Annotated in this window: 36 protein-coding genes; 28 read left to right on the top strand and 8 right to left on the bottom strand. The window is 29.2% G+C overall.

Going from position 1 to position 44,954, the window contains the following annotated elements; genetic code table 11:
- From BM227_RS06400 to BM227_RS06375, 6 genes are all read right to left on the bottom strand, one after another.
- Positions 1 to 524, bottom strand: a 524-nt coding sequence (locus tag BM227_RS06400; protein WP_143089707.1) for a hypothetical protein, incomplete at its 3' end; no start/stop codon positions are given.
- Positions 525 to 556: 32 nt separating this feature from the next.
- Positions 557 to 2,563, bottom strand: a complete 2,007-nt coding sequence (locus BM227_RS06395; protein ID WP_092912258.1) for an FIST N-terminal domain-containing protein — start codon at positions 2,561 to 2,563, stop codon at positions 557 to 559.
- On the bottom strand, positions 2,564 to 4,228 hold the full coding sequence (locus BM227_RS06390) for an EAL domain-containing response regulator (RefSeq protein WP_092912256.1): 1,665 nt from the start codon (positions 4,226 to 4,228) through the stop codon (positions 2,564 to 2,566).
- A 12-nt stretch (positions 4,229 to 4,240) separates the two neighbouring features.
- Positions 4,241 to 6,244, bottom strand: coding sequence for a chemotaxis protein CheA (locus BM227_RS06385; protein ID WP_218147923.1), 2,004 nt, complete (start codon positions 6,242 to 6,244; stop codon positions 4,241 to 4,243).
- A complete protein-coding gene (locus tag BM227_RS06380) occupies positions 6,241 to 6,540 on the bottom strand; it encodes a hypothetical protein (protein WP_092912255.1) in 300 nt (99 codons plus the stop codon). Before BM227_RS06380 ends, BM227_RS06385 begins: the two co-directional genes overlap by 4 nt.
- Before the next feature lie 260 nt (positions 6,541 to 6,800).
- Complete coding sequence (locus BM227_RS06375; RefSeq protein ID WP_092912253.1) at positions 6,801 to 7,256, bottom strand: hypothetical protein; 456 nt, start codon at positions 7,254 to 7,256, stop codon at positions 6,801 to 6,803.
- A 436-nt stretch (positions 7,257 to 7,692) separates the two neighbouring features.
- On the opposite strand from BM227_RS06375, the gene BM227_RS06370 reads away from it, so the two are divergent.
- The 28 genes from BM227_RS06370 (at position 7,693) to BM227_RS06235 (ending at position 43,757) form a co-directional block, all read left to right on the top strand.
- Positions 7,693 to 8,907 (top strand): response regulator, encoded by a 1,215-nt coding sequence (locus BM227_RS06370; RefSeq protein ID WP_092912252.1) that lies wholly within the window; start codon positions 7,693 to 7,695, stop codon positions 8,905 to 8,907.
- A gap of 20 nt (positions 8,908 to 8,927) precedes the next feature.
- On the top strand, positions 8,928 to 10,889 hold the full coding sequence (locus tag BM227_RS06365) for a methyl-accepting chemotaxis protein (RefSeq protein WP_092912250.1): 1,962 nt from the start codon (positions 8,928 to 8,930) through the stop codon (positions 10,887 to 10,889).
- Between the two features lie 115 nt (positions 10,890 to 11,004).
- Positions 11,005 to 13,017: a methyl-accepting chemotaxis protein gene (locus tag BM227_RS06360; protein WP_177202008.1), complete on the top strand. Its 2,013-nt coding sequence runs from the start codon at positions 11,005 to 11,007 to the stop codon at positions 13,015 to 13,017.
- 10 nt (positions 13,018 to 13,027) lie between these two features.
- Positions 13,028 to 13,507 carry a chemotaxis protein CheW gene (locus BM227_RS06355; protein ID WP_143089706.1) on the top strand — a complete coding sequence of 160 codons (480 nt, stop codon included), beginning with the start codon at positions 13,028 to 13,030 and terminating at the stop codon, positions 13,505 to 13,507.
- A complete protein-coding gene (locus tag BM227_RS06350) occupies positions 13,504 to 14,463 on the top strand; it encodes a chemotaxis protein CheV (RefSeq protein ID WP_092912245.1) in 960 nt (319 codons plus the stop codon). Before BM227_RS06355 ends, BM227_RS06350 begins: the two co-directional genes overlap by 4 nt.
- 9 nt (positions 14,464 to 14,472) lie before the next feature.
- Positions 14,473 to 15,267, top strand: a complete 795-nt coding sequence (locus tag BM227_RS06345) for a CheR family methyltransferase (RefSeq protein ID WP_092912244.1) — start codon at positions 14,473 to 14,475, stop codon at positions 15,265 to 15,267.
- Between the two features lie 11 nt (positions 15,268 to 15,278).
- Positions 15,279 to 16,049, top strand: coding sequence for a response regulator (locus tag BM227_RS06340; protein ID WP_092912242.1), 771 nt, complete (start codon positions 15,279 to 15,281; stop codon positions 16,047 to 16,049).
- Between the two features lie 29 nt (positions 16,050 to 16,078).
- On the top strand, positions 16,079 to 17,140 hold the full coding sequence (locus BM227_RS06335) for a protein-glutamate methylesterase/protein-glutamine glutaminase (protein ID WP_092912240.1): 1,062 nt from the start codon (positions 16,079 to 16,081) through the stop codon (positions 17,138 to 17,140).
- Positions 17,130 to 18,866, top strand: a complete 1,737-nt coding sequence (locus tag BM227_RS06330) for a two-component system response regulator (RefSeq protein WP_092912239.1) — start codon at positions 17,130 to 17,132, stop codon at positions 18,864 to 18,866. The genes BM227_RS06335 and BM227_RS06330 overlap by 11 nt, the downstream gene beginning before the upstream one ends.
- A gap of 24 nt (positions 18,867 to 18,890) precedes the next feature.
- Positions 18,891 to 20,525, top strand: coding sequence for an oxygen-binding di-iron domain-containing protein (locus BM227_RS06325; protein ID WP_092912237.1), 1,635 nt, complete (start codon positions 18,891 to 18,893; stop codon positions 20,523 to 20,525).
- Positions 20,526 to 20,569: 44 nt separating this feature from the next.
- Positions 20,570 to 22,264 (top strand): cation:proton antiporter domain-containing protein, encoded by a 1,695-nt coding sequence (locus BM227_RS06320; protein WP_342707889.1) that lies wholly within the window; start codon positions 20,570 to 20,572, stop codon positions 22,262 to 22,264.
- A gap of 144 nt (positions 22,265 to 22,408) precedes the next feature.
- The gene (locus BM227_RS06315; protein WP_092912263.1) at positions 22,409 to 23,908 is read left to right on the top strand and encodes a DUF1538 domain-containing protein; all 1,500 of its coding nucleotides are present in this window, start codon (positions 22,409 to 22,411) and stop codon (positions 23,906 to 23,908) included.
- 4 nt (positions 23,909 to 23,912) lie between these two features.
- The gene (locus BM227_RS13015; protein ID WP_092912236.1) at positions 23,913 to 24,263 is read left to right on the top strand and encodes a transcriptional regulator; all 351 of its coding nucleotides are present in this window, start codon (positions 23,913 to 23,915) and stop codon (positions 24,261 to 24,263) included.
- A 12-nt stretch (positions 24,264 to 24,275) separates the two neighbouring features.
- The gene (locus BM227_RS06305) at positions 24,276 to 24,668 is read left to right on the top strand and encodes a CBS domain-containing protein (RefSeq protein ID WP_092912234.1); all 393 of its coding nucleotides are present in this window, start codon (positions 24,276 to 24,278) and stop codon (positions 24,666 to 24,668) included.
- Positions 24,655 to 25,170, top strand: coding sequence for an asparaginase domain-containing protein (locus BM227_RS06300; protein WP_245757030.1), 516 nt, complete (start codon positions 24,655 to 24,657; stop codon positions 25,168 to 25,170). Before BM227_RS06305 ends, BM227_RS06300 begins: the two co-directional genes overlap by 14 nt.
- A 138-nt stretch (positions 25,171 to 25,308) precedes the next feature.
- Positions 25,309 to 26,592 (top strand): Na+/H+ antiporter NhaA, encoded by a 1,284-nt coding sequence (gene nhaA, locus BM227_RS06295; protein WP_092912233.1) that lies wholly within the window; start codon positions 25,309 to 25,311, stop codon positions 26,590 to 26,592.
- Positions 26,593 to 26,610: 18 nt separating this feature from the next.
- Entirely contained in the window at positions 26,611 to 28,893 is a 2,283-nt protein-coding gene (locus BM227_RS06290; RefSeq protein WP_092912231.1) for a PD-(D/E)XK nuclease family protein, read from the top strand.
- A complete protein-coding gene (locus tag BM227_RS06285; protein WP_092912230.1) occupies positions 28,893 to 31,532 on the top strand; it encodes a RecB-like helicase in 2,640 nt (879 codons plus the stop codon). The genes BM227_RS06290 and BM227_RS06285 overlap by 1 nt, the downstream gene beginning before the upstream one ends.
- Positions 31,533 to 31,712: 180 nt before the next feature.
- Positions 31,713 to 33,977 (top strand): methyl-accepting chemotaxis protein, encoded by a 2,265-nt coding sequence (locus BM227_RS06280; protein ID WP_177202007.1) that lies wholly within the window; start codon positions 31,713 to 31,715, stop codon positions 33,975 to 33,977.
- A complete protein-coding gene (locus tag BM227_RS06275; RefSeq protein ID WP_092912227.1) occupies positions 33,974 to 34,546 on the top strand; it encodes a chemotaxis protein CheB in 573 nt (190 codons plus the stop codon). The genes BM227_RS06280 and BM227_RS06275 overlap by 4 nt, the downstream gene beginning before the upstream one ends.
- Entirely contained in the window at positions 34,539 to 35,390 is an 852-nt protein-coding gene (locus BM227_RS06270) for a CheR family methyltransferase (protein ID WP_092912225.1), read from the top strand. The genes BM227_RS06275 and BM227_RS06270 overlap by 8 nt, the downstream gene beginning before the upstream one ends.
- Positions 35,377 to 35,634 (top strand): hypothetical protein, encoded by a 258-nt coding sequence (locus tag BM227_RS06265; protein ID WP_092912224.1) that lies wholly within the window; start codon positions 35,377 to 35,379, stop codon positions 35,632 to 35,634. Before BM227_RS06270 ends, BM227_RS06265 begins: the two co-directional genes overlap by 14 nt.
- Before the next feature lie 63 nt (positions 35,635 to 35,697).
- A complete protein-coding gene (locus tag BM227_RS06260) occupies positions 35,698 to 37,767 on the top strand; it encodes a TonB-dependent receptor plug domain-containing protein (RefSeq protein ID WP_092912223.1) in 2,070 nt (689 codons plus the stop codon).
- Positions 37,767 to 38,291 carry a hypothetical protein gene (locus BM227_RS06255; RefSeq protein WP_143089704.1) on the top strand — a complete coding sequence of 175 codons (525 nt, stop codon included), beginning with the start codon at positions 37,767 to 37,769 and terminating at the stop codon, positions 38,289 to 38,291. The genes BM227_RS06260 and BM227_RS06255 overlap by 1 nt, the downstream gene beginning before the upstream one ends.
- A complete protein-coding gene (locus tag BM227_RS06250; protein ID WP_218147922.1) occupies positions 38,281 to 40,644 on the top strand; it encodes a bifunctional diguanylate cyclase/phosphodiesterase in 2,364 nt (787 codons plus the stop codon). The genes BM227_RS06255 and BM227_RS06250 overlap by 11 nt, the downstream gene beginning before the upstream one ends.
- 10 nt (positions 40,645 to 40,654) lie before the next feature.
- Complete coding sequence (locus tag BM227_RS06245; RefSeq protein ID WP_177202005.1) at positions 40,655 to 40,954, top strand: chorismate mutase; 300 nt, start codon at positions 40,655 to 40,657, stop codon at positions 40,952 to 40,954.
- Between the two features lie 100 nt (positions 40,955 to 41,054).
- Complete coding sequence (locus BM227_RS06240; RefSeq protein ID WP_092912218.1) at positions 41,055 to 41,621, top strand: PhnA domain-containing protein; 567 nt, start codon at positions 41,055 to 41,057, stop codon at positions 41,619 to 41,621.
- Between the two features lie 108 nt (positions 41,622 to 41,729).
- Positions 41,730 to 43,757: an EAL domain-containing protein gene (locus BM227_RS06235; protein WP_092912216.1), complete on the top strand. Its 2,028-nt coding sequence runs from the start codon at positions 41,730 to 41,732 to the stop codon at positions 43,755 to 43,757.
- A gap of 18 nt (positions 43,758 to 43,775) precedes the next feature.
- Here BM227_RS06235 and BM227_RS13325 read toward each other — a convergent pair whose 3' ends face one another.
- Together BM227_RS13325 and BM227_RS13165 are read right to left on the bottom strand one after the other, a co-directional pair.
- Positions 43,776 to 44,243: a transposase gene (locus BM227_RS13325; RefSeq protein ID WP_092912215.1), complete on the bottom strand. Its 468-nt coding sequence runs from the start codon at positions 44,241 to 44,243 to the stop codon at positions 43,776 to 43,778.
- The gene (locus tag BM227_RS13165; RefSeq protein ID WP_092912213.1) at positions 44,230 to 44,901 is read right to left on the bottom strand and encodes a transposase; all 672 of its coding nucleotides are present in this window, start codon (positions 44,899 to 44,901) and stop codon (positions 44,230 to 44,232) included. The genes BM227_RS13325 and BM227_RS13165 overlap by 14 nt, the downstream gene beginning before the upstream one ends.
- Between the last annotated feature and the right edge of the window lie 53 nt (positions 44,902 to 44,954).

Below are 44,954 nucleotides of genomic sequence, written 5' to 3'. Positions count from 1 at the left end.
TCATTTGTAAATTGCCAACTTCTTAACTCGTTATCTATAACCATACCTGAAGATATACCGCCAATTATGTTATTGACAGGGTTATAATTTATATTATTGGACAGTTTTTCTAAGAAGCTTCCAAATCTATCTTCTGTATATCCAGCTAACATAATATGAAAATCGTTTGAATTTTCATTTAAGTATTTAGCTGTTTTTTGTATGGAGTTATCTTTTTCATAATTTCTTATATCTTCTATCCAAAACTTCTTTATTTTTGTATTTTTTTCAAATTTAAAAGCTGTAACAGTAACAGCTTTTTCTGTTATTTTCCTATTGCTAAAGGCATTTAAAGCATGAAATGCAGCATAATCTGTTCTACCAAACACTTTTTGAATACATTCATTAAAATTGCCACTATATTCAGGATGAATACTAAAAATTAAAAAATCTATTTTTGTAAAATCTTTGTTTATGTATTCATTTATTTCTCGTAAAGCTAATAATAAAGATGGATTTGAACTAAAATAAACTTTTGTTTTCACTTTTATTACACCTTATTTTCTAATTTAAACTTTTATTTATTGTCATTTATATTTATATTTATGATAAAACAACTACCATTTTTAATTGAGTTATAATAGATGTGACCGTTAAATTGTTCAGTAATTATGCGCTTAGCCATATATAGTCCAAGACCTGTACCTTTACCAGGTTCTTTTGTTGTAAAATATGGATTAAACAGTTTTTCTATGTGTTCCTCTTTTACTCCGCCTGCATTATCTTCTACACATATTTCTACAATATCACTATTTCTTGAAGTAATAATATTTATTTGAGAATTTTCTATTTGTTGTTCTTCAAAAGCATCTCTGGCATTAGATAGTAGTGTTAACAATACTTGTTCTATGAGATTTCGGTAACCTGTTATTTCAATTTTCTCACTGCATAAATCACTAATGTTTAAAGTAATATTTCTACTTGCAAATTGAGGTTTGACAATTGCAATTGTTTCTTCTATTACATTTTGAACAATAAAAGGCTTTTTGTGTTTCTCTTGTTTTATGAACTCCATAAATGTATTGATGGTTTCAGACATTTTTTGGCACTGTTGTTGTATGAAAGTACAACTTTTTTGAACTTCCTCATCTTTTAATTCATCTAATTCTGAAAGAAGAGATAGATTGATAGATTCTGCACTTATTGCATTAAGAGGTTGTCTCCATTGGTGTGCGATCATTCCAATCATTTCGCCCATTTGTGCTAATTTTGACTGTTGCATAAGTAAAGAGTCTTTTTGTCTATTTTGTAAAGTTTTTTTTGTTACCTCTTCTTTAAGGTTTTTATTCAATGTTTCCCAGTCTTTTGCCACCATATTATTTAAATGAACCATTGCACGTATTAAATCGCTACGTGTATCAATATTTTTTTTATGTACTTTTACTCTTTGTGTATTTTTTTTAATAGGCTTTTTTTCTTCGGACATTCCTAAAACAGTCATAGTTTCTTGCATCATTATTGGTGTATGGTTTTCATCAATATAAAACTCTCCATAAGAGAAAAAGCCTGCTACAGGAGCGATATATGTTAATGGTGTTATTTCAATTGCAATACTCGAACCAAATAATTTTTTTCTAGCCATACAGGAATATATAAAAATAGATTCTATGTCATAACTTGTTTTAAGTTTATCTTTTTTTAAATCATCAAGAATCAATTCTATATCACCTATTGCAAATATAGCCTTTTCTCCTGTATATATATTCCCACCAAATGCAATAGATCCATCATCAAATACATCCAAACAAGCTCTTGCTACATTTTTAGTTCCTCTTTTTATTATTAGTGGAAATTGTATTCCTACCTGAGGAAGCTTTTTAGCTACATCTTCTCCAAGATATTTTTTATAAAAATCATAAGCTTTTACTCCTTCTATTTCATAAATCCGATTATTTTCTGCTTTTGTTATTTGAAAATGGCGTCCAAATTGCTTCCAAGAAAAATTGTAACATTGAGTAGCAAATAGGTCTTTATTATTGATTGTAACAGCTACAACACCATTTGAAAGAATTTTATTATTATGCATGACAAAAGTTTCTTTAAAATTTGAGTTATCTCCAGCTAATGCACCAGCAATTACAATATTTTTATATTTTTTAGTTATAGTATTAACACCCTTTAAAAGTTCATCTGCATTAACATTTAATCCAGTAGAAAAAAGTATAACTACTTTTGTTGTCTCGTTTACAATTTTTTTAACTAATTCAATACCATTTTCAACAAAATTTCCATTATATTCAATTGATGCAGATGATATTGAACTATCTTTAAATAACGTTATAGAGATGATAACACTGTTTTCTTTTATTTTTTTATTTATAATTTCACCATCAGTTGTTGCACCTATGATAGTAGAATTGTTAAGTCTCTCTTTTATAAAATAACTTAAATCTTTTATAAAATTTTTATCTATTTTTCCAGAAAAGATTTGTATTAATATACTTTTACTTCTGTAATTTTTAATCTTTTTTAATCTTTTTTCAAGATCACTAAAGGTAGAAAATACTAAATTATAAGTTCTCATTTATATTTCTCCTATTTTAATTGTCTCTTGAGGTTCAGCAAGGTAATAACCTTGATAGTAATCGAAGCCTATTTTTTTAGCTACTTCATAGCACTTTTGATTTTCAATACCTACTGCAATAGTTTTTATATTCATATTTTTTGCAAAGATAGTATATGCTTGAACTGTATTTAAATATCTTTCATTAAATGGAATAGAAGAAATAATACTTTTATCGAGTTTTAAAAAGCTAGGAATGAGATTGATATCCAATATTCTTTTAATTTGAAATGATTCTAAGCCTACATTATCAAAACATATCCTAATGCCAATATCTTTAAGTTTTAATATTATATTAATTATTTTGTTTTCATTTAATAATGATGGATTTACTTCTATAACAATATTGTTTTTTACTTTTATAGGTGAATTAATTATTGTATTTATGAACTCACTATCTAATATTTCATTTTTACACAAATTTATAAAAAATAGAGCATTTACTTTTTCAATCTGTTTTATTGAACTTTTTAAAACATTTAAGGTAATTTTGCTAAAAATTTGAGCTTTTTTACAGGATTCAAAGAAACATTTTCTTTTGTTTTCATTTTTAAAAAAATTATTATTTATTCTACATAATACTTCAAACATTAAGTGTTCTTCATTTTGTGAAAAAATAGGCTGATAATATGGTATTGACAATGACTTATCCGCAACATTTGTTGCAATGCATAATGATTCCCATCTTTGTTTTATTATGTCATTGTTTAGATTAGTAATATTGTGAATATTACCAGATTGTGATATTTTTAAAAGAGTATCATCTATTGATTTTAAAAGAGTAGTGCTGTCTCCTTTTAATACAGCAGTAGAAAAGACTATTTTTATTTTAGCACCATTAATGTTAATATAAAAATCTTCTATTTTTTTACAAAACTTTTTCATTAAATCTTCTGAATTATTCGTATTATCAATAAAAATTGCAAATTCATTACTTCGTAAATGAAAATATTTCATTTTTTCAATAATTATTGATTTAAGATAGTCAGAACATTTTTTTATAATAGGTTCATATATTTCTGTTCCAAAAAAATCAAGAAGTTCAGAAAGATGATTTATTACTAAAAGACAAACAGTAGAACTTTTATTATGTATTATTAATGATTTGAGCTTTGAATAATTATATTCACCGGTAAGATGGTCTTTAGCTATCAATTCACAAATCTTGTTTTGTTGTTCTTGTACTAATGACTCTAAATTTTTCTTATAGCTTATATTTTCTTTTTCATTTTTAATATGTTTACCTATTTTGTATAGTAATTCAGACATTTTATCTTTATCAAGTGGTTTTAATAAGAAACCATCAACTTGTAAGTCTATTGCATCTAATAAATTTTCATTTGTGTTATGTGCAGTTAAAATTATAATTGTTTGATTTTTATTAGTGTTTCTTATATTTTCTATCAATTCTATGCCATTCATTTTTGGCATTGTAATATCTGTAATAACTAAGTCATACTCTTTTTCTTCATAAAGTTTAAGTGCATCTACTCCATTTTCTGCTGTTGTTACACTTTTAAAAATATGACTAAAAAGTTTTTCAATTCTTATTCTTGTATTTGCATCATCTTCTACATATAGAAGTGTTAAATCTTTAAGTTCTTTTTTAAGTTCCTGCATATTCATGACTACTCCTTTTTATGCGGCACAGTTATTAAGTGGTCTTTTTTCCATATCTTTCAAAAGAGATGGAATATCTAATATTAGAGCTACTTCACCATTTCCTAGTATTGTTGATCCGCTTAAACTATTTAAGTTTTTAAATACTTGCCCCAGAGGTTTTATAACTGTTTGAAGTTCTCCTAGAAGTTCCTGTACTAATATCCCCATATATTTTCCAGCATAATTGACTACTACAACATTATCTTTTGAAGTTGGATTCTTTTTATCAATTTTAAAATATTGATTAAGATCCAATACAGGTAAAACTTTTCCTCTTAAATTTATGTAGTTGTTTCCTCGCATCTCTTCTTTAATTGCTTTTGTAAGTTCTATGCACTCTATTACCATGTCTAAAGGTATTACAAAATAGGTATTACTTACCTTGGTTAAAAATCCATCTATGATTGCCAATGTCAAAGGGAGTCGTATTAAAATTCTTGTACCATGTCCTTTTTCACTAAATATTTCAATCTCTCCTCTAAGATCTGTAATATTTCTTTTTACAACATCCATCCCAACACCTCGACCTGAGATGTCGCTTACTTTTTTAGCAGTTGAAAAACCAGGTTGTAAAATTAGTTCAAATATCTCTTTTTGAGTCATTAACTCTGGGTTCTCTACTAACCCCTTTTCTATACCTTTTTGTAAAATAACTTCTGCATCTAGTCCTTTTCCATCATCTTTTATTTCTATGACAATGGAACCTGCATCATGATATGCGTTTAGCTCAATTGTCCCTTTGGGATTTTTACCGTTCTTTACTCTTTCATCTGGTGTTTCTATGCCATGGTCTACAGAATTTCGGATTAGATGAACAAGTGGATCGGAAATTTTTTCTATAACTGTTTTGTCAAGTTCAGTTTCATACCCACTCATACTAAGTTCTATCTGTTTGCCTAATTTGTTTGCTAAATCATGTACTATTCGTTTATACTTTTTAAATGTATCGCCTATTGGTATCATTCTTATTTGCATTGCATTTTCGCGTAACTCTTCAAGCATTCTTGAGACATTAGAAATTGATTCAATGAGATCGGAATTGCCATTATTTTTTGCTTTTTGCATTACAACTGCATTAGATATTACCATCTCACCGATTAGGTTTATTAAACTATCAACTTTTTCAGCATCTACTCTTATAGAATTGGAACTTTTATTAACAGCTATTTTTTTGCTAGAAATCTTTTTTTGTATTTCATCTGTTTTTTTATCTTTTTTTTCTGTAACTTTGTTTGGGTTTATAATTTCTATTTGACAATCATCTTTTGCAAGTTCAAATACATCTTTTATTTTTGATTCTGATTCTGTACTTGCAAATTCAATTTCAAAACTTAAATAACATTTTGTTGGGTTAATGGAATCTATTGTTGGAACTTTTGTAGTTATTGTTTTAAAAGAAGCTATTTCTCCTAAATTATTTAAATAATTTATAAATGAATATAGATCGAATCCATGATTGAAAGTCTCTTCTTTAAAATCTATTTTAATTTTATAAATAGTTTTATCTTTAGATTTATCTACTGTATTATTATTGGTAATATTTTCATTTTGTGCTGTATTTTTTTCTTTTTCATTTTTATTATCGAGGTATTTGGTAAGTATCTCTATGAGATTGTTACTTTTTTGTGTAATATCATCAGACGGTTCATTATCTGGATTATCGACTACAAAATCAACTAAAGTTTGTATGTGATCTTTACAAGATAACAGTGTATCAATAATTTCATCATTAATTTGAATTTTATTATTGCGAATTTTGTCTAATAAATTTTCAGCAACATGTGTGAATTTGACGATATAATCAATACCAAACATTCCCGAACTGCCTTTAATTGTATGAGCAGCTCTAAAAACAGCATTTATATTTTCATCATTCATGCCTTCTTCTTGAATCTGCATAAGCGCATCTTCCATATTTTGAAGAAGTTCATCATTCTCTGCTTTATATTCATCTAACATACTTATAAATTCAGCGTTCATACAATTGCCCCTTTAAAATACTCATCCATTTCATAAAATTTGATCAATTCTCTTTCTTTTTTTCCAACTGACATTTGAAATTCTTTATTATTTTTATCTGCATACTTTTTTATAGCTATCAAAATTTGAAGACCAGCTGTATCAAACTCTTTTAAATCCATGCCATGAATAAAAAATTCATTTATTTCTTTTATATTTGTAGCACTCAGTTTAATATGTAAAGTACTGACATCTTTAATTGTTAATGAATGTTCTAAATCAATAAAACATTGACCTTCATCTGTAAAAACTTTCATTTGTTTAGTTCCTCCATTTTTACAGTAGTTCTATAATTCATAGAATGATTTGAAAATTATTTTGATTTAATAGTAATTTATCTTTCATATCTTCTACATATAATATAATTTTCTACATTAAATAGATATAAAGAATTAATTACTTTTAATTGTTGATATTGTTTTTAGTTGCATTAAGTGTGAACAATTAATTTATTTGCAGTGTATAGACGGGAAGGTAGAAATTTTTAGAAGTAAAATTTGCAAAAAACAAGAAAACATTAGCTTTTAAACTTTAATGTTAATGCTTTATATTCTTTGAGTATATTTTCAAGTTTTTTTATAAAAATATCAGGGGCATATTGGAGTAGTTCTTCTATTTTGTCAAATTTATTTATCTCTTTTTTATTTATTTGATTATTGCAAAGTTTAGATTTAATTAAATTTTTCTCTTCTGGTGTTATGCTTTTTAAAATATGTAACAAAAATTTTTTTCTACTTATTTTACAGTCAGCAAAAAGTAATTGTTCTGGTATATCCAATACTTGTGCAATGTATGGTATTAGTTCTGCTTTTATACTGATTCTTCCGTTTAAGTATGCATAAATCGTTTTTTCAGATGGTATTTCACCTGTGCTTTTCAATTTTGGTTCTAATGCTTGTAATCTAGCTGCAAACTCTTTTTTAGAAATTTTTTTCTCTCTTAAATAATGATTTATTTTTTCAAAAACTTCCATATTATATCTTTCTCTTTTTAGTATATTTTATATTTTGACAAGCTACTTTTTTAAGAATATTTCACATTTAATTTATATTTTATGTAGAAAACTATATTATTACGAGAATCCGTTAAATGTTGTGTATTGATGAATGATTTTTCTATTTGAGTTAAATTTGTAACTATTAATGAAAAATTTTATAGTTATTCTCAGTCTGAGTAGAGCTTGTATTTATTAATGTTGTAAAAAATTCTTTAGAGGGTCATTGCATTAATAAACGTATGTTTAGTATTTAACTCAATAAATATTGATTAATTATTGAGTTAAAATGGCTAAATTTTAAATAAAGTATTTGATAGTAAGTTTTAAAGTACTTTCAGAGAATATAATACTTGATAGATAATAAGTGATAATCTTTGAAGCAAAATTTAATAAAGTTATTTGAGGAGAGAAAATGAATATAATGATTGTAGATGATGAAATAAAACTTAGGGATACTTTAAAAAGTATCATTGAAAACAAAATAGGGGCAGATATTAAAATTATAGAAGCAGAAGATGGGAAAAAAGCTTTAGATTTAATACAACATGAACGTGTTGATATTTTATTAACTGATATAATGATGCCAAATATGAATGGATTTGAACTAATTAGTAGAGTAAAAAATTCTAATAAAACAAAAAATATATTTATAGCAGCTATTACGGGATTAGGAGGAGAAGAACAGATAGAAAAGATTTATGCTAGTGGTGCAGATTTTTACATAGCAAAACCTTTTCATATAGACGATATTGTTGCTAGATTAAAGTTTATAATTCAGTTTATTAAAAAAGACAAATATCAAACAATCCTACCTCAAAAAGATGTTGAAAACCTTTTTAATGACTACTATTTACAGAATTGTATTACAATTTTTAATATGCAGAAGGAAGCAGACCTATTTTTATTATGGAAACATTTTTCTCAAGAAGATCTTGTATCTGCATCAGACTCTTTAAAAGATATTATTGTTGAATTTGTAAAAATATATAGATTTCTATCTCGCGAAAATAAATCTCCAAAGTTTAAAATTCTATTAGAGTATTCAAAGAATTTTGCTTATTTGACTGTGAAAGATAAATTTTGTACAGAAGCAGCAGAAAAAATCATTAAATCATCAGAATATAAAGATATTAAATTTAAAGATGATTGTTTTACGATTCGTTTAAATTTAATTAGAGAAGAAGATAATAAAGAGACAATCAAAACGATTTATGAACAAGTTAAAGCAATTGATTTTATGACAATTGTATCTGAAGATATTGATTACTATATTGATGATGTAAATGAAGCAAAAGAAGCTTACCTGTATCTTTTGAATGATAAAAATGAAGTGAGTGCAGATCTGATTTATGAAAGTTCTGAGTTTTTTGAAAATTGCTTTCATTTACTAAATCATCTTGCAGAATTTGGTCACCTTGCAGAAGCAGTAAAAGATGTATATAGTTATTTAAAAGATTTTGATGCAATGGAAAGAGAGAAACAAAAAAACATAATAAGAAATATAAATGATTTTATTATTTTGTTTGAAAAATGGTTAAAATCTATATTTAAAAATAAAGATGTAAATGATATTCATTTTATGGATATAGAACTTTTAGAGCAGTGTAAGAAAATTATTCAAAATTAGATAAAAAAAAAGGATTTCTAATGTTAAATTATAACAAAATGTCTATCTCAAAACGTATTCTTATTCAACTAGTATTCTTAATAACAATTAGTTTTATAGTTGTATTAATTAGTTTATTTTCATCAATAGAAAATATTGAAAATCAGTTATATAATCAAGTTTCAAATGATTTAATAAATATATTTAAACAAAAGATAAATGAAGAAAAAAAGATTGCAATAACAAATGCAATAACACTGTCAGAAAATAGTAAAATTATTAATGCCTTAAAAAATAATAATAAAGTAGAGGCATATAAAACTTTAAAAAGTTTGATTAATAGATATAAAAAATCAACAAAGTATAAAAATGTAAAGATTCATATACATACAAAAGATATACATTCATTTTTAAGATCTTGGAGTAAAAAGAGTGGTGATGATTTAAGTTCATTTCGTAACTCTATTGTAGCTGTTAAAAATCATAAAAAGGCAATTTCTTGCATTGAGGTAGGAAAAGTTGGGTTATCAATCAGAGGAGTTGCTCCAATTATAAATGATAATAAATATTATGGAAGTATTGAGTTTATACTAGAATTAAATTCTATTATTAAAGATTTAAAAAAAATAAAAACAGCAGTCATAATTACTGTTGATAAAAAGTTCTTAAATATTGCCTCAAAGTTAGAAAATAATAAAGAATTAATGGATAAATTTGTTATAGCTGTAGATGATAACTTATATGATTCAACTTTTTATACTCAATTAAAAAACGAAAAATTTATATCTCAAAGTAACAAATATAATATTACAAAAGATTACTTTTATATCTCTTTGCCATTAGAAGATTTTAATGGAGAAAAAGTTGGCTATGCATTTATTGGAAAAAAACTTAATTATATTAATAGTGTAGCAGACCACAGTAAGGAATCTCTGTTTAAGCAAATTGGAATATTTGCAGTTCTCAGTATTGTTATAACTATATTGATGACATTAATTTTTCATAAATTTATCTCTAATATAACTAATTTAGTTAAAAAGATAGAAGAAGTAAATAGAAGAATTAAAGATGGAGATATAAGATCTAGAGTAGAAGTAAAGGGGATAGATAGAGAGTTTCAAGTAATACCAGAGGTTGTGAATAATATTTTAGAGACGATGGAGAAGTTAATATCTAATGTGAAGAGTTCAACAGAACGAATAGCGGTGGCTAGTAGTGAGGTTAAATCAGCAGCACATAGTCTATCAGCGGGTGCGACAGAACAGGCGAGTAGCTTGGAAGAGATGAGTGCTGCAATAGAAGAGATGAGTGGATCGATAAGTCAGAATGCAGATAATGCAAAGAGGACAAATGAGATAACACTAAATACAGTAACAATGGCTGAAGATGGTGGAAAGTCTGTAAATGAGACAGCAGAGGCAATGAGGAATGTGGCATCAAGGATAAGCATAATAGAGGATATAGCCTATCAGACAAATTTATTGGCACTAAATGCTGCAATAGAGGCGGCACGTGCAGGAGAGCATGGCAAGGGTTTTGCAGTAGTAGCAAGTGAAGTAAGAAAACTGGCAGAGAGAAGTCAAACAGCTGCACAGGAGATAAGTCAGATAACATCAGATAGTGTAGAGGTTAGTCAAAGAGCCGGTGAGTTGATTAATGAGATAGTACCAAATATAAAGAAGATATCAGATTTAATTGAAGAGATATCAAGTGCTAGTTCAGAACAAGAGTTAGGAATAAGCCAGATAGCAACAGCGATAACAGAGTTGGATCAGACAGCCCAACAGAATGCAGCAGCAAGTGAAGAGTTAGCAAGTTCAAGTGAAGAGACAAATTCACAAGTAGAGAAACTTAAAGAAATGGTAAGCTTTTTTAAGAGTGATAAAAAAGATGATGATGAAAAAAAAGAGAGTTTAGTTACAGATAATAGTGAAGAGAAAGAGGATTCTGTAAAGAAAACTTTTGACAATAGAGAAAATAGTCAAAACTTTGTTAGCTTTTAGGAGGAAGATTATGAAAAAAATGTCTATAAAATTAAAGTTACAGTTAATATTATTAGCCGCAGTTTTTTTTACATCTTTGGTTTTAATAATTATAAGTTTAATTTCAATAAATAATATGTCAAAAGAAAATATCAAAATATATAGAGAAGATACATATACTGCTAGAAAAGAAGAGCTTAGTAACTATACAAGTATAGCTATGAATATTGTAAAATCATATTATGAGAGAACAAGTAAAGATAAATTAGAAAATGAAGTTAAAGAGTATATTACTGAACAATCTGATTTTTTATTTAGTATTATTGAGAAACAATATGAAATGTATAAGGATAAGCTATCTAAGAAAGAGTTGAAAAAATTAATAATAGCTACTGTTAATGCTACAAGATATGGTGAAGCTGGATATTTTTGGATAAATGATTTTAACTATAAAATGGTTATGCATCCAATCAAAAAAAAGTTGACCGGTAAATATTTTAAAAATAATCCTAAAGTGCCATTTGTAGCACTTGGCGTTGATGAATTGAAGAAGAGTGGGAAAAATGTGGGGTATATATCCTATAGTTTCTATTCGCCAAAATCAAAAAAATATGTCTATAAATCTTCAATTGTGCGGGTATTTAAACCGTTTGGATGGATCATCGGTACAGGGGCATATATTGATGATATAACTCAGAAGATGCAAAAAGAGGCTTTAAAAGCTATCTCAGAGATCAGATATGGTAAAAATGGGTACTTCTGGATAAATGATATGGATTACAATATGGTAATGCACCCAATAAAGAAAGAGTTAACTGGTAAAAACTTTAAAGATAATCCAAAAGTACCGTTTGTAGCATTGGGAGTGAATGCTTTGAAAAGCTCTTCAAAAGATGAGGCTATTTTTGAATACTCTTTTTATAATCCTGCAACAGAAAAAACTGCTCGTAAAATGTCTAATGTAAGATTGTTTAAACCTTGGAATTGGGTAATTGGTACAGGTACATATATTGATGATATTGAACATCAAGTTCAAGTTATGCAAGAACAGAGTTTAAAAACTGTTAAAGAAGCGATTATAAATATTATAATAATTTCTATTATTGTTGCTGTTATACTACTATTTATTATGTCTTTTGTTATTAAGCATAATATAATCAATAAGATAACTAATTTAGTTAAAAAGATTGAGGAAGTAAATAGAAGAATTAAAGATGGAGATATAAGATCTAGAGTAGAAGTAAAGGGGATAGATAGAGAGTTTCAAGTAATACCAGAGGTTGTGAATAATATTTTAGAGACGATGGAGAAGTTAATATCTAATGTGAAGAGTTCAACAGAACGAATAGCGGTGGCTAGTAGTGAGGTTAAATCAGCAGCACATAGTCTATCAGCGGGTGCGACAGAACAGGCGAGTAGCTTGGAAGAGATGAGTGCTGCAATAGAAGAGATGAGTGGATCGATAAGTCAGAATGCAGATAATGCAAAGAAGACAAATGAGATAACACTAAATACAGTAACAATGGCAGAAGATGGTGGGAAGTCTGTAAATGAGACAGCAGAGGCAATGAAGAATGTGGCATCAAGGATAAGCATAATAGAGGATATAGCATATCAGACTAATTTGTTGGCACTGAATGCTGCAATAGAGGCGGCACGTGCAGGAGAGCATGGCAAGGGTTTTGCAGTAGTAGCAAGTGAAGTAAGAAAACTGGCAGAGAGAAGTCAGACAGCTGCACAGGAGATAAGTCAGATAACATCAGATAGTGTAGAGGTTAGTCAAAGAGCTGGTGAGTTGATTAATGAGATAGTACCAAATATAAAGAAGATATCAGACTTGATCGAGGAGATATCAAGTGCGAGTTCAGAACAGGAGTTAGGAATAAGCCAGATAGCAACAGCGATAACAGAGTTGGATCAGACAGCCCAACAGAATGCAGCAGCAAGTGAAGAGTTAGCAAGTTCAAGTGAAGAGACAAATTCACAAGTAGAGAAACTTAAAGAAATGGTAAGCTTTTTTAAGAGTGATAAAAAAGATGATGATGAAAAAAAAGAGAGTTTAGTTACAGATAATAGTGAAGAGAAAGAGGATTCTGTAAAGAAAACTTTTGACAATAGAGAAAATAGTCAAAACTTTGTTAGCTTTTAAGGGCTATATAATGGAAAATAGTGATAAAAATCAATACCTTATTTTTTATATTGGTAAGGATGTTTTTGCAATAGATGCAGAAGAGATAAAAGAGATAATTAGTTACACAAGAGTAACAAAAGTTCCATTGATGACTTCTTCAGTATTGGGTGTAACTAATATAAGAGGTAACGTTATTCCTGTTATTGATCTTTCAATAAGGATTGGAATTAGAGAAAACTCTAAAATTAATAAATGGTCTTCAATTATAATTATAAAAAATAATGTAAATAGACCACAAGAGATGGGAATAGTTGTTGATTTGGTTAATGAGGTTTATGAATTAGAGTCAAAAGATTTGGAAGATGTACCAGTTTTTGGAACTAAAATACCAAAAATTTTTATAAAAAATATTGCTAAGATTGAAAATAAATTTGTACCAATTTTAGACCATAATGCTATATTAGATATAGAAGTACTTTCCAAAATTGATACAGGAAAAATATTATGATAGATAGAAGTAATATTAGTAAACATGATGATAAGACTTTAAATAAATATGAGGTAGATGATGAGTTAATTAGGTTAGTTACCAGCAATGCTGATATTACAAGTCAATATGTTATTTTTCAGAATGGAAAAGATGAGTACTATGCAATAAACGTGGCTAAAGTTGAAGAATTAGTAGTGTATAAAGATTTATTTAAGGTAGATACTTCTGATCCAGATGGACTAATAGAAGGTACTGCTAAAATTAGAGATGAAATGATGAATATTGTCAATTTTGATAATTGGCTTGGATTGGAAAAGTTAGCAAAAGATGAGTATGAACTTGCAATTGTTTGCAACTATGCCGGTGCAAAAGTTGCAATGGTAATAAAAAGCGTATATGGTGTAATTAATATCGAACCATCTCAAATGTTTGATGATTCTATAAAAGATGAAAAAGTTTCTTATATTACAGATTTAAAAATTAATGGTAAAGAAGTTCTTTGCAAAGTTTTTAATAGTGATCTTTTTATACGAGATATCTTACCTAAAATATTTGAAGATCAAGATGAAATTTTAGCTAAAAGTTTAGTTTTACAGAATATAGAAAAGAAAGTTTTAATTGCTGAAGATTCAAATCTTATTCAGAAAATGATTGAAAAACTCTTAAATAATATGCAAATAGAATATGAGGCATATGCAAATGGAAAATTACTTTTTGAGGCACTCCAACATTGTGATATTGATAAAATAGGATTAATTTTAACAGATATAGAAATGCCAGTAATGGGGGGCATGGAGCTTATAAGAAAATGTAAATCTGATGAAAAATTACAAAATATTCCTATTGTTGTAAATACGAATATGGCCAATAAGGCAATTATTCAATCGTGTGAAAAACTTGGAGCTAAAGAAGTTCTTGAAAAATTAGATTTAGAGGCAATTAAAAAAGTCATTTTGAAATATGCAAGAGATTAAAGTGGCAAAATGATACATATAAACTTTGTAGAGTTTGAGAAATTTAAGAAATTAATCTTTGACAATTCTGGAATAGAGATAAAAAAAGAAAAAATTTTTTTATTAGAAGCAAGATTGCAAAAAAGACTTAAAGAGTGTAAGCTTGAAAATTTTAGCGACTATTATAGATTAGTAATTTCAGATGAACAAGAATTACAATTAATGATTAATAGAATTACAACTAATGAAACAAGTTTTTTTAGAGAAAACAGACATTTTGATTTTTTAAAAAAAAATATATTTCCTAATGTAAGAACATCTATACGTATTTGGAGCGCTGCTGCTTCTATAGGATTAGAAGCATATACAATTGCTATGTTAGCTGAGGAGTTTCTTCCTTCAAGTATTAAGAAATATGAAATTTTAGCAACAGATATAAATAATGAAGTATTAAATCAGGCACGTAAAGGTGTTTACAATATTAAATATGCTGAAAGAATACCAGAAAATTATTTAAAAAAATATTGTTTAAAAGGTATTGGTAATATGAATGGTCAGTTTACTATAGTTAATAAGTTAAAACAAAATATTTTATTTCAAAAGATAAATCTAATTAATTCTATTTCTCCAAATATTGGCGATTTTGATTTAATATTTTTACGAAATGTTTTGATTTATTTTGATATTCCTACCAAAAAGAAAGTTGTTGAGAATGTTTTAGAGAGACTTAAACCTGGTGGATATTTTTTTGTTGGACATTCTGAGTCTTTATTTAACATTACTGATGATTTAGTTCAAATTGCACCTACAATTTATAAAAAATAGCAGGAGATAATATGACCATTGTTGTAGCAGAAGATGATAATGCTGTAAGAAAAACTTTAACTAAAATTATAAAGCATAAAATAGATTCAAATATAGATATATTTGAAGCAGAAGATGGGGAAATAGCTTATAAAATTATTCAAGAACAACAAGTAGATATTTTGTTAACTGACATGATGATGCCAAATATGGATGGTTTTGAGTTAACTAAGAAATTAAGAAAAGATGTAAATAAAAAAAATATTTTTATTGCTGCAATTACAGGGTTAAGTGGTGATGAACTTATTGGGAAAATATATGAAAGTGGTATTGATTTTTATATTTCCAAGCCTTTTAGTACGGTAGACATTGTTGCAAGACTATCTCTTATAATAAGACTTGTAAATAGCGATATGATTAAAACACCAATAATAAAAAGGGATACGTTAAACCCATATAATGATGACAAAATAAAGAACTTTTATGTCATTTTTACTATTTATCAAGAAGAGGATTTATATACATTGGGTGAATATATTACAAATAAAAAAAAGTTTATAAATGGAGTAAATATTTTAGCTAAAGAAGTAATTATTAATTTAATTAAAACATATCAGTCTATAAAAGATAAAACAGAAGCATTTGAAATAATGTTAGAAGAGTCAGAAAGTGCAATTTATATAAGTATAATGAATGATATATTTGTTCAATCTTCTAAACATTTTTTTTCAAATGTAAATAATTCAATGGAGTTAAGATGGAAAAAAAATGGATTAACTATAAGAATTCCATATGAACTATAAAGTTTTATATAATTTAGAGAGTAGTATAGATGCCTCCTATTAAACTTTTTATTGTTGATGATTCAGCTGTTATGAGACAAACATTAATAAAACTAGTAGAAAATGAAACTGATATTGAAGTCTTAGGAGTAGCATCAGATCCAATTTTTGCTATGAATAAATTTAAATTGGTGGGTTACCCAGATGTAATGATTTTAGATATTGAAATGCCTCGAATGGATGGGATAACTTTTTTAAAAAAAATAATGAAAGAGCATCCTATTCCAGTTATAATGTGTTCTTCATTGGTTGAAGATGGTAATTATAAAGCTATTGAAGCTTTACAAGCGGGAGCAGTAGAAATTATAGCTAAACCAAAATTAGGCATAAAAAGTTTTCTAGAAAATACAAAAGAATCATTAATATCTACAATAATAACTGCATCAAAAGCAAAATTAAATAGAAGAAATAGTACATCTGATAATTCAATTATTAAAACAAAGACATCTTTACAAAAAATTAACAATATTACTAAATCTACAAAAGACTTTAAAAGTATTATTGCTATAGGTTCATCAACTGGTGGAGTACAAGTACTCGAAAAAATAGTTAAAGCTTTGCCGTCAAAATGTGCTCCAATAGTGATAACTCAACATATGCCACCAAAATTTACAGCTTCTTTAGCAAAACGTTTAAATTCAATTAGTAACGTAGAAGTTAAAGAAGCTGAAAATGGTGAAAAAGTTGAGCATTCTCATATATATATTGCTCCAGGTGACAAACATTTACTTATAAAACGTGATATTAAAGGTTACTTAATAATACTTAAAGATGGTCCAAGAGTTTGCAGACATCGACCAAGTGTAGATGTAATGTTTCGATCAATAGCAAATGAGGTAGGAGAAAATGCTATTGGAATAATTTTAACTGGAATGGGTGATGATGGTGCCCATGGTTTAAAAGAAATGTTTGATAATGGAGCAAAAACATATGCTGAAGATGAAAAAAGTTGTGTAGTTTATGGTATGCCAAAAGAAGCTGTAAAGCTTGGGGGAGTAACTAAAAGTCTTGATATTGACGCTATTATTGAGGTTATAAAAAATGCTAGATAAAAATATAACAAAGAAATTGAAAAGTTATACTGAAAATTTATCAATCTTATTTGTTGATGATGAGGAAGCTGCAAGAGAAAGTATTTATGGGTTATTAAAAACATTATTTAAAAATGTTTATATTGCTGAAAATGGACAAGAAGGACTAAACATCTTTGAAAAAGAGTACCCTGATATAGTTCTAACTGATTTAAGAATGCCTATTATGGATGGGCTTAAAATGATAGAAGAGATTAGAAAGATTAAACCTGAACAAAAGATAGTTGCTCAAAGTGCGCATGGAGATAGTCAAATAATTTTAGAAACTGTATTTATGGGAATAGATGGATATATTTTAAAACCAATTAAATCTGACCAGATTATTAATACTTTATATAAAATTGCAAAATTGGTAATTATGGAGAAAGAAAATACTAAGTATCGTTTAAATTTGGAAGAGTTAGTTGCAAAACAAGTCGATCAGATAAAGCAACAAACTGAATCATTAATAAATCAATTAAGAACAGATCATTTAACCAGATTACCTAATAAAGAGCAGTTAAATATAGATTTTAAAGAGTTTTCACCAGATGTAATGATTTTTTTAAATATTGATAATTTTGACCAAATAAATTTATATTATGGATTTGAAGTTGGTGATTTATTATTAATTGAGTTTGCCTCTTTTTTACGTAAATTATTGGATTCTAATAAATTGTATAGAATTAATGGTGATGAGTTTGCTATTTTAATAAAGGAGTTTACACTAAGTGAAGCTAAAAGTATTGCGGAAAATATTCATAACTCAATTTACAATAACTATTTTCTTGTTAATGGTTTATCCCTTTGTATAACTGTTACTATTGGAATTATTCCTATAGATAAAACCTTGAAAAAACCTCCTTTTGGAAATGCTCATTTGGCAATAAAAAAAGCAAGAGAGACACATAAAAATTCTATTGAGATATTTAAACCTGAATTTATTTTGGAATTGAAACGTAAAAAAGTTATAGAGTGGACTCAAAAGGCAAAAATAGCATTAGATTCTAATTTATATCAACCTTTTTTTCAACCAATAATTAATCTTAAAAGCAATAAAATTGAAAAGTATGAATGTTTAGCACGTATAGTTGAAAATGAGAGTGTAGATTCACCTTATTTATTTATTGAACCAGCTAAAAAGGCAGGTATTTTGCCTGAAATAACAAAGCAAATAATAGAGAAGTCTTTTGCTATTATGGCAAATACAGACTTACAATTTTCTATAAATATTACTGAAGATGATTTAAAAGAAGAGTATTTATTAGATTTTTTGAATAAAATGTGTGAATTATATAGTGTTAAAAGTTCTTATGTAATTTTAGAAATCTTAGAAAATATTAATAATAATTATAGTTATGATATTGTGCAACAATTAAAAGATTTTAAAAAAGCAGGATTTAGACTTGCAATTGATGATTTTGGAACAGAAAATTCAAATTTTACAAGTCTTTTAAAATTAGATGTTGATTTTGTAAAAATAGATGGTAGTTTTATTAAAGACATTGATGTAAATATTGAATCTCAAAATATTGTCAAAACAATTGTTTATTATGCAAATTTAAGTGGAATTAAAACTATAGCAGAATATGTACATAGTAAAGAAGTTTTAGATACTATATTGTTATTAGGTGTAGATTATGCTCAGGGCTATTACTTTGGTAAGCCTGAACCTGAAATATTAGACTTTCATGATTTTATTATATAGTTTTGATGTGAATAAGGAGTAAGTATGGATTTTTCACAACCTATTGAGATTGCAAAAGATATATTTTGGGTAGGTTATGTTATACCCAATGACCCTTTTCAGTGCCATGTTTATCTTATAAAGAATGGTAAAGAATCAGTTCTTATAGACCCAGGCAGTATGATTACATTTCCAGTAACAATGCAAAAAATAACTTCTATAATGCAACTAGATGATATTAAATATATTATTTTGCATCATCAAGACCCAGATATTGTAGGGTGTGTTTCGACATTGGAGACTATAATGTCTAGAAATGATAAAGTTTTTGTAACTCATTGGAGAACACAAACACTTTTAAAACACTATCAATGGAAAACTCCGTTTTGGCTAGTTGATGAAAATGACTGGAAATTGACTTTGGATGGAGGTAGAGAGTTAGAGTTTGTATTTACTCCTTATGCACATTTTGCAGGAGCTTTTTGTACTTTTGACAAAGAGACAAAGACAATGTTTTCTAGTGATATCTTTGGCGGATTAACAGACGAATTTGCTTTGTATGCAAAAGATATAGGATATTTTGAAAGTTTGAAACTTTTTCATATACACTATATGCCTTCAAAAGCAATTTTAAATCATGCTCTATTGCAAATTGAAAATAAAAATCCTGAAATGATTGCACCACAACATGGCTCGATTATAAAAAAAGAGTTAATAAAACCTATTGTTGATAAAATGAGAAAATTAAATTGTGGTTTATATATGTTAGATGAACATGAGAGCGATATATATCTACTAAATAAAACAGATGAACTGTTAAAGAAATTTTTTGAAGATCTTATCTCTTTATCTTCTTTTGACATGATTTTAAGAAATTTATTTGACTATATTAAAAATGATATTAAATCTTTAAATAAAATTTCTGTTTATAAAGTTGATGATATTCAAGAGTATGAATACTATGTTGTAGATAGTAACCAAGTTTTATATAGACCTGAAAAGCAAACTAATTGCAAAAAAGAACCATTATTGATTAAAGTTTTGGAAAAAGATGGTTGCTCAATAGGGAAATTAAATTTTTATTTTGATGAAATAGGAGAAAAAGAGTTAAAATTATTAAATATATTTTTAAACAAAATAATAGTTCCTTTTTCATTAAGTTTTGAAAAAGATATTAATTTGAAAAAATTAAAAGATAAAAGCATAAAAGATCCTTTAACAAATCTTTATAATAGAAATTATATGAATGATATATTGAGCAATAAAATTCAAGAATCAATTCAAAATGACTTTCCACTTTCCATTGCTATGATAGATATAGATTTTTTTAAAAAAATAAATGATACTTATGGACATGTTTATGGAGATTGTGTTTTAAAAGAAGTTTCTATGCTAATTCAAAATAATATAAGAGAAACTGATATAGCAATTAGGTATGGAGGAGAAGAGATACTTATAATAATGCCTTTTACCAATATTCAAGGCATATATTTAAAGATGGAAAAAATAAGAGAAATTATAGAAAAACACTCTTTTTGTGATGAGCATAATATTAAAATAACAGTTAGTATAGGTGTTTATCAGTATAAAGATGAAGATATAGAGAGGCTTATTGATTGTGTAGATAAAAGGCTATATGAGGCTAAAAATTCTGGAAGAAATAGAGTTGTAGTTAATTAATTAATTAATTTCTCTAAACAAGGGGATTGGAATTTTAGCCTTGTTTGGCATCTAAAAAAGTTCAAGTAGAAATAAGTAAGGTTTATAGGTTGTTAGAAATTTTTACTATTTTACTATTTTTAATTTTATTATCAAAGTTGGTTGAATCTAAAATTAATATACCTTTTATTTTAGTAATTATAATTTTTGCTTTTATGGCAAATTATTTTTTAGACTTATCTTTTTTAAAAGATAGTTTTTATGAAATAATGTACTTAATGTTACCAATAATTTTAATTCCTGATGTACTTGGTCTTTCTACTGATGAGTTAAAAGAGAATACATCTGGAATATTTTATCTTGCTGTTGTAGCGGTAATAGTTTCAATTGCTATAGCTGTAGTTTTTACATATAAGATCAATTTTTTTAAAAATCTTGAATTTTTTCATCTTCTTTTACTTTTTACACCCCTTATGGCTACGGATGTTGTTTCTGTAAGTGCTATTTTTTCAAAATTTAAAATACCGCATAAGTTAAAGTTATATGCAGAAGGAGAGTCTTTATTTAATGACATTACGGCAATGGTAATATTTTTTTTTATAGCTATTCCATTGTCGCAAGGTGATGACCTAACAGCTGCTTTTTTAGCTACTTTGACTTTAAAAATAATTGTATTTTCTATTGCAATAGGAGTAACAGCAGGTTTGATTGGATATTATCTATTTAATATTTCTCAAGAGTATTTTTGTAAATTTATCGTTGTATATTTAATGGCAAGTGTATGTTTTTTAATATCAGATGAATTAAGATTATCTGGTATTCTATCTGTTGTTATTGCAGTTATATTTTTTAAATATCTTTTTAACAAAGGTGGGCATTATAAAAATAAAAATGCAGTTGCACTACTACTTAGCCTAACTACACAAGAGGGAAATTTAAATTTTAGAGCATATATAAAAGAGTCACAGTATATTGGATTTTTTGCAAATGCTGTTATTTTTATATCAATTGCTACTGTAATTGAACTTGAATCATTGTGGCGGTACAAAGCCGAAATTTTATATGTGTTTATTTTAACTACAGTAATAAGATATTTGGTTTTGTCTTTATTTATAATTTATAAAAAATATCCGTTAAGATGGTTAAATATTTTAACATTAGGAGGCATGAAAGGTGGTTTGGCACTTATTATGATTGTCTCTTTAAATGACAAGTTTGTTTATAAAGAAATGTTAGTAACAATAGTGCTTGGTGTTGTAATATTATCTATTTTTATATATACGATCTTATTGATAATCTATTTGTTTTTTGAAAAAGATGATTTAAAATTAGATAAAGCAACTGAATATAACATAATTGTAAAAGATATAAAAGATTTATTAAAAAAAGAGCCATATACAGGTGCTTATAATGAAATTATATTTGAAGAGTTAGTTGAAAAAGAGATAAGTAGAGCTCAACGATATAATCAGCAATTTTTATTGGTTGGATTTCAGGCAGATAAGTCTAGTGCAAAAAATATAAATAACATGATTAGAAAAAGCGATTATTTTGGAAAAATAGATTTTAAATATTATGCAGTTTTACTTCCAAATACATCTTTAGATGATATTATGCAATATACAAAAAGAGTACAAAAGATAATTGGAAAGAATAGAATTTCTATAGCTCAATATAGTATAGGAGATACAAAAACAATTCTCTATGAAAAACTCTTAAGTGGATTTAAACATAAAAATAAGATTGGTATTGAAGTATAAAACATATTTTGCACTAGAAAACCGTAAATGATACTTTTTGAAACAATTTATATCTTAATCACTCTAATTCATAATTTATATCATATTAATTGAATTAAAATTGTTACAATATTTACCAAAATATGGTGGGGGATAGTAATGTTTATGGAATCGGCTAAAATATTTTTAACTGATTTAAAAAATTCATTTAAAGATTTAGTTCCCATCATAATTGTTGTTACTTTTTTTCAGGCAGCAATTGTACAGACAATGCCTGAAAACTTATCTTCTATTATTATTGGTCTTATTATTGTAGCTGTTGGTCTTGCTCTTTTTATTCGTGGACTTGAACTAGGAATATTTCCTATTGGTGAAAATTTAGCTATCGATTTTGCAAAAAAGGGATCAGTTTTTTGGCTTTTACTTTTTGCATTTACTATAGGCTTTTCCACAACTGTAGCAGAACCTGCTTTAATTGCCATAGCAGATAAAGCTGCTGCCATAAGTGCAGGAAAGATTGATGCATTTTTTCTACGTATGACTGTTGCATTTTCAGTTGGGTTTGCAATTGCTCTTGGAGTATTTCGTATTCTAACTGGTCATCCTATTCATTATTATATTATAGCAGGTTATATTCTTGTAGTTGGTATTACATTCTTTGCACCAAAAGAGATCATTGGTTTAGCTTATGATAGTGGTGGGGTAACAACTTCAACTGTAACAGTACCTCTTGTAGCAGCATTGGGAATTGGTTTGGCCACCTCTATTAAAGGACGAAATCCTGCAATAGATGGGTTTGGTCTTATAGCTTTTGCTTCTTTAACTCCAATGATTTTTGTGCAGCTTTACGGAATTATTGTCTATGCATTGGTACCAGAGAGTGCTGAAGCTGCAATTGCTGTTGTTGAAGATGCTGTATCTAAAGCTATAAAAGAGGAGAGCAGTTTTAATCTATCAAATATTTTTTGGGATCTTTTAGCAGTTATCAAAGATGTTTTACCAATTTTAGCTGTTATTTTCTTCTTTCAGTATGCTGTTATTAAAAAAGCTGTTGCTCATCTACATAAAATTATTGTAGGTATAGTTTTAGTCATTTTAGGTCTTTATGCATTTATTCTTGGGTTAGAAATGGGGCTTTTCCCTATTGGTGAGACAATTGCATTTCAATTGACTTCTATGAAGAATGATTTACTAATCTATCTTTTTGGTTTTCTTATTGGATTTTCAACAACAATGGCTGAACCTGCATTGTTGGCTATTGCCATAAAAGCTGAGGAGGTTAGTGAAGGAAGGATTAACCAGACATTTCTTAGAGTAGCTGTAGCAGTTGGTGTAGCCATTGGAATTGCTTTGGGTGCTTTTCGCATAGTTGTTGGAGATCCTATTCATTACTATATAATTGTAGGTTATATTGTAGTTATTGCTATGACATATTTTGCACCAAGGTATATTATTCCTATTGCTTATGATAGCGGTGGAGTAACTACTTCAACCGTAACAGTTCCACTTGTTGCAGCATTGGGATTGGGATTAGCAGAAAATATTGAGGGGAGAAATCCTCTTATAGATGGGTTTGGTCTAATTGCATTTGCATCTTTGTTTCCTATGATTACTGTAATGGGATACGGAATTTACGCTCAATATTTAGCCAAAAAGGAGGCATAAGAGTATGAAATTTGTTGCATTGGTGGCTATTGTGCCAGAAGAGAGAGAAGAGGAAGCAATTGAGTTGGCAAAAAAAGCAGGAGCAGGGGCAGTTACAATTACCAGAGGGCGTAATCTTGGATTGAAAGAGAAGAAAATATTTTTTGGTCTTACACTTGAAGAGAATGTATCTTTACTTCTTTTTGTATTGCCAAGAAGAATTTCAATGCGTGTACTTAAAGCTTTGGTAGATGGAATGGATATGCAAAGCGATAAAAACAGCTCTTTGGCATTTACTGTTCCGGTTGGACACGTAGCAGGGCTAAACATAGAAGAGCTTCACAAGTTTGAAGATGAAGTTAGAAATTTACTTTAGAGGAGGTTTATAATGTTAGTAGAAGAGGTAATGACACCTAAGGATAAATTGATAATAGTTTCACCTATGGCTCCAGTACGTGAAGCTTTAATGCTTATGAAAAAAAACAAGGTGAAAGCGATTATTGTCGAAAAGACTTCTGAAAATGGTGCATATGGTCTTGTTACATTTAAAAATATACTCCAGTCCATTGTTGCTGAAGATGGCGATATTGATTTGTTAAATGTATATGATATTGCATCTACTCCATCTGTATCTGTCTCAAGAAAACTAGATATGAAATATGCTGCACGAATGATGGTAAGAAATAGCATTAAGAGACTTCTTGTTATAGATAATAATGAAATTTATGGAATACTTACAATGAGTGATATTATAGGAGTTCTTTTGAATGACATTGATTGATCAAGTGATCAGAATAATCAATACAGGTGGAACGTTTAATAAGCGTTATGATCCTCTTGAAGGTAAACTTTTTGTTCCAACAGATAATTTAGCAGTAGAGAGTGCAATTGCTTCAATGAGGCATGGATGTGAAATAAAGATAAGTGGTACTATCTACAAAGATAGTTTAGAGATGGACAGTGCTGATCGAGATCTGCTTTGTGAAATAGTTACAAAAGTTGCAGAAAAGTCTATAGTTATAGTTCATGGTACTGATACAATGGATAAAAGTGCTAAAGCATTAGATGAATGGCTTGGAAAGTCAAATGATAAAAGAGTAGTATTTACCGGTGCGATGGTACCATTCTCTATTGATCCTATTGAAGCTACAGCAAATTTGGTTATGTCTATTTCATCTGTGCAGTTTTTAGAACCTGGGGTTTATATTGCTATGCACGGTAGAGTTTTACCATATGATAAAATAAAGAAAAATCGAGAAATAGGAATTTTTGAGCCAGTTTAATGGTTGAGTAAAAGAAAAACCAAATAATTTATGGGACTGAAGTCCCATCCCCGAATAAGGGGTCGAGACTTTCTCACAGAGAGTGCAAGCACAAGAGTCTCGCTATTAATTGGGATATTTTTTAAAATGAGGGTGAAAATGGTAAAACACTTTAAAGCGATAGAAAGATTTGTCAAAGATGAGTCATTCAGTGGTATTCTACTCTTTTTAGCAACAGTAGCTGCGTTAATAGTTGCTAACTCTAGTTTTGGAGAGAGTTATTTTAAATTATGGAATACTCCTTTAGGTGTGACGGTAGGCAGTCATACTATCTCTATGGATCTAATGCACTGGATCAATGATGGTTTAATGGCTCTCTTCTTTTTAATGGTTGGATTAGAGATAAAAAGAGAGCTTTTGATAGGGGAGTTGTCATCTATTAAAAAGGCAAGTTTTCCTATTGTTGCCGCTATTGGAGGTATGATAATACCTGCATTAATTTATATTGCTTTTAACTCTGATAATCCAAAAGGCTTTGGTATTCCAATGGCAACAGATATAGCTTTTGCATTGGGAATATTGATGCTTTTAGGTAAAAAAGTAAACCCTTCATTAAAACTTTTTTTAGTAGCTCTTGCAGTAGTTGATGATCTTGGTGCTGTAGTTGTTGTAGCAACTGTATATACAAATGAGATACATACAGAGTATTTTTTATATGTGGCTGTGACATATCTTTTGATATGGCTATTGAATATTAGACGAGTAACTATGCTTTTACCATATCTACTGCTTGGTATAGCTTTGTGGATATTTATACACTCTGCTGGAGTACATGCAACAATTGCCGGTGTTCTTTTAGCTTTTGCCATACCAATAAGCTCAAAGGTAGATGAAAAAGAGTTTATAAAAAATACCAGAGAGTCTGTTAATATTTTTGAAAAACATATAGATACCATACCAATACTCAATCATCACCAAATAGATGCTCTTGAAGATATTGCTTACAACTATGACAAAGTACAAAATCCATTGGTAAAGTTAGAGCATCAACTACATGGGCTTTCTGCATTTATTATTATGCCTCTATTTGCCTTTTCAAATGCAGGTGTTATGCTCAATTTTTCTGCAATATCAGAAAATTTGTTAATAGTTTTAGGCGTTCTATTTGGACTTGTGATCGGAAAACCAATAGGAATAGTTGGTTTTACATATTTAGCCAATAAATTGAAAATTGCTCAAAAGCCTGATGATTTGAAGTGGAGTGAGATTGTTGCAGTAGGCTTTTTAGGTGGTATTGGTTTTACAATGTCTATATTTATAACACAACTTGCATTTTTAGATCAAAATATTATTGATGCTGTTAAGCTTGGAATTTTCTTTGCCTCTTTTATAGCTGGATTAATTGGTGTTCTATTGATCCTAAGATCATATAAAACTAACTAAAAAATTAGGATTTTTAGTGTGAAATGCCTTGTATTTTCTACTCATCGTCAGGTTCGTGACTTTATATCTGAACATGACAATACAATTTTACCTAAACTATATACAATAGATGAGTTTTTAAAGCGTTGTGTTGTTGTACCTGAAAAAGTTTTTGTTGATAAGTCAGAACGTGTTTTATTCCTCTATAAAGCTGCAAAAAGTGTTGATATTGGTAAACTGGGTTTCGATAAAAACTTTTTATCATTTATTCAAAACAGCTCTTTTATTTTTCGTTTTTATGAAGAGATCTTTGCAGAACAGGTTGATATTGACACTATTAGAAGTGCCGATACATACGCCAACTTTGAAGATCACCTTGTTTTACTTAAAGAGCTTTTTAACAGATATAAAGAACTTCTTGAAGAAGAGGGCTTAGTTGATAAAATCACTATAGAAAATTTTAGAATAGCTGAAACTTTTTTAGAGCAGTTTGAAGAGATTGAACTCTTTGTAGAAGGCTATTTGAGCCGTTTTGAGATAGGAGTATTACAAAGATTAAAAGTACCTCTAAAAATCCATTTTGCTTATACTCCATTTAATAAAAAACTTATAGATAGATTGGGTATAGATGAGTCTTTGCCAATCGATTACAGTTTTGAGTTTGACTGGCAGAGAAAAAAGATCATAAATAAAATACTTCTACCAAAAGTAAAACGAGATGCTATTGAGGTATCTGCTTTTGAAGAGAGAATCAATCAGGTTGCGTTTGTATTAAAAAAGGTTGAACAGTTTATAGAGGATGGAGCCAACCCTGACAATGTTGCTGTAATTGTGCCTGATGAGAGTTTTTCAGAGTATCTTAAACTATTTGATAGTGTAAAAAACTTTAACTATGCTATGGGAACTCCATTTGTTCAAAGCAGTTACTACAGAAGATTGGCTGATCTGTATGATGCATTGACTGATGCAAAAGAGAGTGCAAAGGCAAAAATAGTAGGAAGCGATATTGCCAATAGTTTTGAACAGGTAGATGGATTTGAAAGTTTTATAGAGTTTTTGCAAAATCTGCCGTCAACTGTAAAAGAGTTAGAGATTATAGATGAAGAGTTGTTTATGTTTAAACGGTTTGCACCTCTTTTAGAGGATGTAAAACCTCTTCATCTGCTTCACAGCTGGTTGCAACGTTTAGAGGATAAACAGATAGACGATGTAGGTGGTGGACGCATTACAGTTATGGGAGTTCTTGAGAGCAGAGGAAAAGAGTTTGATGGTGTTGTAATTGTAGATTTTAATGAAGATATTGTTCCAAAAGTTGATGAAAAAGATCTATTTTTAAATTCAACTATCAGAAAACATGCAGGAATGCCTACAAGAAAAGATAAAGAGAATTTACAAAAAAACTACTACTATCGACTGCTTCAAAATAGTAAAAGAGTAGCTATAAGTTATGTAAAAAGTGAAGAGAGTCTACCAAGTCGTTTTCTTTTTGAGCTAGGTTTAAAAGAGTCTAAGGTGCAAGATGAACTCTATCGTGCCATAATTGCACCATCAACAGAGATTCCTAAGCTTGAAGATGTGCCAATAGTTGCTAAAAATCTCTTTTTAGAAGAGCCAAAATTGACTCCTTCAAGGCTTAAAGACTATCTTGTATGTTTGCGTCGTTTCTATTATAAGTATCAATTAAAGATAGAGAATGAGGTTGAATCAGGTGATGTAAATATTGGAACGCTGATCCATTCAGCACTAGAAGAGGCTGTAAACCAAAAAAATATGTTTAGCTCTCATAAAGATTACCACGCTTTTGTGATGGACACTCTCTATAAGTCTACAACTTCTCCTTTGCAGAGATTTGAAATATCTTTAGAGTGGGAGCCAAAACTTCAAAAATTTTGTGAAATAGATTTTGAGTCACTAAAAGGTTTTAAACAGGAGTGCATAGAGAAGTGGTGCAGTAGTGAATATTTTGGGTTTGAACTTAGCAGTAAAATAGATAGAGTTGATCTGGGTGAAACTGTTGTTCGTTTGATTGATTATAAAACTACAAAAAATATAGACAATACAGTGAAAGATGAGAACGATTTTCAGCTCCTCTTTTACCGACTTTGGGCTGAAGCCAACTTTCCAAATAGACGTATTGAGACAATATATTGGGATATTTACGGCTCTAAAGAGGTAAAAGTTGATACAACTCCAAAAAAAGAGCAGTTAGCAGAGATTGTAAATGAACTTAAACAGAGAAAAGAGATCGATTTCACAAAGACAGACGATATAAAAGCGTGCAAGTATTGTGACTATAAAGTAGCTTGCGGAAGAGATGTATAATGCAACGACTTTATGCTTTAAGTGCCAGTGCAGGTAGTGGTAAGACTTTTGCTCTTGTGGCTCGTTATTTGTCGCTTCTCTTTTTGGAAGCAAAACCTTCTGAGATTTTAGCAATCACCTTTACCAACAAAGCAGCTGGTGAGATGCGTGAAAGAGTACAGAGCTTTTTGCAAGATATGCCTGAAGCAATGGTGCAGGAAGTTGCTAATATGAGTGGACTGAGTCTTCAAGAGATTGAAAAAAAACGTCCAACTATTTTTCATCGCTTTTTAAAAAGTGATCTGAAAGTTATGACTATTGACAAATTCATTCATCAAGTTTTAAGAAAGTTTTGTTGGTATGTTGGATTGCAAAGTGATTTTACTGTTGAAGCCCAGTCACAAGATACCTTTTTTGAGCGTTTTTTAGAGGAGTTAGAGGAGAAAGAGTATTTCAGTCTGATCAACTTTGCCCGTTTTGAAGCACAGAAGCGTCAAAATATTGCTACTTTTTTTGAACTGCTTTATGAAAAAGATAAAGAGATTCCTTCAATGTCGTTTAGCGTTGAGCCTTACAGTGAAGAAGAGGCTATGAAGTGGGCATTCAAGCTAAAAGAGTTTGTTTTAAATGGTAATTTCAGCTCAACTGCTAAACGTATGATGGATTATGAGTGTTTAAGCGAAGTTATTGAAAAGAGTTGGTTTGGTAGAGAGACTCTTAATTATCGTACCTTTTCTAAGGGATTTATTGATGAGATGGATGTATGGCTTCATAATCTTTATCGTGAAACAGCACACTATTATAATAGAAAAGAGGAGTTTTTTTTAGATCGTATATTTAAGCTATATAAAGCTTATCGAAACAGTAAGCAAAATCATCTAAAAATAAGTGGCAAACTCCATTTTAAAGATATAGAGCATCTGGTTTTTGAACTGTTGCGTCAAAAAGATTTTACAAATTTTCTATATTTTCGACTAGATAGTCAAATAGGACACATTCTTTTTGATGAGTTTCAAGATACATCGGTTACACAATATAGAATTTTTGAGCCTATTATAGAAGAGATTGCCACTAGTGAAAGTGAAAGAACCTTCTTTTATGTTGGTGATACAAAGCAGTCGATATATCGATTTAGAGGAGGACAAAAAGAGTTATTTACATATGTTGCAGACTCTTTTAATATTCCAATAGGTTTTCTTGCTACCAACTATCGCTCTAAAAGAGAGATAGTTGAATTTGTAAATAAAACCTTTCCTTATGTAAAACCTCCTCAAAAGGCTTTTAAACCAGGTGGTTTTGTAGAGGTTGTAGAAGATGATGAAACTCTTGAGTCTATGGGAAAATCGTTAAAACAACTTTTTGAAGCTGGTGTTCCTGATGAGCAGATCGCTATATTGGTTAATGATAATAGAGAGATTTTACAAGTAGGTGACTATATATTAGAGAATTTTGGTAAAAATATTGCTACACATAAACGAGCTAAAGTTTCAGAACAGCCAAGTGCAAAGGCGTTAATTGAGTTAATGAAGCTTATTTATGCCAACTCTTCAGGGAAACAAGGTAATTTACATAGATTAAATTTTCTTTCACTGATTGGCAAACCTTATGATGAAACTTTTAAGCCAGATATTGCTTTGCGCAGACCTGCATTAATGATAAAAGAGGCTATGCAGAAGTACAAATTTTTTGATGAAGCAAGCTTCAAGCTTTTGGAATTTGCCATACCTCTGCATGATTTGACAGAGTTTGTTTATGAAATTGATAATTATGAAGAGGAACTTCCCGCTAAAGATGTTGCAGGTATAAATGTTTTGACAATTCATAAATCTAAAGGATTAGAGTTTGAACATGTAATTGTGCTAGATCGCTTAGGACGAGGACAGTCTGATACATCACCAGTAATTTTTGATTATGAAGGAATAGCGCTAAAATCTATACGAATGAAGTTTAAAAAGCGTGAAGCAATTGATGAAAAGTTCAAAGCTGTAATAGATAAAGAGAAGAGATTGGCATTAGAAGATAAGATGAATAAGATTTATGTTGCTTTTACTCGTGCTAAAAGCTCTCTTACTGTCATTAAAAAATCAAAAAGCTCTATATTTGACTTTCTAAATCTGTCACCTCAAACCATAGGCAGACTAGAAGTAGAAAAAAGCAAAAAAACATCCAACATCCAACATTCAACATTTAATATTCAAATAAAAGATTATGGTCGTCAAAAAGTTTCATCATCTATTGAAACTTACAAGGCAAATGATTTTGAAGCTATATTTTTGGGGCTGGGGGTTCACTATCTTTTTGAAACAGATGATGAAGATGCTTTTTTAAATCGTTATGGTGGAATGTGCGATAAAGACAAAGCACTCTCGTTAGTTCAAGCAGGTAAAGCAAATATAGAGTATATGATGATAACAGAAGGCAAAAAGGTTTATGAAATGCCTTATGTTTATGAAGGTATTCCTGGAGTAATTGATCTTTTTGTAGAGAATGGTGAACAGGGTGTAATAATTGATTATAAAACTTCAACACCGTCAGATAAACAAAACTATATTCTTCAGATAAAGCGATATAAAGAAGCATTACATCGTTTAAAGCCTGAACTTAAAGAGATTGAAGCATATTTATACTATCTTGATAAACTTGAATTAGTAAAAATATAACAGTAAGTGTGTAGTTTTTTCACACTGAATGAATTTTCATTCTATTGTTGATTTCTAGGTTTAAATACCTAAAGCTTGGTACTTTCTACAATTAAAATGGGTAAATATGAAATAACTGTTAATTAAAAGTTAAGAAAATGATAGGATAATATTATTTAAAAATCAGCAAAGGTGCTTATGATGAATTTGAAAAGTGTGAAAATAAGAGTTATATTATTAGTGGCTGTCGCTGCTATTGTTGTTGGCATTGCAATTAGTCTTGTTTCGCTTCCAAAGTTCAGCAGTGCATTAACAGATGCATATCTTAATCAGCTAAATGCAGTAAAAGAGAGTAAAAAAGATCATATTCAAAATTTTTTTGAAGATATAAAGTCTTTAATAATTTCCACTGCTCAGTCACAAGGTACAGTTGGTGCAATGGATGCTTTTGCTACTACTTTTCACAAAATTCATGAAGAGATAGATATTGATTTAGAAAAGGCAAAAAAAGAGTTAATTGAACATTATAAGAGTAACTATCTTAACAAAGTTAATTACGATATTCCAGGTGTTAAAAAACGTCGGCCAGTTGAAGAGTATTTGCCAAAAAGTCCAGATGGAATAATAGCTCAAAAGTTATATATTGTAGATAATCCTAAACCTGTTGGAGAGAAAAATGGCTTAATGTATTCTAATGATAAAACTACTTACTCATATGCTCATAAAATTTATCATAAATCATTCAATACAATGTTAGAAAAGTATGGACTCTATGATATCTTTTTGGTAGACAATGATGGATATGTTGTATATACAGATTTTAAAGAGAAAGATTATGCTACTAATTTATTAAATGGTCCATATAGTGAAACAGGATTGGCACGTGCATATAAAAAAGCTAAAAATTTATCTGCCGGAAAGATAGCATTTGATGATTTTGCTCCATATGAACCAAGTTACAATTTACCTGCTGCATTTATAGCAACTCCAATATTTTTTGAAGGTAAAAGAATAGGTGTACTTATTTTTCAGTTTCCTATTGATAGAATCAATAAAATAATGAGTTTTAATGGTCAGTATGAAAAAGCGGGACTTGGTAAAAGCGGTGAAGTTTATTTGATAGGTAGTGATAAAAAGTTTAAAAATGACAGCCGTTTTACAAAAGAGATGAATGATCCGGTGGTCAAAAAACTGGGTACAACAATTGGAGTATTTAAGGTTGATACAGAGTCAGTAAGAGCAGCATTAAGTGGTAAAAGTGGTGCTTGGATCATAAATGATTATAGGGGTGTTCCTGTTTTAAGTGCATATGCACCTATTGATGTTTATGGTAAAAGATGGGCAATAATTGCTGAAATAGATGAAGAAGAGGCTTTGGAAGTCAATAAAAATATTACTTTAATGATAATTGGTATATCAAGCATAGTAGTAATTGGATTTATATTATTAGCACTATTTTTAGTTAATACATTGATTATTTCAAAACTTGATAAATTACAAGAAGCTGCTCAAGATTTAGCAATGGGAGAAGGAGATCTTACAAGAAGAGTAATTGTTCCTGAAGGTGATGAGTTTTATGAAGTTGCAAAAAATATTAATATGTTTATTGAAAAAGTACAAAATACAATTGTAGAAGCAAAAATTACTAGTCATGAGAATACATCTATTGCAGAGGAGCTTTCAAGAACATCTCTTGCAATTGGTAAAAAAGCGGAAGAAGAAGCACATATAGTTGAAAATGTGACAGAGAAAGGTAAAGATTTAGAAAAGATTCTTGAAGATGCTATAGAGAGAGCTAAGATGACTAAAGATGAGATTGACTCTGCAGAAGAGGAGTTACGTAACGCTAGTAAAAAAATAGATGATTTAGCTGCTAAAGTTACTGAGCGTTCAGCAGCTGAAGATGAGCTTTCAAATAGATTGCAACAGTTAAGTCAGGATGCTCAAGATGTAAAAGGTGTATTAGATGTAATTTCAGATATAGCAGAGCAGACAAATCTTTTAGCATTAAATGCAGCTATAGAAGCAGCACGAGCTGGTGAACATGGACGCGGCTTTGCAGTTGTTGCAGATGAAGTGAGAAAATTAGCTGAACGTACACAAAAGTCACTTAGTGAAATTAATGCTACAATTAATGTTATAGTTCAATCTATTTCTGATACTTCTGAAGCTATAGCTCAAAATGCTAAAGAGATAGCTACACTCTCAAACAATGCAACAGAAGCACAAGAAGAGATTGCAAATAGTGTTAACAAAATGGATAACTCCATAATTAATGTAGATGAAATGGTGCAAGGTTATATTGAAAATACGAAATCTATAGAAGATATGATAAAAGATATAGAAAATATTAATGAAATATCATCTTCTAATGCTAGAACAGTTGAAGAGATAGCATCAGCTTCAGAACATTTGGCATCAATGACTGCAAAACTAAACCATCTTCTTGAACAGTATAAAACGTGAGAGAAAAAGTACTTCTTATAGGGCTCTCAACAGGAGGGCCTGCTCATATAAATCATCTTTTTTCTAGAATTAAAAAGTTAAATGCTCATATTATAATTGCTCAACATATGAAAGCAGAAGTGATTGATTTTTTTGTAAATGATTTACAAAGTAGCTTTGAGTTTGAATTTATTTCTACTCCTGCAGTGTTGTCTACGTCAAAAAAGAGAGTTGTTATATGTGGCAAAAGTGCAGTTATATCAAATGTATCTACTTTTCAAATTGATCTGGAAAATAGTAAAAATATAGGTAGATATACTCCTGATATAGATCAGCTTTTTTTATCGGCAGTTCCATTATGTAAAAATTTTGATGTATATGCTTCTTTGATGACAGGAATAGGTGATGATGGAGCAAGAGGATTATTTGAATTAAAGAAAAATGGAGCAGTTACCATAGCAGAATCTGAAGAGAGTGCACCTGTCTTTGGTATGCCAAGGTGTGCTATAGAAAACAGTGCTGTTACACATATATTCAGCTTGGATGAGATGATATCTTTTTTTGCATATGAAGGATTGATAGATGTTTGATTTTTTATTTACAAAGAAAAGCAATGATGTAATAGAAGAGAAGCGTAAAATAAAAGATATTAATGATTTTACTCCAATATTTAACCATTTATATACAGAACTTGGAATTAATGACTTATATAAAAGACCTATTTTATATGAAAGATTAGGATCAATAGCAAGAAGATATGAGGTTGAATCAGCTGAAGAGTTTATTGAAATGTTTAAAAATAGTTACAGCTTTTATGAAGAGGTAATAGATGCTGTTACAGTAAATGAGACCTACTTTTTTAGAGAAATTGATAGTTTAGAATGGCTTGTAGAATGGATTTCCAATGAGAATAGAGATGTAAAAATATTGTCTATACCATCATCTAATGGAGCTGAAATATACTCTATTTTAATAATGTTAGATATTCTGAATAGTCAGCTTTTGCATAAAGTAAAATGTGTAGGAATTGATGTAAATAATGAGTCAATAAAAAAGGCAAAAAAAGGGATTTACAGTGAGAGAGAGTTGCATAAACTAGATGAACGACTAAAAGAGAAGTATTTTGAAAAAATAGAAAATGGCTATGAGATAAAATCTTTTTTAAGAAGCAATACTGAATTTATTGATGATAATATTTTTGCTTTGTCTTCTGATAAATATGGAAGTTTTGATATTGTATTATCTCGTAATCTTTTTATATATTTTGATGATTTGCACAGAAAAAAAGCTACTGAAACTCTTTTAAAAATGTTAAAACCAGGCGGATATTTAGTAATGGGTGTAACAGACAGATTATATGAGATAAGCAATTTAAAAAAGGTATCAAGTTTTATATATCAAAAACAGAAGGGAGTTGATAGTGGTAAATTGTAATAAGTTGAAAGAGCTTTTAGAGTTTGAAATTATTCCAGATATTGAAGATGAAATAGATGAGCTTTTTGAGCAGATAGCAAAAGAGAAAAAAGCTGATAAAGATAAAAAAGATGAATATACTGAACTGCAAGAGTTGCATAATGAATCGATTAAGTTATTAAAAGATATAGAAAATGAAAATATAGATGAAAATGAGTGTAAAGAATTATATTTGGAGTTAGTTGAGATGCTAAAATCAACATAAGATTAGTAACTATTAAGAAAAAATTGTGTAAAGTAACTGCATTTGTAAGATTAAGGAAAACTGATGAAAAGATTTTATTTTTTTTCATTATTGATTATTACTTCTTTATATGCACAAGTTGATGAGAAAGAGATAGATGAACTATTTTTACAAACACTAAATGAAGCAAGTGAGATTGCTTTACACGATAAGTTGAATATTGAAAAAATCCCATCTACTGTTACTGTAATTAGACGAGATATTATTGAAGCAAGCGGTGCAAAAACTCTTTTAGATATTTTAAAACTTGTTCCAGGTATAGAGATATCTATGAGTAGTAGTGGAAAAAGACAGATAGTCATACGAGGTATGAGAGGACAATACCGTGATAAGCTAAAGTTATTAATAAATGGTGTGGATGTAACCAATAATCTTTATAGCAACCAGTTTTATTATTATACTTTTCCTGCATCATTGATCAAAAGAGTTGAAGTAACAAAGACACCAGATGCCATTCTATATGGAAGTAATGCATTTATGGGTGCAATACATATAATAACTCTTGACGAAGAGAGTAAAAGCAGATTTAATGTAACTACTACTTCTCAAAATGGAAAGATGGCATCAATATTTCAGACATTAAATATTAATGAAGGGTATTTAAATTTAGATGCTCATATAAGTGATTTTGATCCAGATATAGTTGCTAGTCCTACAATGCGTCATAATGAAGCAAATAATAGTTTAGAAACATTTAGAGAATCACTTCCAGCATATGCAAAAGAGAAGACATCAGGTATTGGTATAAGTTATAAAAAAGATGAGTTTCATGTCAGTTACCGTTTAGAACAGTATACGAAAGGAAGCTTTTTCGGAATTTCTAATATTGTACCTTTGGAAAAAGATCAAGATGTAACAATGACTCATAACTCTTTATTGGTTGAGTATGATAAATATATAAGTACAGATTTGAAATGGCATATAGAGTGGAATGCAAAAGATTATATTTGGGATGGTGCTTACAGGGTAATGCCATATGATTTACAATCAACTGATGATCCAGATAAAGATGTAATTATGGGTGCTTACATCAATGAAGTTGAAACTGGGTTAATGAGTTATTTAAGATATACTGATTTACATCATAATGTGATTGCACAAGTTGAAGCTCACTATTCAAAACCTGTTGATATGTACTATATTCAATATATTCCATCTAATCCACCAGTTGATTATGATCTTAATTTAGGTCCAGATGGAGAGCATTTAACTGGTGAACAAAATATTTTAAAAGAGGGGATTGATCGAAAAAACTTTGCTATAGCAGTAGAAGATTTATATAGCTTTAATGATAGGTTTGCACTAATTGGTGGTTTAAGACTTGATCATTACAGTAATTTTGATGCTCATATATCATATAAATTTGGTGCAGTTAATAATATTAATGAAAATAATACGGTTAAATTTTTATTTAATCATACTTTCCGGGTTCCATCTTGGGTTGAATTATATGCAAAAGCAGAAGCAGAATTTCATGGCAATGAAAATTTAGAACCTGAAACAATGGATATGATAGAGATTAACTGGCTGCATAGTTTCACTATGAAAGATTTGGTAAAATTAAATATATTTTATGGTAAAAACAGTGATCCAATAGTACGTGTATATACAGATGGTTTTGGAGTTTATGATAATGGTGAAGCTGTGATATTAAAAGGGTTTGAGTTAAGTTATCGTCGGAAGTTTGGCGAAAAAAATGAGTTGGTTGCAAGTTTTAGTCACCATAATGATATAAGTACATCTTTTTATGTTATAGATAATGATAATAGAAAAGATCTATTTAAACTTTATGTAGATTATGAATTAATACCAGCGCTACACAGTTTTACACAAATTGATTATGGTAGCAGTATAGATATGCCAAATGATGTTCCGAATATAGATTCTTTTGTCAATATAAGTGAAACAATTACTTACGCATACAGCAAAAATATAACAATTCAAGCAGGTGTGACAAATTTATTAGATGAAAATATTGAGTATTTTGCACCCCCTACAGAGGTTATTGGAGGTGCATATAGATTTGTTCCTGAAGGTGCAAGAATTCCTTCAAATGGAAGAGAGTGGTTTATATCTTTAGAGGCAAAATGGTAATGCAACGATTAATATTAATATTTTTAATCCCAATGATTCTATTTGCTCATATTGATGCTGAACTTGTGCGCATAGAGGGTAGGCTTTTCAGTAAAATGATTTTTTTAGATTATGACTATAAAAAGAAGCTTTTAAATGGAGAAGTTGTTGTTTATATTTTGTATGACTCTTCTGAACATAAAGTTATAGCTCAAGAATTTGTTGAATATTTAAATAATAAAAAAATTTTGGGTACAAAAATTAGAGCAAAAGAGTTTAATATTAATAATTTGAAAGAAGAGCTTCCTACTGCATACATTACAATTTTAGAGCCTGAAAATATGAAAAAAATTGTTAATAAGCTGATATCACAAAGAAGATTAATATTTACCAGTGATAAGAGTTTAATAAGCTATGCTATGGCATCAATATATTTAGGCAGCAGGATAGTTCCTATTATAAATCCTAGGCTAATAAGGCTTAGTAATATAGAGTTACGTCCTATTATATTTAAAGTTGCCAAGGTTTATGATGATGAAGATTAATCGTAATTCACTACATTTTAAAATTATACTCGTCATTGTTTCTGTATTAATAGTTTTTATTCTCTTTTTTATAGAAGATTTACGATTAACAAAAGAGGCTATGGAGCGTATGGAGCAGGCAAAAGTTGAGTCTGCCATTCAAAGCAATATACCGAGTATTGCTGATGCAATCTATTTTGGTTTTGAAAAACCGATTGAAGATATTGGGAATATGCTTTTAGCTGAAAACAGTAATATTTTAGCAATATTAATAAAAACAAGTAGTGGTAAAAAATATTTATTTAAAAAGGGAAAAAATCCTTTTAAGGAAAAAATGGATAATGCAAACTATAAAACTTTTTATATAGAAAAGGATAATAAAAAATTAGGTGAAGTAGAAATAGTTTATAAGTTAATTTTGTCAAGACAGCATTTTAATGAGTATAGAAAATCTGCTTTTATGTTTGCAATACTTATTATCTTGTCTATAATAATAGCAATGAGATATTTATATAAAAGAATCAAGTCACTTAATATATTGGCTGAAAAATTAAGAAATTTTGATCTTCATAATATAAAAATGATAGAGTCACCAGATAACTATTATGAAGTTAAGCATATTACGCATGCAGTTAATAAACTACTAGAGCGAATAAATGATTATGCTAGGAACTTAAAAACAGTAAATAAAACATTATTAAGAAATAAAAAGCGTCTTATGGATGCACAGCGAATTGCTCAAATGGCAAGCTGGACATATTGGCCTCATACAAAGCAGGTTGAAGTAAGTCGTGAATTCTACAGAATTTTAGAAATTGATGCTAGAATAAAAAATTTAAGTATTAAAACTATACTAAACTCTATACACTCAGATGATAGAAACTTTTTTATTAATACCCTTAAAGCTTCAATAGACAAAGGTTCCCGCTTTGACTTTATTCATAAAGTTGTTACAAGTAGAGGAAAAATAAAATATTTACATACTGAAGGCCGTGTAAGAAAATTTAAAGATGCTCCTACTGAAGTAATGGGAGTAAGTATGGATGTAACTGAAGAGATAGAAGCAAAACTAAAAGCTGAACATATGGCATTTCATGATCCATTGACAAATTTATTAAATCGTAGAGCATTTTTAGAGAAGATAGATTTTTTAACAAAATTAGCAAAACGTCATAAACAGATGCTGGCAGTACTTTTTTTAGATCTGGATAACTTTAAATTTGTCAATGACTCTTATGGACACTCTGTAGGTGATGAACTGCTTATAAAAGTTGCAAATATTTTAAAAGAGTCAATTCGAGAGACTGACTTAATAGCAAGAATAGGTGGAGATGAGTTTGTTATTGTTTTAACTGATGTTAAAGATGCAGATAGTGCAGAACAAATTGGTAAAAATATTTTAAATTTAATTACACGTAATTTTGTCATTAAACATCATAGCTGTACAGTTACAGCAAGTCTAGGAATAGCTTTATATCCTAATGATGCTACAGAGCCAGAAACTTTGTTGCAATATGCAGATGCTGCAATGTATGAAGCAAAAAAATTGGGTAAAAATCGCTATCAATTCTTCAATTCATCAATTAGATTACGACTAAATGAACACCTTCAAATAATTGAAGAGATCAAAGAAGCATTAAAAACTGAGGATCAGATAAGGTTATATTTTCAACCTCAAATTGATCTTTCAACAGGAAAAGTTCGTGGAGCAGAAGTTTTAACACGTTGGATGCATCCTAAAAAAGGTTTGATTTTTCCAAATAGTTATATTCCTGTTATAGAGTCGAGTTCATTAATGGCTGAGTATGACAGATATGTTTTAAAAATGTCATTTAAACAGTTATATAAATGGAGTAAAGAGAAAAGAGTTAAATGGACACTTGGCATAAATTTATCAGCTCAACAATTTAATGACAAAAGTTTGGTTGATAACTTAAAAGAGTTGTTAAAGCAGTATCCTATTGACCCATCATTAATAGAGTTAGAGATTACAGAGACATTGCAAATGGAAGATGTAGAGACATCTATAAGGATGCTTCATGAAATAAAAAATCTAGGATTTAAAGTTAGTATAGATGATTTTGGAACAGGATACTCCTCTTTAAGTTATCTAAAACGACTACCATTTGATGTTATTAAAATAGATCGTGAATTTATTAAAGATATACATCAAGATTCTGAAGATATTATTATAGTTAAACTTATGATTCAAATTGCAAAAACACTTGAAAAAGAGGTTGTAGCTGAAGGTCCTGATATGGAAGAACATATTAAAATACTAGAAGCACTCTCTTGCGACTATGCACAAGGGTACTATTACTCTAAGGCAATTGAAGCAAAAGAGTTTGAAGCTTATGCAGAAAGCAAGAAGTAAAGGGGGTATTATGGAAATTAAATCTTGTGACACACTTGAAGAGTTACGTAAAGAGATCGATAAGGTTGATGAGAAAATTGTTGAGCTTATTGCAGTTAGGAATGATTATATAAAACAAGCTGCAAAGTTTAAGCATACTGTAGATGAGATTAAAGCTGATGAGCGAATTGAAGATGTACTTAATCATGTTCGTCATAAAGCTTTGAGTCTTGGAGTATCTCCAAATATGGTAGCTGACTTATATAAAGAGATGATAGATGCTATGGTAGAAACTGAAATTGCAGAGTTTCGCAATAAAGGTTCATTCTAAATCAACTCTTTAAAAGGCGTAACAATACACCTAACTTGTCATTTTGAAAATAGTTCTCAAAGGTGTATAATTTCACCCAATTTTTTAAAAAGGCAATAATATGGGCATAAAAGAGGAGTTAATAGAGAGAAGTGGTGGTAAATGTGAACTTTGCAGTAGTACTGATGAGTTAGATGTATTTGAAGTAACGCCATCTGATGGAAGTGCTGATAAGTCTATATTTATTTGTAAAAAGTGTAGAGAACAGATAAGTAATCCTGAATCAATAGATCCAAATCATTGGCACTGTTTAAATGAAAGTATGTGGAGTACAGTTCCAGCTGTTCAAGTAATGGCATATCGTATTTTGAAGCAAATATCATCTGAAGGCTGGCCACAAGATTTACTTGATATGTTATATCTTGAGCCTGAAGTACAAACTTGGGCTGATGCTGAGATTAATGAAATTGATGGTCAAGAGCCAACACGTGACAGTAATGGAACAGTATTACAAGAGGGTGATAGTGTAACAATAATAAAAGACCTTGATGTTAAAGGAGCAGGATTTACTGCAAAGCGTGGTACAGTTGTTAAAAATATACATTTGACTTCTAATCCTGAGCAAATAGAAGGTCGTGTAAATGGTGTCAAAATAGTTCTTCTAAGTAAATTTTTGAAAAAAGCCTAATATATGTTGCAGTTATAATACTGCAACATATTCTACATATATCTACAAAATAAAGTTTTTTTTTATATATTTAAGATACAAATAAGTATAGTAAGATACAATAATTTTATGTCTAATCAAAGTCTTATTACTATACGAAGATTGGTACTAAATATAATTGGAATTTTTCTAGCAGTAAGTCTCGCTTTTCAATTTTTAGTAGGATACTACTTAAAAAAAGAGGCTTTGAATTCTCTTGCAATGGAAGATGCCCGTCATACTAGTGAACTGGTATTTGAAACTATGTATACAAAAATGCAAGAGGGGTGGAGTAAAGAGGATATAGAAAAAATTTTAATGAGACTTAACGGCTTAAGAGATGGTATGAAAATAAGCCTGTTTAGAAGTAAGATTGTAGAAGATAAGTATGGGATAATAGAGAAAGATCATAAAAAAGTAATGGAAGATCCTTTGATTAAGGAATCAATGAAGGGTAAAGAGATTATTAAAATTGGATCAAATAATATGATTCGTTATCTTTATCCAATTAGAGTAAAAAAACAATGTTTAACTTGCCATGAAAATGCTAGAATTGGAGATATTAATGGTGTTATAGATATCACTCTTCCTGCTAATAAAATAGTAGTCTCTTTAGATAAAGTAATATTATATTTTATTATATCAACTGCAATATTCTTTTTACTCTTTTTTATATTCTTTTATGCGGCTTTTGAAAATAGGCTTGTTAAGCCGTTAGTTGAATTAAGTAAAAAGATATCTAAAGTAAGAGATAAAATGGATTTAGATGAAAAGATCCATATTTCATCTAACTGTAAAGAGCTTAAAACCCTTGAACACTCATTTAATGCATTAATAGATAAGATTAAATTCTATTATGAAAAGCTTTTAGACTCTTTTTCTATTGATTCATTAACAGGACTTCATAATTTAAGTCGTTTAAAAAAAGATTTGGAAAATACACCTCCTGCGTCAATGTTACTAATAAATGTAGACAGGTTTAAAGAACTAAATGACTATTATGGGTTTGAAATAGGAGATATTGTACTAAAATCAATAGCAAATACATTGAAAAAAATTATGTCTGATGAAATGCACCTTTATAGAATTGGTGGTAGTGAATTTGCTTTGGTTAAGTTTTCTGAGTTTACAATAGAAGAGATAACAAAAATTTTAGATAAATTGCATAATATGCATTTAGATGTAGATGCAATGGAGGAGTTAAGAGTAAAATTTACTGCAGGAGTTGTTCAAAATAGAAAAAACAGACTTATTGAAAAAGCTTCTATAGCATTAAATGCAGCAAAAAAATGGGAAAAACCTTTTGAGTTTTATAACAATGCAAAAGAACTTGAAGTAGATTATAAACGTCATATAAAGTGGATGAAAGAGGTTGAATTGGCTATAGAAGATGATAGACTAATAGTACATTTTCAACCTATTGTAAAAGCAGATACTAAAAAAACTACAAAATATGAGGCATTGATCCGGTTGATAGACAAAGATGGTAAGATACATATGCCTGGAGAGTTTTTAGATGTTGTTCAAAACAGTAGATTATATTCTAAAATTACTAATATAGTTATACAAAAGAGTTTTAAAACTTTTGAGTCTGCTAAATGCTCTTTTTCTATAAACTTAAGTATGAATGATATAAAAGATCCTGTTTGTCAAAACAGTATTTATGAAGCACTTAGTAACTATCCAAATCCTGAACGTGTAGTTTTTGAAATTTTAGAGACAGAAGAGCTTTGTGATTTTGAAACTGTAAATGATTTTATAAGTAAAATACACAGCTATGGTGCAAAAATAGCTATTGATGATTTTGGAAGTGGTTACTCAAATTTTCACTATTTGCTTAAAATGAAAGTTGACTTTTATAAGATAGATGGTTCTCTTATTCGTTATATTACTGAAGATTCTGATTCAAAACTATTGGTTGAGAGTATTGTTCATTTTGCAAAAAAACTTGGAGTTGAAACAGTAGCAGAATATGTAGAAAATGAAGATATTGCAAATGAGTGTAAAAAAGTAGGAATTGAGTATCTTCAAGGTTATTATTTTGGTAAGCCAGAAGAGATAGAAAAAATTTGTAGAGAATGTTTTGAAAAACATTCTGAGCAAGATAATGATCAATAAAAAAAATCTCATTAGTCGTCATTTTTTTCCTCCAACTCCATAAAGAGCCATATTATCGGGGTTTTCTCCACTAATTAGACCAATAAAAATTTCAAAGATATTCGCTAGTTCATCAACTTTTTCATAAAAGTAAAGCAAAATAGATTTCATATGCATTAATCCATACATAAAGAAGCTTTGTTCTTTATGTTCATGCTTTAAAATATCGATAGGTTTTTTCTTAGCTTTAAGAATGCCAATAAAATAACTCCATACAAAAGAGAGTGAGATTAAGCCAAAGAGCAAAGTAATCTTTTTACGGTCAGTCAAATGAGTCTCTTCAAGGTTAAAACCTCTTTTTTTTAATGCACTAAAAAGCACTTCAATTTCCCATCTTTGCTTATATATAGCGATGATACTCTTCTTTTCAACATTTGATACCACAATGATTAACTCACCTTTTTCATTTTTTGCACCAGCTATTCTTAACCCATCAATACCATACATTACATACTTTTTTTAAATGCAAAAAGCCTTTATTTGGTACTTTTGCAAAAAGAGTTGATACTTTTTTACCATTTACCAATGTATTGTTTCTTACTCTTATTACAAAGGGGATCTCTCTTCTTTGAAGCCAAGCAAACCACTCTTTTCCTATAAACTCTCTATCTGCTAAAAGCACTTCAATCTTTTCTACTCCAAAAAGATTGATAAATTCTTTTACTATTCTAATCCTATCCCTGTAACTACTATTACCTCGCTTCTTATCTAAAAGATACCATAATATCGGTACCGCTATACCTTTATACTTCACGGCTAATACCAAAATATTGATATGGGTTTTACCAAATTTCCAATTGGTCCTATCCATGATTAAAGTCCACTTCTCACTCTTTGGTAAAAAACTTGCTAACAGCCTTGCAAACACTCTCCTATCAAACTCAAACTTTTGAAAAAATCTTGTTACTCTTCTATAGTTCGCTTTATCTTCGAGCTTTGAGTTTAAATAACTGGCTAATCTTTTTAGATTTACACTCCTCTCTTGTATAATTGCCATTATCAAAGCTACTATGACATGAACCCGTGCTTTATGCCAACCTGTCAATTCTTTGATTTTAAGCTCTAATTTGATACGATCTCCCTCTATTTTGTTTACTTTTTTCATAACACTATTTTATCAAAACTCCATTCTCTGTGGAGTTTTGACGACTAGTGAGA

Origin of the sequence: Hydrogenimonas thermophila (genome assembly GCF_900115615.1) — a bacterium.
Lineage (GTDB): Bacteria > Campylobacterota > Campylobacteria > Campylobacterales > Hydrogenimonadaceae > Hydrogenimonas > Hydrogenimonas thermophila.
Note: the sequence above shows the minus strand (reverse complement) of the source record. Positions and strands in the feature narration are given on the sequence as shown.

Bases quoted from the DNA above. Each gene is read 5' to 3' on its own strand.
- BM227_RS06395 (WP_092912258.1), bottom strand. From the start codon at position 2,563: ATGAGAACTTATAATTTAGTATTTTCTACCTTTAGTGATCTTGAAAAA.
- BM227_RS06390 (WP_092912256.1), bottom strand. From the start codon at position 4,228: ATGAATATGCAGGAACTTAAAAAAGAACTTAAAGATTTAACACTTCTA.
- BM227_RS06385 (WP_218147923.1), bottom strand. From the start codon at position 6,244: ATGAACGCTGAATTTATAAGTATGTTAGATGAATATAAAGCAGAGAAT.
- BM227_RS06380 (WP_092912255.1), bottom strand. From the start codon at position 6,540: ATGAAAGTTTTTACAGATGAAGGTCAATGTTTTATTGATTTAGAACAT.
- BM227_RS06375 (WP_092912253.1), bottom strand. From the start codon at position 7,256: ATGGAAGTTTTTGAAAAAATAAATCATTATTTAAGAGAGAAAAAAATT.
- BM227_RS06370 (WP_092912252.1), top strand. From the start codon at position 7,693: ATGAATATAATGATTGTAGATGATGAAATAAAACTTAGGGATACTTTA.
- BM227_RS06365 (WP_092912250.1), top strand. From the start codon at position 8,928: ATGTTAAATTATAACAAAATGTCTATCTCAAAACGTATTCTTATTCAA.
- BM227_RS06360 (WP_177202008.1), top strand. From the start codon at position 11,005: ATGTCAAAAGAAAATATCAAAATATATAGAGAAGATACATATACTGCT.
- BM227_RS06355 (WP_143089706.1), top strand. From the start codon at position 13,028: ATGGAAAATAGTGATAAAAATCAATACCTTATTTTTTATATTGGTAAG.
- BM227_RS06350 (WP_092912245.1), top strand. From the start codon at position 13,504: ATGATAGATAGAAGTAATATTAGTAAACATGATGATAAGACTTTAAAT.
- BM227_RS06345 (WP_092912244.1), top strand. From the start codon at position 14,473: ATGATACATATAAACTTTGTAGAGTTTGAGAAATTTAAGAAATTAATC.
- BM227_RS06340 (WP_092912242.1), top strand. From the start codon at position 15,279: ATGACCATTGTTGTAGCAGAAGATGATAATGCTGTAAGAAAAACTTTA.
- BM227_RS06335 (WP_092912240.1), top strand. From the start codon at position 16,079: ATGCCTCCTATTAAACTTTTTATTGTTGATGATTCAGCTGTTATGAGA.
- BM227_RS06330 (WP_092912239.1), top strand. From the start codon at position 17,130: ATGCTAGATAAAAATATAACAAAGAAATTGAAAAGTTATACTGAAAAT.
- BM227_RS06325 (WP_092912237.1), top strand. From the start codon at position 18,891: ATGGATTTTTCACAACCTATTGAGATTGCAAAAGATATATTTTGGGTA.
- BM227_RS06315 (WP_092912263.1), top strand. From the start codon at position 22,409: ATGGAATCGGCTAAAATATTTTTAACTGATTTAAAAAATTCATTTAAA.
- BM227_RS13015 (WP_092912236.1), top strand. From the start codon at position 23,913: ATGAAATTTGTTGCATTGGTGGCTATTGTGCCAGAAGAGAGAGAAGAG.
- BM227_RS06305 (WP_092912234.1), top strand. From the start codon at position 24,276: ATGTTAGTAGAAGAGGTAATGACACCTAAGGATAAATTGATAATAGTT.
- BM227_RS06300 (WP_245757030.1), top strand. From the start codon at position 24,655: ATGACATTGATTGATCAAGTGATCAGAATAATCAATACAGGTGGAACG.
- nhaA (WP_092912233.1), top strand. From the start codon at position 25,309: ATGGTAAAACACTTTAAAGCGATAGAAAGATTTGTCAAAGATGAGTCA.
- BM227_RS06285 (WP_092912230.1), top strand. From the start codon at position 28,893: ATGCAACGACTTTATGCTTTAAGTGCCAGTGCAGGTAGTGGTAAGACT.
- BM227_RS06280 (WP_177202007.1), top strand. From the start codon at position 31,713: ATGAATTTGAAAAGTGTGAAAATAAGAGTTATATTATTAGTGGCTGTC.
- BM227_RS06270 (WP_092912225.1), top strand. From the start codon at position 34,539: ATGTTTGATTTTTTATTTACAAAGAAAAGCAATGATGTAATAGAAGAG.
- BM227_RS06260 (WP_092912223.1), top strand. From the start codon at position 35,698: ATGAAAAGATTTTATTTTTTTTCATTATTGATTATTACTTCTTTATAT.
- BM227_RS06255 (WP_143089704.1), top strand. From the start codon at position 37,767: ATGCAACGATTAATATTAATATTTTTAATCCCAATGATTCTATTTGCT.
- BM227_RS06250 (WP_218147922.1), top strand. From the start codon at position 38,281: ATGAAGATTAATCGTAATTCACTACATTTTAAAATTATACTCGTCATT.
- BM227_RS06245 (WP_177202005.1), top strand. From the start codon at position 40,655: ATGGAAATTAAATCTTGTGACACACTTGAAGAGTTACGTAAAGAGATC.
- BM227_RS06240 (WP_092912218.1), top strand. From the start codon at position 41,055: ATGGGCATAAAAGAGGAGTTAATAGAGAGAAGTGGTGGTAAATGTGAA.
- BM227_RS06235 (WP_092912216.1), top strand. From the start codon at position 41,730: ATGTCTAATCAAAGTCTTATTACTATACGAAGATTGGTACTAAATATA.
- BM227_RS13325 (WP_092912215.1), bottom strand. From the start codon at position 44,243: ATGTATGGTATTGATGGGTTAAGAATAGCTGGTGCAAAAAATGAAAAA.
- BM227_RS13165 (WP_092912213.1), bottom strand. From the start codon at position 44,901: ATGAAAAAAGTAAACAAAATAGAGGGAGATCGTATCAAATTAGAGCTT.